The 51,517-nt window shown below is 45.4% G+C and carries 45 protein-coding genes and 1 pseudogene; 25 read left to right on the top strand and 21 right to left on the bottom strand.

Features of this window, described 5'->3' with window-relative positions; translation table 11 throughout:
* Nucleotides 1–339 precede the first annotated feature (339 nt).
* From AB4623_RS00105 to AB4623_RS00115, 3 genes are read right to left on the bottom strand one after another with little or no spacing between them, the layout of a single operon-like run.
* Nucleotides 340–813 carry a GNAT family N-acetyltransferase gene (locus AB4623_RS00105; RefSeq protein ID WP_069597207.1) on the bottom strand — a complete coding sequence of 158 codons (474 nt, stop codon included), beginning with the start codon at nt 811–813 and terminating at the stop codon, nt 340–342.
* Nucleotides 806–1,729, bottom strand: coding sequence for an ornithine cyclodeaminase family protein (locus AB4623_RS00110; protein ID WP_017066871.1), 924 nt, complete (start codon nt 1,727–1,729; stop codon nt 806–808). The genes AB4623_RS00105 and AB4623_RS00110 overlap by 8 nt, the downstream gene beginning before the upstream one ends.
* A gap of 2 nt (nt 1,730–1,731) precedes the next feature.
* Complete coding sequence (locus AB4623_RS00115; protein WP_017066872.1) at nt 1,732–2,883, bottom strand: alanine racemase; 1,152 nt, start codon at nt 2,881–2,883, stop codon at nt 1,732–1,734.
* 112 nt (nt 2,884–2,995) lie between these two features.
* On the opposite strand from AB4623_RS00115, the gene AB4623_RS00120 reads away from it, so the two are divergent.
* A complete protein-coding gene (locus AB4623_RS00120; protein ID WP_017066873.1) occupies nt 2,996–3,907 on the top strand; it encodes a LysR family transcriptional regulator in 912 nt (303 codons plus the stop codon).
* 585 nt (nt 3,908–4,492) lie between these two features.
* Nucleotides 4,493–5,383: a LysR family transcriptional regulator gene (locus AB4623_RS00125; RefSeq protein WP_017065035.1), complete on the top strand. Its 891-nt coding sequence runs from the start codon at nt 4,493–4,495 to the stop codon at nt 5,381–5,383.
* Nucleotides 5,384–5,387: 4 nt separating this feature from the next.
* Here AB4623_RS00125 and AB4623_RS00130 read toward each other — a convergent pair whose 3' ends face one another.
* From AB4623_RS00130 to mpaA, 3 genes are all read right to left on the bottom strand, one after another.
* Complete coding sequence (locus tag AB4623_RS00130; RefSeq protein ID WP_017065034.1) at nt 5,388–5,798, bottom strand: hypothetical protein; 411 nt, start codon at nt 5,796–5,798, stop codon at nt 5,388–5,390.
* A 52-nt stretch (nt 5,799–5,850) separates the two neighbouring features.
* The gene (locus AB4623_RS00135; protein WP_017099396.1) at nt 5,851–7,524 is read right to left on the bottom strand and encodes an amidohydrolase; all 1,674 of its coding nucleotides are present in this window, start codon (nt 7,522–7,524) and stop codon (nt 5,851–5,853) included.
* 212 nt (nt 7,525–7,736) lie between these two features.
* Nucleotides 7,737–8,474 carry a murein tripeptide amidase MpaA gene (mpaA, locus tag AB4623_RS00140; RefSeq protein ID WP_372145449.1) on the bottom strand — a complete coding sequence of 246 codons (738 nt, stop codon included), beginning with the start codon at nt 8,472–8,474 and terminating at the stop codon, nt 7,737–7,739.
* Nucleotides 8,475–8,587: 113 nt separating this feature from the next.
* On the opposite strand from mpaA, the gene AB4623_RS00145 reads away from it, so the two are divergent.
* The 8 genes from AB4623_RS00145 (at nt 8,588) to AB4623_RS00180 (ending at nt 18,005) form a co-directional block, all read left to right on the top strand.
* Nucleotides 8,588–10,213, top strand: a complete 1,626-nt coding sequence (locus tag AB4623_RS00145) for an ABC transporter substrate-binding protein (protein WP_371725236.1) — start codon at nt 8,588–8,590, stop codon at nt 10,211–10,213.
* 170 nt (nt 10,214–10,383) lie between these two features.
* On the top strand, nt 10,384–11,286 hold the full coding sequence (locus AB4623_RS00150) for a LysR substrate-binding domain-containing protein (RefSeq protein ID WP_372106776.1): 903 nt from the start codon (nt 10,384–10,386) through the stop codon (nt 11,284–11,286).
* 84 nt (nt 11,287–11,370) lie between these two features.
* Nucleotides 11,371–12,255 (top strand): carbohydrate ABC transporter permease, encoded by an 885-nt coding sequence (locus AB4623_RS00155; protein ID WP_239962038.1) that lies wholly within the window; start codon nt 11,371–11,373, stop codon nt 12,253–12,255.
* A gap of 23 nt (nt 12,256–12,278) precedes the next feature.
* On the top strand, nt 12,279–13,226 hold the full coding sequence (locus tag AB4623_RS00160) for a carbohydrate ABC transporter permease (protein ID WP_372145452.1): 948 nt from the start codon (nt 12,279–12,281) through the stop codon (nt 13,224–13,226).
* A gap of 6 nt (nt 13,227–13,232) precedes the next feature.
* Entirely contained in the window at nt 13,233–14,513 is a 1,281-nt protein-coding gene (locus AB4623_RS00165) for an extracellular solute-binding protein (protein ID WP_372145454.1), read from the top strand.
* Between the two features lie 105 nt (nt 14,514–14,618).
* Entirely contained in the window at nt 14,619–16,088 is a 1,470-nt protein-coding gene (locus AB4623_RS00170; protein ID WP_372145456.1) for a CehA/McbA family metallohydrolase, read from the top strand.
* Nucleotides 16,078–16,812 (top strand): HAD family hydrolase, encoded by a 735-nt coding sequence (locus tag AB4623_RS00175; RefSeq protein WP_102332227.1) that lies wholly within the window; start codon nt 16,078–16,080, stop codon nt 16,810–16,812. The genes AB4623_RS00170 and AB4623_RS00175 overlap by 11 nt, the downstream gene beginning before the upstream one ends.
* A 56-nt stretch (nt 16,813–16,868) precedes the next feature.
* Nucleotides 16,869–18,005: an ABC transporter ATP-binding protein gene (locus AB4623_RS00180; protein WP_017064948.1), complete on the top strand. Its 1,137-nt coding sequence runs from the start codon at nt 16,869–16,871 to the stop codon at nt 18,003–18,005.
* Nucleotides 18,006–18,119: 114 nt separating this feature from the next.
* On the opposite strand, the gene AB4623_RS00185 is transcribed toward AB4623_RS00180, so the two are convergent.
* From AB4623_RS00185 to AB4623_RS00200, 4 genes are all read right to left on the bottom strand, one after another.
* Nucleotides 18,120–19,532: a fructose-specific PTS transporter subunit EIIC gene (locus AB4623_RS00185; RefSeq protein ID WP_372145458.1), complete on the bottom strand. Its 1,413-nt coding sequence runs from the start codon at nt 19,530–19,532 to the stop codon at nt 18,120–18,122.
* 13 nt (nt 19,533–19,545) lie between these two features.
* Nucleotides 19,546–19,986 (bottom strand): PTS sugar transporter subunit IIA, encoded by a 441-nt coding sequence (locus AB4623_RS00190; protein WP_017071406.1) that lies wholly within the window; start codon nt 19,984–19,986, stop codon nt 19,546–19,548.
* Between the two features lie 247 nt (nt 19,987–20,233).
* A complete protein-coding gene (gene manA / locus AB4623_RS00195; RefSeq protein WP_372145460.1) occupies nt 20,234–21,451 on the bottom strand; it encodes a mannose-6-phosphate isomerase, class I in 1,218 nt (405 codons plus the stop codon).
* Nucleotides 21,452–21,545: 94 nt separating this feature from the next.
* A complete protein-coding gene (locus AB4623_RS00200; protein WP_372145462.1) occupies nt 21,546–23,450 on the bottom strand; it encodes a fructose-specific PTS transporter subunit EIIC in 1,905 nt (634 codons plus the stop codon).
* 379 nt (nt 23,451–23,829) lie between these two features.
* Between AB4623_RS00200 and AB4623_RS00205 the strand changes: the two genes are divergently transcribed.
* Nucleotides 23,830–24,669 carry a helix-turn-helix transcriptional regulator gene (locus tag AB4623_RS00205; RefSeq protein ID WP_372145464.1) on the top strand — a complete coding sequence of 280 codons (840 nt, stop codon included), beginning with the start codon at nt 23,830–23,832 and terminating at the stop codon, nt 24,667–24,669.
* A 17-nt stretch (nt 24,670–24,686) separates the two neighbouring features.
* Here AB4623_RS00205 and AB4623_RS00210 read toward each other — a convergent pair whose 3' ends face one another.
* Together AB4623_RS00210 and AB4623_RS00215 are read right to left on the bottom strand one after the other, a co-directional pair.
* Complete coding sequence (locus tag AB4623_RS00210; protein WP_076644855.1) at nt 24,687–25,460, bottom strand: PTS sugar transporter subunit IIA; 774 nt, start codon at nt 25,458–25,460, stop codon at nt 24,687–24,689.
* Between the two features lie 7 nt (nt 25,461–25,467).
* Entirely contained in the window at nt 25,468–25,770 is a 303-nt protein-coding gene (locus AB4623_RS00215) for a PTS fructose transporter subunit IIB (protein ID WP_017069788.1), read from the bottom strand.
* A gap of 314 nt (nt 25,771–26,084) precedes the next feature.
* On the opposite strand from AB4623_RS00215, the gene AB4623_RS00220 reads away from it, so the two are divergent.
* Nucleotides 26,085–27,950 (top strand): fructose-specific PTS transporter subunit EIIC, encoded by a 1,866-nt coding sequence (locus AB4623_RS00220; protein WP_017090437.1) that lies wholly within the window; start codon nt 26,085–26,087, stop codon nt 27,948–27,950.
* Nucleotides 27,951–28,074: 124 nt separating this feature from the next.
* Here the strand turns inward: AB4623_RS00220 and AB4623_RS00225 are convergent, their stop codons facing one another.
* Nucleotides 28,075–28,659, bottom strand: a complete 585-nt coding sequence (locus AB4623_RS00225) for a TetR/AcrR family transcriptional regulator (protein WP_102547573.1) — start codon at nt 28,657–28,659, stop codon at nt 28,075–28,077.
* A gap of 139 nt (nt 28,660–28,798) precedes the next feature.
* Nucleotides 28,799–28,972, bottom strand: a complete 174-nt coding sequence (locus AB4623_RS00230; protein WP_017061661.1) for a hypothetical protein — start codon at nt 28,970–28,972, stop codon at nt 28,799–28,801.
* A gap of 495 nt (nt 28,973–29,467) precedes the next feature.
* Here AB4623_RS00230 and AB4623_RS00235 point away from each other — a divergent pair, with 495 nt between their 5' ends.
* Entirely contained in the window at nt 29,468–31,447 is a 1,980-nt protein-coding gene (locus AB4623_RS00235) for a methyl-accepting chemotaxis protein (RefSeq protein ID WP_017069791.1), read from the top strand.
* A 121-nt stretch (nt 31,448–31,568) separates the two neighbouring features.
* On the opposite strand, the gene AB4623_RS00240 is transcribed toward AB4623_RS00235, so the two are convergent.
* A complete protein-coding gene (locus tag AB4623_RS00240) occupies nt 31,569–32,732 on the bottom strand; it encodes an amino acid permease (protein WP_372145476.1) in 1,164 nt (387 codons plus the stop codon).
* Nucleotides 32,733–33,222: 490 nt separating this feature from the next.
* Here AB4623_RS00240 and AB4623_RS00245 point away from each other — a divergent pair, with 490 nt between their 5' ends.
* The 3 genes from AB4623_RS00245 (at nt 33,223) to AB4623_RS00255 (ending at nt 35,814) form a co-directional block, all read left to right on the top strand.
* Nucleotides 33,223–34,458: a MerR family transcriptional regulator gene (locus AB4623_RS00245; RefSeq protein WP_017069793.1), complete on the top strand. Its 1,236-nt coding sequence runs from the start codon at nt 33,223–33,225 to the stop codon at nt 34,456–34,458.
* Nucleotides 34,459–35,028, top strand: coding sequence for a GNAT family N-acetyltransferase (locus tag AB4623_RS00250; RefSeq protein WP_017064937.1), 570 nt, complete (start codon nt 34,459–34,461; stop codon nt 35,026–35,028).
* A 237-nt stretch (nt 35,029–35,265) separates the two neighbouring features.
* Entirely contained in the window at nt 35,266–35,814 is a 549-nt protein-coding gene (locus tag AB4623_RS00255; protein WP_372145467.1) for a carboxymuconolactone decarboxylase family protein, read from the top strand.
* A gap of 114 nt (nt 35,815–35,928) precedes the next feature.
* Here the strand turns inward: AB4623_RS00255 and AB4623_RS00260 are convergent, their stop codons facing one another.
* Nucleotides 35,929–37,356 carry a PLP-dependent aminotransferase family protein gene (locus AB4623_RS00260; protein ID WP_372145469.1) on the bottom strand — a complete coding sequence of 476 codons (1,428 nt, stop codon included), beginning with the start codon at nt 37,354–37,356 and terminating at the stop codon, nt 35,929–35,931.
* Nucleotides 37,357–37,480: 124 nt separating this feature from the next.
* On the opposite strand from AB4623_RS00260, the gene AB4623_RS00265 reads away from it, so the two are divergent.
* A complete protein-coding gene (locus AB4623_RS00265) occupies nt 37,481–38,380 on the top strand; it encodes a DMT family transporter (protein ID WP_102429238.1) in 900 nt (299 codons plus the stop codon).
* Between the two features lie 104 nt (nt 38,381–38,484).
* Here AB4623_RS00265 and AB4623_RS00270 read toward each other — a convergent pair whose 3' ends face one another.
* Nucleotides 38,485–38,910, bottom strand: a complete 426-nt coding sequence (locus AB4623_RS00270) for a DUF3010 family protein (RefSeq protein WP_017069797.1) — start codon at nt 38,908–38,910, stop codon at nt 38,485–38,487.
* A gap of 257 nt (nt 38,911–39,167) precedes the next feature.
* Here AB4623_RS00270 and AB4623_RS00275 point away from each other — a divergent pair, with 257 nt between their 5' ends.
* The gene (locus tag AB4623_RS00275) at nt 39,168–40,805 is read left to right on the top strand and encodes a methyl-accepting chemotaxis protein (protein WP_372145470.1); all 1,638 of its coding nucleotides are present in this window, start codon (nt 39,168–39,170) and stop codon (nt 40,803–40,805) included.
* Between the two features lie 155 nt (nt 40,806–40,960).
* Here AB4623_RS00275 and AB4623_RS00280 read toward each other — a convergent pair.
* Nucleotides 40,961–41,309, bottom strand: a pseudogene (locus tag AB4623_RS00280) (DUF3316 domain-containing protein).
* A 209-nt stretch (nt 41,310–41,518) separates the two neighbouring features.
* Between AB4623_RS00280 and AB4623_RS00285 the strand changes: the two are divergent.
* Nucleotides 41,519–42,388, top strand: coding sequence for a LysR family transcriptional regulator (locus AB4623_RS00285; protein WP_017064933.1), 870 nt, complete (start codon nt 41,519–41,521; stop codon nt 42,386–42,388).
* A 114-nt stretch (nt 42,389–42,502) separates the two neighbouring features.
* Here AB4623_RS00285 and AB4623_RS00290 read toward each other — a convergent pair whose 3' ends face one another.
* On the bottom strand, nt 42,503–44,164 hold the full coding sequence (locus AB4623_RS00290) for a methyl-accepting chemotaxis protein (protein WP_017064932.1): 1,662 nt from the start codon (nt 44,162–44,164) through the stop codon (nt 42,503–42,505).
* A 275-nt stretch (nt 44,165–44,439) separates the two neighbouring features.
* On the opposite strand from AB4623_RS00290, the gene AB4623_RS00295 reads away from it, so the two are divergent.
* The 5 genes from AB4623_RS00295 (at nt 44,440) to dgcA (ending at nt 49,029) form a co-directional block, all read left to right on the top strand.
* Nucleotides 44,440–44,952, top strand: coding sequence for an RNA methyltransferase (locus AB4623_RS00295; RefSeq protein ID WP_017061674.1), 513 nt, complete (start codon nt 44,440–44,442; stop codon nt 44,950–44,952).
* An 87-nt stretch (nt 44,953–45,039) separates the two neighbouring features.
* Nucleotides 45,040–45,876 (top strand): SGNH/GDSL hydrolase family protein, encoded by an 837-nt coding sequence (locus AB4623_RS00300; protein ID WP_372106787.1) that lies wholly within the window; start codon nt 45,040–45,042, stop codon nt 45,874–45,876.
* A 119-nt stretch (nt 45,877–45,995) separates the two neighbouring features.
* Nucleotides 45,996–46,886 carry a LysR family transcriptional regulator gene (locus tag AB4623_RS00305; protein ID WP_372106789.1) on the top strand — a complete coding sequence of 297 codons (891 nt, stop codon included), beginning with the start codon at nt 45,996–45,998 and terminating at the stop codon, nt 46,884–46,886.
* Nucleotides 46,887–46,977: 91 nt separating this feature from the next.
* Nucleotides 46,978–47,985 carry an N-acetyltransferase DgcN gene (gene dgcN / locus AB4623_RS00310; RefSeq protein WP_102332208.1) on the top strand — a complete coding sequence of 336 codons (1,008 nt, stop codon included), beginning with the start codon at nt 46,978–46,980 and terminating at the stop codon, nt 47,983–47,985.
* Between the two features lie 57 nt (nt 47,986–48,042).
* On the top strand, nt 48,043–49,029 hold the full coding sequence (gene dgcA / locus AB4623_RS00315; RefSeq protein WP_065584091.1) for an N-acetyl-D-Glu racemase DgcA: 987 nt from the start codon (nt 48,043–48,045) through the stop codon (nt 49,027–49,029).
* 96 nt (nt 49,030–49,125) lie between these two features.
* On the opposite strand, the gene AB4623_RS00320 is transcribed toward dgcA, so the two are convergent.
* Together AB4623_RS00320 and AB4623_RS00325 are read right to left on the bottom strand one after the other, a co-directional pair.
* Nucleotides 49,126–49,914: an HAD-IIB family hydrolase gene (locus AB4623_RS00320; protein WP_102393449.1), complete on the bottom strand. Its 789-nt coding sequence runs from the start codon at nt 49,912–49,914 to the stop codon at nt 49,126–49,128.
* Between the two features lie 78 nt (nt 49,915–49,992).
* The gene (locus tag AB4623_RS00325) at nt 49,993–50,148 is read right to left on the bottom strand and encodes a DUF3012 domain-containing protein (protein ID WP_017061679.1); all 156 of its coding nucleotides are present in this window, start codon (nt 50,146–50,148) and stop codon (nt 49,993–49,995) included.
* Between the two features lie 183 nt (nt 50,149–50,331).
* On the opposite strand from AB4623_RS00325, the gene AB4623_RS00330 reads away from it, so the two are divergent.
* Nucleotides 50,332–51,517 (top strand): IS4 family transposase (locus AB4623_RS00330; protein ID WP_372145473.1); only part of this gene is annotated, 1,186 nt, incomplete at its 3' end.

Genomic DNA, 51,517 nt, shown 5'->3' on the forward strand with positions numbered 1-51,517 from the left:
TTAGAATGCGGTGTTCATGACACGCTTACGTTAGGAAAAGGCCCGACACATTTTCTTTCTTCACTCTAGGTAGTCAGCATATTTAGATAGTATGGACAATAGGATAGAGTCAGACCATACTCCAGTCAAAAAGCTCATCGAAGCGATTCAAGATCTTTAAAGGTTACGGAGACTGAATAAGAGTCAATTTGATTGTTGGTTACTCTGTGACCGGGGGGAGGTGAGAGTGCACGAGGGGTCAGCGTTTTTGAATGAACTCTTCAATACCTTTACAGTTGAAGTATAAAATGAGGCGGCCAAATAGCCGCCCCAGACACACCATCTGACTTGTTTATCCACTCATTCCTTTAAGCCAAAAATTAATTCAATTTCATCATCAAGTCTTCTGCCCGTTGGTATAAAACCAAGCTTTTGATAAATAGAGAGCGCATTGCCTTTTTCTTTATCCATCGTGGTCAGGGAGACGCCTTTTAAACCGGTAATGGAAGCGTATTTCTTACTGAAGTTAATCGCTTGACTCCCCAATCCTTTTCCTTGGAAACGATGGTCAATCATGACGCGCCACACGTACAAATGATCCTTTTGAAAGTGATCATCGAACTTGTCGAGTAGTCTTGGATCGATAAGAGAGATGAGCCCTGCTGGCTTGTCGTCTAAATAAATGCCGTAACTGACGCTATCGTCGTTGAAACTCGCCTCTGCAAGCCATTCTGCGTTATTAGCAATGAGATGTTTTTGGGACTCTTCCACAGAGAGGTCGATAATGTCATCGATGGTGTTACCGTTTATTTTTAAAAAGCTAACGTTATTCATGGTCATCTCCCTTGGATAGGTATTTATCTAAAACTATTTGCGCAATATAAAGATCTTGATAGGCAATTCCTGAGCTATCAAAAATAGTAATGTCGTTTTTGTTCCTTTCTTTTAATTGAAGCTTGTCACCGATCTGATAGATCTCTTTATCTGGCGCATGCTGGAACTCACCAATCGTTTTGGACTGAGATAAATAATCACAATAGAGGGTGGCGTTCTCAAATAGCGATGGTGGAAGTTCCTGTTTTCCTATTTTATCTGCTCCCATTGCAGAAATATGAGTTCCAGGTTTTACCCATGAAGATTCAAACAAAGGAGCGGTGGACGCTGTAACGGTAACAATAATATCTGCGCTTTCACAGGCTTCTTGAGCGGATTTGATGTCTGTTGTTAACCCTTCTTTGCTTAGCTCTTTCGCTAGTTGGTTGGCGTTAGTCTGATTTCTACCAACAATCAGGACTTTAGATAGATTCCTAACTTTTGAAATGGCAAGCGCTTCGTATTTAGCTTGATGACCTGTGCCAAATAACGCGAGTACAGATGAATCTTGTCTCGCCAGTAGATCAACAGCGATGGCATCAGCTGCTGCAGTTCGGTAGGCATTGACCAAACTTGCTGACAAAATGGCTTTCATTTCCCCCGTATCCGGTGAAAGAAGAAAGATATGAGTACCATGGTTCGGTCGCCCAAACTGATTATTGCAAGGCCAATAGCTTCCCATTTTCCAACCAAGTAATTGATTTGTGCATGCTGATTTGAGTGAAAACATTGAGCCTTCGATCGGGCCTGATGCGTTAACGACCGGAAATATTGATGAGTGCTGATCTTGTACTGAAGAAAATGCCGCTTTGACCGCTTTGTATGCCAGCTCGTGAGAAATTAACGCTGCTGTCGTTTTTTCATCTAGATAAATCATGTTTACCACCCTGAAACACGTTGCCATTGCTCAATTTGACCCTCGACCAAGTCAAAGACATAGTATTTACTGTGCATCGCGCTTGTAGAGCATGCATGATTTGGGACGATGTGTACTCTAGAACCAATGGGAAAACATTCGAAGTCGATCTCGCTTCCAGAAGCCGCTTCGAGTATGCCGTGCTCTTGATTTACCTGCACTACTTTCAGTATTTGACTCTCTTGGCCATTCGGTTGGAGAACCACGCCATAACATTGTTCGTCATGACCTTTATCTAAAGAAAGAGCCATCCATCCAGCATCAACAAATATTTGCCCCCTCGATTTGTTGTGTCCAATAACACTACTTACTACTGAGATTGCGATATCGTTTAAAGTACATACTCCAAGCCGATGCATCACTAAGTCAAACAATGAATAGACGCCAGCTCTGACTTCTGTGATTCCACTTGTGTTTGTGTATGAGCATGCCGTCGGGGTAGAACCCACGCTGACTATTTCGCAGTAAATCCCAACCGACTCGAGGCGTTTCGCCGCAAGTTGTGCAGTCGCTACTTCATTACTGGCGGATTGGTTTAACGCTTCTCGAGACTTACAGTGGTAAGACTCACCTGCGTGGAGCATCACCCCTTTAAAATTGCCCAAACCCTTACCTAAGCTCTTAGCCATTGCAATCAGGGCTTCGGAATCTGCACTTACTCCACCTCGGTGTCCGTCGCAATCAATCTCTATCAGGCAGCTAATAACACACCCACGTTCTTGACAGTAGGCGTTAACGAAATCGACTTGTTCCATGCTATCAAGTAAAACCACAATACTCATACCACGTTTCAGTAGCAGTTCGACTCGCAATAGCTTTTCTTTTGATATGCCAACAGCATAGAGAATGTCTTTACAACCATAACTGGCAAGCTGTTCTGCTTCTTCAAGGGTGGATACAGTGATTGGATCCTCTATAGAGTCAATTAAGTACGGAAGCGCATCTAACGATTTTACGGTCTTAAAGTGGGGCCTTAGTGGTGTGCCTAGTTTCGACATATGGCTGCGCATTTGAGCAAGGTTGCTCAAAAATTTTTGTTTATCCAAATAGAGAAATGGTGTGCCGATGGCATTGTATTTTTTTTCTAAATCAGGGTGTTCCGTATGCTTAATCATTTCATTTACCTAAACTTGCAAAGTGAAGTTAACTATTGATGAAATGATTATGAAGTAGGAAGAAGTTGAATTATATTAACAAAAATCTACTTATACATTAGGTTGGAAGTTAATGTTGACGACAGAAGATATTCGATTTCTTGTGGTAGTTTCTAACCATAGAACATTGGCAGATGCGGCTCGTACGCTCAATATAACGCCACCATCAGTCACTCAGCGTATTCAACATATCGAAAAGAAGCTATCGCTTAAGTTACTTCAACGGCCTTCGCGCGTGGTTAGCTTAACAGAAGAAGGGCGCGTTTTAGTTGATACTGGTATTTCGATCCTTGAAGATTTGGACGAGCTCACCGATAAACTCAATGAAAGCAGAGGGGATGTCAGTGGTTGTCTAAGAGTATTGGCGCCCCTTGGCTTTGGCAACGATGTGATAGCCCCTTTATTAGGTGAGTATAAAAAAGCTCATCCTCGCCTAGAGGTGGAGCTAGAGTTATCAGATAAGCCAAACTGGGCCAACCATCATAAATGGGACATTATCATCTACATTGGTCACCTGACGGATTCCAGCCTTAAGATGGTGAGTTTAGCCCCAAACAAGCGCTTTGTTTGCGCTTCGCCCGAGTATTTATCACGTTATGGACAGCCTGAAACTCCGCAAGATCTTAAGAAGCATCAATGTATTGCGTTGAGAGAAAATAATGAAGATGTCACGTTGTGGAGCTTTACTCATACAGTCTCAGGATCCATAGAAAATGTTCGAATTCGTCCTTCACTTGCAAGTAATGAGGGCAGAGTGATTAAAGACTGGGCCTTAAGAGACTTAGGGATTATCATGCGATCTGAATGGGATATTCAATCACAGATTGATAGTGGTAAATTAGTGCGATTATTGCCAAATTATGAGCTTCCAAATGCCGATATTGTTGCCCTCGTGAGTTCTGCTGCGCATGAGAGGTCAGCGCGAGTCACTGGCTTTTTATCTCTATTAAAAGATCAATGCCAAAAAGCGCCGTGGTTAAGTTGATAGTATGTTGTTATCAGAGGTGTGCTAGCGCCGATCATGGCAAACACACCTTTGCCCCAAGACGTGTTTAGTGCGCATGAAACCAACATGAGATTTATTTGTGCAACAAGCTGCTGCACAATTAGTAAATTGCCTGCTTCATCGAATGTCCAACAGGCTGCTGGACAAACTCCAACCCCAATTTTGCAACAGCCTGTTGCAAAATTCACTATGAAGCACTTCTGCCCCAAAACAATTTAGAGTGTTTGCTTAGTTTAAAAATGTTATTGGTGATTTACTTTATCTTTTTTCATATATGTCTTTAATACATTCTTTTTTGGGTTAGAACGGTATGCTTTCTTCGAATAGGGCTTGTTTTTCGGGTGCTACGCGCTGAGCATAGTAATTCAAGATAGGTGGGCGCGGAGAATTTTCTATTAATATTTTTTTATCTTCGAGTAGAATTATTAATTCTACATATGTCTTAATTGATAAAGAACAAGGACTTATTGTGTAATTTGGCTGAGCTGAGATCTCAAGAAATGAGTCACGCATTTAATACATACTGGAATTAGTCAAAGCACCATCAACTCTAAGTATTGGTCTATGAACACACTTCATCTAAAAGCACTGTTATTAGCCGTAGAAACTGGATCGATTTCTGCCGCGGCACGTAAACTGGGTAAAAAGCAATCTCAGGTTAGTCAATGGATTTCTGATCTGGAAATCGATCTGGGGGTTAACTTCTTTGACCGAACAGGAAATAAAACCACTTTGAGTAAAGACGGGGAACGTTTACTTCCCCATCTTACTCATACACTGAGCCACCTTGATAAGTTTGTCCAAGGTGCTGAAATGCTTATGCAAAATGAGCCGACTGTACTGACCATAGGGATTGAAAACTACATCCCTGACATTGTGTTTACGCAACCTCTAGCCTCTGTTTTAGATTTACCCCATTTGAGTGTTGAGGTCTATCGCGATGAAAGAACCCAACTGGAGCAAGACTTAGGCGATGGTCATGTAGATGTCATAATTACCCATGAGTCGGAAACTATTCATCACAAACATTTCGATTATTGCCGTCTAGGGTACTATAGAGAAATTCTAGTCTGTAGTCCTGACCATCCACTGGCTCAGTTATCTCACGTTACCAGTAAGGACTTGAGTGAATACCGCGAGTTAGTATGGGGTGAAGTAAGTAGCGAAGACAACGATGGTTTTAGCCCGTGTTACTGTGTGTTCTCAGATATCGATCCCCTCATAGCTATGCTCAAACACAATAAGGGATTTGCGTTTTTACCAGAGGAGTGTGTTAGCACGCAAATCGAAAACGGCCTACTGGTTGCTCTCAAATGCGACTTCGAACTCTCTGGCATTGACCGAAAAGTTGAGCTGTGTTGGCGCAACGGACTAACCCTTTCTGAAAGTGGGAGTATGGTAATTAAAGCCTTTAAACACTACCATCTTCTGCCCCAGAAACACCAATACAAGTAGCGAATTAGTCAGACGCTGCGATAAGCGCATCCCACCAATCATAGATATACAGGGAGGCGTAAATAGGTAATAGCGCCCATAGCAATGGATCGTCCCATACCGTTGATGTGGTGCCAATAGCCGCTATCGCCAAGATCATAAGCTCAGAAATACCAGTAAAGAGAAGTAGCTTAGTGAAGTGAACCAGAATTCGCTGAATCTGATTAGCAAGCTGAGTTTTCTGGTATGTCGCTTCAAACACGCCAATAATACCAGCAGCCATCATGAGCCCAATAACGGCTAAAATCGCCGACTGATTACCATGTTCCATATCGCGCATGCTATCGAAGGTGCAGCTAAACAGTACCGGGACAAGGATCACCAGCAGTATTAGTTGTTTCAGGCTCACTTCAATATAGAAACGTTTACGTAGCACTCTTACCTCCGTGGAAAAAATAAGGTGCCGGAAACATCCTGCACCTTTTTAGTTACTCTTCTGAGTCGAAAACTATATCACCCTGTAACATTGTCATTAAGATCTTAGTGTCGGCAATCTCACCTACCCGCAAGCGGGTAATATCATGTTCCAAAATGGCAAAGTCTGCTGATTTTCCGACTTCTATCGAACCTGTAATATCACTGATTCCCAAACTTTCTGCGGCGTTGGTTGTGTAAGCATCAATCGCTGAATGAATATCCGGCAATCCCGTTTTACCCATTTTAAGGCTATTGGCGATACCAACTAACGGATTGATATCATGCACATTCCAGTCACTACTCAAAGAGACGTTAGCCCCTGTATCAAAGATGGCTTTCAGGTTCATCATGGCTCTGGTGCGTTTAGCACCAAGAAAAACTTCTGCCCATTTGTGATCATGGTAAGCCACATAATCAGAGCCAACCTGAAAATCTGCCGTTACATTCAGCTTGGCAAAACGCGGGACATCTTTTGAGTTCACCAGCTCCACATGAGTTAGTGTATAAGGTTTATCTGCGCCTTGACTGCGAACATATTCGATAGCATTCAGTGACTCACGAATACCTCCATCACCTATAGCATGAATATGAGCGCTATAACCAATTTGATTTAACTCATCAAGCCAGATTTTCATTTGCTGCGGTGGAATATAGTTGATGCCGTATGGCTCGTCAGGAATATAGGTGTCTAGATACGGAGCCAGTGTTTTTGCAGTTCCGTTAATGAAAATACCATCGCTATACATTTTCACCTGATCCACCAGTAGCAAACGAGATTTGTCGCTGGATTGAATTTTCTTTAAAAATGTAAGCTGGGGTTCCATGGAGTCGGCCGGGTAAATCCACGGGCGAAGCGATACACGAGCCGTTAAGTTTCCTTTTTCTTCAGCTTGTTTCCACACTTCATACCAGCCACGTTTCCAATATAATCGACCGTCACCAATTGTGGTTATACCATGAGCGGCCGCTTCTTCAAGGCCTGCCATTAAGCCTTCGTAACTTTGATCAAATTGGCTCTCTAAGCTGTTCCATGCCATCTCCATAACAATATCGCCGGCATTATCAAGCAAAATGCCATTGAGTTCTCCAGTTTCATCGTCTTTAAGAATCTTGCCGCCTTGCGGTTCTTGGGAGTGTTTGGAGATGCCTGCTTGCTTAAGGGCTGCTGAATTCACCCACATGGAGTGGGAAGTCTGCTCCATAATCACCACTGGTTGATCCGGGAAAATACGGTCAATCACTTCTAAAGGTGTATAACGGTTGTCTTCACTTAGGATTGCATCAAGAGAAAAGCCATAACCCATTAGCCATTCGTTCGACTTAGCTTGCTTACGACACGCTTTTAGATAGGGGATCTGCTCTTCCAGTGAAGCATCCATATTCAGCTCACAATTGCCCCCTGCCTCCGAAGCCGCTTCAAACACATGGTTGTGGTTATCGATAAAACCCGGCATCACAAAAGCTTGTTCAACATTGATAATGTTAGTTGTCGAGGTCCGATAGGCATTGACTTCGGGTGTATTACCAACATACACAATATTACCATCGTAAATCGCGATAGCATCTGCATCGTCGTAACCGTAAATCTTGGCGTTAGTGATAATCACATCCGCTTGTTCAGCAGCAAGAGAAATTGGACTCATGGTTAAGCTCGCTATTAATGCAAGTGAGTAAACTCGGTTCATATATTGATCCTTTAATGTCCCACAATATCTGTGAGTATAGGAAGTAGGTGGTTTGAAGAAAGTCTACAGTAGTCAAAAAATAAATGAAAAATAGTGAGTATTAGAATCTTGGGGTAGTCTGCACAAATCAGATTTCAAGTTACTTATTCTTATATATTGCACTCTTGTTAAAGCAATTAATCTAACAAAGTATTGTCCAAAAATGAGTTGCGCTAACTTCCCTCACACCCCAACACTGCCACAAACGCATCCAAATACTTTTCTATAGTTAAATCCGCAGAAACGGGCGGTAGTTCTACAGTAATGCACGGTAGGTTTCTTTCCTGACACCATGTGCCGAATGAGCCTGGGGTTTCGTAATCCACGTCTTCAACGAGCGGTAGGTTGAATTGTTTGCTTAGCCAAGTGGCAAGCTCCGATTGGGTTGGGTCATCGACCATGGCGAGAGGTTCGTGGAAAGAGATGACGAATTTTGGCTTACGCTGTTCAATGAGTGTGATGAGGGACTGCACTTCAGGTTCGAGCTGGTTGGCTTGGCCGGTTTTCACTTTTACATCTCTGACTGGTGTGTGGGAGCTCCAGCGATAGACAGTGCCGTTTGCTGTCCAATTTTGAGTTGGGAAGGCACGGTTTAGGTCGACTTGGTTTGCGTTGGCACGTGTTCCTAATTGATTGCCATCTGGGTTCATAGACAGAATCACATCGTGTCGCAAGTTGGCGGCTGGCAAACTTCTTAGTGCACAAGACAAACCTGCGATAGAAGCGGTTTCGCACCGTGCGTGCCTGCTAAGATTAGACCTCGAGATTCGCTTTCTACTTGCGCGGGGAAATAGAGCAAGGGTGCGCCCAATACTGACTTTCCATATGTTAGCGGCTTTATTGAAAATGCAGCTCTTTCTGTTCTTGGAATTAAACTCACCTTTATCTCCTGATTGATCAAGTACTATCAAGTATTAACGATTACACAAACTTACTTAAATAAACTAAAGCGTTAAAACTCGTCAACAGTCGCATTGTTAATTTTATTACTTGCTTCAAAGATAGGCTAGGAGAGCAAAAACATATGGATTTTAAGAAACATTCAACGGCTTTACTCATTTCATCTCTATTGACCCCTTTTATCTCAGTAACTGCCGTTGCTGACACATTGCCTGCGGGAACTTCTCTGGCGAAAGAACAACATTTAGTTCGTGCTAACGATGCAGAAGCGGCGACGCTTGACCCTGCGAAAGCAGAAGGCCTGCCAGAAATGCACATTCTACGTGACCTATTTGAAGGTTTAGTGATTCAAGATCGCGATGGCAATATCACCCCAGGTGTTGCACAGTCTTGGGAAACCGAAGACAACCAGACGTTTGTATTCCACCTACGTAAAGACGCGAAATGGTCGAATGGCGATCCGGTGACGGCCGATGATTTCGTGTATGCGATAAGACGCGCGGTCGATCCTAAAACGGCATCGCCGAATGTTTGGTATCTCAAGCTTACTCAAATCAACAACATTGCTGACGTAGCCGAAGGCAAAAAGCCCGTTGAAGAGTTAGGTATCTCTGCAGTCGATAAACACACGGTGAAATTCGAACTCGATAGTAAAGTGCCTTACTTTGTGGCGATGACAGGCCACACATCCATGATGCCAGTGCACAAAGCAACCCTAGAAAGTAGTGACAAGCCGTGGAGCGATCCTAAGCAATTTGTTGGTAATGGTGCATTCGTACTAGATGAGTGGGTGGTGAACGAGCGCATTGAGCTTAAGAAGAACCCGACGTACTGGGACAGTTCAGATACCCACTTAACCGAAGTAACTTATATTCCGTTTGAGAATCAGAATGCTTCGATTAACCGTTATGCGGTGGGCGAGGTCGATATTACTTCGGACGTGCCTACACACATGGCGCAGCAGCTTAAAAGCAAATATCAAGATGCGTTTACCACAGTGCCTCTGTTGTGTACTTACTACTACGCATTCAATACTACGCGACCACCTTTTGATGATGCGCGAGTACGTAAAGCTGTCTCTTATTCTATGATGCGTGACGTTATCACCAATGGTGTGACTCAGGTGGGCAACTTACCGGCTTATACCTTTGCTCATGAGTACACGGCTGGTTTTGATGCAACACAACCTGAATACAGCACGTGGACTCAGAAAGAACGCGATCAAAAGGCCAAAGAACTATTGCAAGAATCGGGCTACGATGCGTCTAACCCATTGGATTTCAAACTGCTTTACAATACCAGTGAATCGAACAAGTCGATTGCAGTGGCGATTGCATCAATGCTGAAAGGCAACTTAGGCGCACAAGTTGAACTAGAAAACCAAGAGTGGAAGTCTTACTTGGTATCGCGTCGCCAAGGTGATTTTGATGTGATGCGCGCCTCTTGGTGTGGTGACTACAATGAAGCATCAACCTTCTTGAGCCTGTTGCGTTCTGGCTCTTCAGGTAACTTTGCTCGCTACAACAATGAAAAGTACGACGCAGCAATGGATAGCGCACTAGCCGCAACCAGCGAACAAGATCGCCAAGGTTTCTACGACCAGGCAGAACAGTTACTGGCAGAAGACATGCCGATCGCGCCAATTTACTACTACATGCAGGCTCGTCTAGTACGACCAAGTGTTGGTGGTTTTGCGAAGAACAATGTAGAAGGGCGTATCTATTCTAAGGATCTCTACATCAAAGAGTAATTGCGTTTGATTCACGCGGCGACACACCGCTAAGAACATGAAATAAAGAAAAGGGACGTTGATCATAAATATCTGATCAACGTCCCTTCGTCATTAATCTGTAACGGTAAGCGCAAAAAACTGAAACCTGATTGAAGTATTTTTCACTTTTATTTCAATCAGGTGAAGCCATGTTACCCCCTCTACGTGCCCTTGTTGCGTTCGAAGCTGTTGCCCGCCTCGGTTCTATTGGCGCTGCTGCGCGCGAGCTTTGTGTTACCCAAGCTGCGGTGAGTCAGCAGCTTAAAAGTTTAGAAACCTTTCTCGATACCACATTGTTTGAGCGAAGCTCCAAAGGCGTAAAGCTGACGTCAGCTGCCCAGCACTATCAACCGATTGTTGCGGGTTCATTAGCACACCTGAAATTACAGACTCAAATCCTCTTCGGGGAAAAAGAAACCGACGTGTTGAGCTTGCGCGTAAATCACACCTTTTGTCATAACTGGCTGTTACCCCGACTGCCAGCCTTCTATAAGAAATACCCTTTTATCAGGCTCGATATTCAGCTGGTGGACTGGCCATCAACCAACCCTTGTCAGAATGTCGATATCGAGCTGACCAACGGCAAGGTCGAAAGCGAAGACACCCATAGCGAGCGACTGTTTCAAGAACATTGGCAGTTAGTTTGCAGCCCTCAATTCAAATCCGAGCATCAAGAATTACTCAGCAAGCATGACTTTGTTGCTCTGCCGACGGTTCAGGTGAAAGGCTACCGAGAGAATTGGTTGCAATGGCTCGGCCATAACCAATTCGAGATGACATTACCTAAGGTTCTGCTCGAAGTGAGTAACTCTTTACATGCCTTAGAAGCGGTTAAGCACGGTATTGGAATGTTGCTGGTGCGTTCGCTCGCTGTGTCTGAATTGCTCAAGAAAGAAGACCTTGTGTTGGCAAACGAATCCTCAATGCCTGCCGAGTCTGCCCACTATTTGATTACCAAACACCGCCGCAGTGCCAAGGTGAATTTCTTTTGTGATTGGCTTTATCACCAGATGGAAGACGGTGAACTGGAAGAAAGGTTTTCTAATGGGTAGCCATAAAAAAAATGAAGGGCGCTCTTACTAACCTGTCACACAAACCCCTTAATTTAACCGCATACAAATAAGGACGAGGTCACCATGAGTGCTTTCTCAGAACCAATGAAAAACCGCTTAAAGGTACTGTTATTTACCGCACCGTTGTTGGTGCCACTGTTTACTTTTTGGCTCGTACCATTTGGTTATTCAATTTATATCAGCTTCACCGATTGGGATTACATCTCGCCAGATTATTCGTTCATCGGTTTAGAAAATTACGAGTATATGGTTGAGGACTATGAGTTCATTCAAGCAGTACTCAACACGTTTTGGTTCTCTGTCGGAGTGGTGATTCCAACCATCATTCTTGGGCTTGTGTTTGCGATGTTGTTGCACAAAAACTTCAAGGGCAGCCAGTTCTATCGTGCGGTGATCTTCTCTCCTTGGATCACGCCAACGGTCGCGGTGTCGATTGTGTGGTCTTGGGTGTTCGAGACGAAGTCAGGCTTGGCCAACCACTTATTAGAATCGGCAGGGTTTAGCGCAATTCCATGGTTAGAGAACGGAAACACAGCCTTGATTGCGGTGATTATCGTGACGGTTTGGCAGGCGATTGGCTGGACGATGCTGTTTTACATCAGTGCGCTCAACAAGATTCCTGAGTCTCTGTACGAAGCGTCTTTGATTGATGGTTGCAGCAGCTTAACGCGTTTTTTGAAGATAACGTTGCCACTAATTTCACCAACCACGTTCTTCTTAGTGGTGGTCAACATTATTACGGCAATGCAGGCGTTCGATCAGTTCCAAATCTTAACGCAAGGCGGCCCGGGCGGAGAGACTCGTACCTTGTTGTACTTGTTCTACCAACAAGCATTTGAGCGTTACGAAATGGGACCGGCAGCCGCGACATCGTTAGTGATATTCCTGATTACTGGATTGTTGGCACTTATTAATACCTACATCGGCAAGCGCTGGGTGTACTACTAGTCGATTTTTGAAAGGACAGAATTATGACCACGCAAGTATTGGATGCCAATCAAGTCTTAAATCAAAGAGCGGCTGAATCTAAAGTCACGGCCCAAACGAAAGCGACCAAATCAGAGGTTGTGTCAAAGAAAAGCTCAGTGGATCGCCGTTCGTTTATCGCACTGGCTAAGCACCTTTTCTTAGCAACCTGCGGAACCATTATGGTGTTCCCGTTCTTATGGATGCTGTCAGGTTCGCTGAAAACCAATGATGAGATTTTTGCTAGCCCGCTGAACTTGATTCCAGAGCAATTCCGTTGGGAAACCTTTGTCGAAACCTTTCACAGCGCGCCGTTTGGTTTGTACATCTTCAACAGTTTTAGCGTGGCCTTGTTCACTACGCTATTGGTGATTGTGAATTCGGCAATGTTTGCATACGCATTAACGCAGCTGAAGTTTCGCTCGAAAACCGTGCTCTATTTTATCGTGATGGGCTGTTACATGCTGCCGGGCGCAGTGACGTACATTCCGTCTTACATCACCTTGGCAAGACTGGGTTTGTTGGATTCACACATGGGCTTAGTGGCGTCGAACGCGGCGTCGGTTTTCGGTGTGTTCTATCTACGCCAAGTGTTTATCAAGGTGCATCCGTCGCTGATTGAAGCGGCACGAATTGATGGTGCAGGTGAGCTCAAAATCTTATGGGCAATCATCTTACCGCAATGCCGAGCAGCAGTCGCAACACTGTTCCTCATCACTTTTATTACCAATTACAACAGCTACATGTGGCCAAGCTTGGTTATTACCACTCAGGAACTTAACCTGATTGCGACCGGGATTCGTCACTACTTTATTGCCGAAGGTAACTATGGATTGAACTGGTCGCAAATCATGGCGGCGAGCACCATTGCAGTATTGCCTTTGTTAATTCTATTCGTCATTTGTCAAAAGACGATTCTTTCAGGTATCGCCGATAACGGCGTAAAAGAGTAAACGGAAATGAAATTAAAAACTCTCGCACTAGTGTGTGCTGGCGCAGCAAGTGCGTCTATGTTCTCTAGCAGTGTTCTTGCCGCAACCGAAGTTAACTTTTGGTATTCCGGTGGTACTAAGCCACAGCAAATGATGACTAAGCTCATCGAAGAGTTCAACGCGAGCCAAGATGAGTATGTGGTGAAGCCAGCATTGCAAGGCAACTACACGGAAACCTACCAGAAGCTGCAAGCAGGTCTAGCGTCTAGAACGGCACCTGAACTTGTGCTACTAGATTCAGGTCGTGCGGAAGCGATGCACGGACGTGGTTTGAGCCGTGACCTAACGCCGTTCATGGATGAAGAGTTTAACTTCTCTGATTTCATTGGCGCGTTTAAAGACCAAGTGACCGCAGACGACGGCACCATCATTGGCTTACCTGCTTACGGTACGACTCAAGTGTTTTACTACAACAAGCAGGTATTGGCAGATAACGGCTTTACCGAGCAAGACCTAAACACATGGCAAGGCGTGGCTAAAGTCGCGGAGAAAGTTACTCAACGTGATGACAAAGGCAACGTGACCTTTTACGGCTGGGAGCCGATGTGGGGCCAAGACAACATGATTGACGCGGCTTTCTCTAACGGTGCGAAGATCATCAGTGATGATGGCAAAACAGTGCTAATCGATTCAGCTGAATGGGTTGAGGTGTGGGACAGTTTCCGTAAGTGGATCCACGACGATCAAATCATGCGTATTCACTACGGCGGTCAAGGCTGGGAATACTGGTACAAAACCATTGATGACGTGATGAAAGACAACGCATTGGGCTATACCGGTTCATCAGGTGACCAAGGTGACTTGGACTTCACTAAGCTTTCAGCAACTACACAGCCGGGTTGGGGTTCAAACCCTTCTGCGCCACAAGCGGGTGCGTTGGTTTACGTGATGCCAAAAGGCACAGATGACGCAGCAGCGAAAGGTGCATTTGAGTTTGTTGAGTTCTACACCAACGCGAAAAACACGGCAGCATGGTCGATGTTTACGGGCTACATCCCTGTGCGCAACAGTGTTTCTGAAGTTCCAGAATACCAAGCGTTCACCAAAGACAACCCACAAGCTCTGATTCCGTTGAAGCAAGCAAACACGGCGACCAAAGATTTCCTTGACCCTACCAACGGTAAGATTATGGATGCGCTGAAGGTGGCTGCAGACCAGATTCAAATCCAAAACGTGCCTGCTGACAAAGCGCTAAAACAAGCGGCTAAGAAAGCGCAACGTGCACTAGACCGAGCGAATCGTTCTTAATCTGCAAAGTGGATTAACACTATCTTTGCATGCATAAAGGCCCATCTACTCGGGTGGGCCTCTTTTTGACCCAGTCCTTCAATTAGGACGAATTTGGTGAAGACAATGACCCAATTTCAAGGTGAACTGCCGTTTGGCAGAGTACGTATCCCCTTTGATTTACCAGCAGGTTCTCACTGCGTAACCATTACTGGTACGACGGTGAAAAAAGGATTCTTATACGCTGCGGCATACGATGCCAACCAAGCATTTCGTGGCAAGGTGTTGTTTGAAAAGGCGCACAAGTCACTCACTATCCAACCGGAAAACTCTGGCTTAGGCGCGATTGATGGTGTGACCCCGCCGGGCGAGTGGTTCTTAGAACTTTATAACCTTGAAGGTGAGTTTCGCACTGAGCGCGCGATGCAGTATCAAGTGGATGTTCTTTGCTCTGATGAGTTAGTGAATAACGATATTGAGCTAGAACTGAACCCAACGGTGACAAGTGAACATGATATCGAGTTCGATTACAGCCACATGCTGAGTTCTGATTCTCGCTGGTATCGTGGCGACTTACACGCTCACACTCAGCTTTCTGATGGTCACAATACCTTGGTTGCGGCTAAAGATATTGTTGAATCTCAAGGGCTCGATTTTTTCTTCTTCACTGAGCACAACATTTGCCAGCCTAAGCTGCCCGTTTCAACACAGTGTTTGTTCTTACCCGCGTTAGAAGTCACAACCGATCTCGGACACTTTAATGTACATGGCCCAGTTAAGTCTTTAGACCTGAGAGACGTTGAACACAGCAGCCAAGCGACCATGGAAGCGGGATTGAGTTTAGCTAAAAGTGGACACAGTTCCCTTGGCATTAATCACCCGATGATGAAGCCGTGGCATTGGCATTACGATCAAGTGGATCTCAGCCAAGTGTCTACGTTTGAAGTGTGTTGTGACCCAACTTGGTCGACCTCGCCGCAAGCGACCGAAGAGGCGTTATTGGCTCTCAATGAAATGTGGAATTGTGGTCAGCGCATTACGGCGATTGGCGGCAGTGATTCACACCTTGAGCCCCATGAACGTAACCCTAAATCGGATGAGCCTTCTATTTATGGTGACCCATCAACCTTCGTTTACAGCCATGGCTTGAGCGGCGAAGGGATCTTGTCTGGTTTGCGTAATGGGCAAGTTTACCTAGAGCGCCGCTGTGGCCTGAAGTTTGACATCAACTTAGGCGACTTGCTACCGGGTAATGACTCTCAAGGACAGGCACTTAGTTACCGTATTGCAGTTACTGATTCAGAAAACCCTTACTACGCTGAGTGCGTGGTCGATGGCGAGATTATTGACCGAATCGTTTTGAGTGATGAGCTACAAAGTATCCATATTGATGAAGGCTACCGTTGGTGTCGAGTGGATATCCGTCGTGGAGAACTTTCTTCTGCATTAATCAACAGCCCTCAACCCGTATCTGACGAACGTGAGTTTGAAGGCTGCATCAACGCCGTATTCGACGGCAAACAACCAGAATTTAACCAACCCCTAGTGCGTACTTGGGGAGAACTAATGGAGCGAATGAGCCGTGATGAAGTTTAAGGCGATGTTATTTGATAAAGACGGCACATTGTTAGAGTTCCACAAGATGTGGCTTAACGTTTCTCGTGGTGCTTGTGAGCGTGTGAAATCTTACAGTGACCAACACCAAGGTAATCAAACTGTCACACCTGTTGAGTTACTCTTGGCCATCGGTGTTGAAGGTGATGTGGTTGATAACTATGGACTATTAGCCTCAAATCCAGTGGAAGATACCGCAACAGCGTGGTTCAACATGCTGCAACCGAATGTCTCGCTCACTGAATTCACTAAGGTGACCAAAGCCGCTTTCAATGATGAAGTGGAAGAGAACCCAAGCTGGATTGAAGCCCTGCCGGGTGTGGCTGAAAAGCTTGACCTGTTTAAGCAGCAAGGCATGATTTTAGGTATCGCGACCGCAGACACCAAAGACTCGACCATCTACACACTGGAGCAATCGGGTTTGAGCGAGATGTTCGATTATGTTGGTTATTCTGATGGCGATATCGAACCTAAACCAGCGCCCGCACTACTCAATGCCTTCTGTGAGCAATGCGGTATTGAGCCACATGAAGTGATCATGTTTGGTGACACGGTTTCAGATATGGAATTTGGCCGCAATGCAGGCGCAAGCAATGTTGGTGTGCTGACGGGTACGGCTCAACACAGCGAATTAGAACCAGTAGCGGATCTGGTTATCGCATCGGTTGCCCATTTTGAGCTCAATCAACTGCAAGAACGTGGCTAAAACGTCCACGACAGATTGCAAAGATAGTATTTAACGAATTGATTTAAGGACAGGTTATGGCTGAAGTCACACTGAGAGGGGTAGAAAAAACCTACCCAAATGGTTTTAAGGCTGTGCACGGTGTCGATCTGAATATTCGCGAAGGTGAGTTCATGGTGTTTGTTGGGCCGTCTGGCTGCGCAAAATCCACGACACTTCGCATGATCGCAGGCCTTGAAGATATCTCAGAAGGTGATGTCTACATTGGCGATAAGCGTGTAAACGAATTGCCACCTAAAGATCGTGGTATCTCGATGGTGTTTCAGAACTACGCGCTTTATCCGCACATGTCGGTGTACGAAAACATGGCTTTTGGCCTGAAGCAACAGAAGCTGCCAAAGCATGAAATCAATGAGCGAATTGAAGATGCAGCCAAGACTCTGGATATTGAACATCTGCTAAATAATAAGCCGGGTGAAATGTCGGGTGGTCAAAGGCAGCGTGTGGCGCTTGGCCGTGCGATGGTGCGTAAGCCAGATGTGTTTTTGTTTGACGAGCCCTTGTCTAACTTGGATGCAAAGCTGCGTGTTTCGACTCGTGTCAGCATTGCACAGCTGCACAATAACCTGAAGCAAGAAGGGCAGAACGCCACCATGATCTATGTGACACACGATCAGGTGGAAGCCATGACCCTTGGCGATCGCATCTGTGTGTTGAATCAAGGTGAGATTATGCAAGTCGATACGCCAATGAACCTTTATCAGTACCCAGCAAACAAGTTTGTCGCAGGCTTTATTGGTTCGCCAGCGATGAATCTTCTCAAGGTGAGATTGGATGAGATTGATGGCGTGATGAACGTGGTCTCTGAAAGTGGGACTCGTTGGACACTGCCACAAGACAAGCAGATTATCGCTCGTGAAAAGATGGGTGAGTGGGTATGGTTTGGTGTTCGTCCAGAGCACATTCAACTGGCTAATCACGATGCGCCGCTGGCGGAAGTGAATACTCAAACGCACAGGCTTGATGTGGTTGAGTCGATGGGTAATGAGCTGTATCTCTACTTTAAACTCGGTGCAGATAAGCTGGTGGCTCGCGTGCCTTTTGATGCGGATCGCACGGCAAACAGTGGTGAAGAAACGGTGCTGCATTTCAACACCAGCCAATGTCACTTATTCGATTTAGAAACCGAAGAGACGCTTGATCCTAAGAGCTGATTCTATTGCTCCTACGAGTTATTCTGTAAAAAGAAATCCCCATTCGTTGACTAGACGAATGGGGATTTTAGTTACTAGGGGGTAGTAATTTTATCTTTTAACTTGTTTCAGGTTTTAAATAGCCACCATAGTCGCGGCTTTCTTCATTGCTTCCTTGGTTGAACACTCAATCACGTTCGCGTTAGCAAAGCGGTGAGCGTCTTTCACTTGAATATCGTGAGCCAAGATAACCAGCCTTGCGTTCGCTACATCTAGGTCAGTGATGCGGTTCTGAATGCCGTTTTGACCTTGAGTTTCTACCTTAATCTTAAGGCCTGCGGCTAAGCCTGCTTTCTCTAGTGCTTTCGCTGCCATGAAGGTGTGTGCAACACCTGAAGGGCAACATGTTACAGCTACGATGTCGTACTCGCCTTCGCCTGCTACAGGTGCCACTTGAGCTTGTACTGGTGCTTCAACCATGTCTTCTTCTGTTTCTACCGCTACCGGTTTCCAGAAGCCTACGATAACGGCTGTGGTTAGCGAGCCAAGCGCAATACCGACGACGTACATTGGAATGTTGCTTGATACTGGCGCAGTGATTAGGCCGCCCCACGGTGCGTGCAGTAGAACGTCTGTCATGAAGCCGAATACACAGCCCACGATACCACCGGCAACGATTGAAGGAAGTACGCGCATTGGGTCATTTGCTGCGAACGGGATAGCACCTTCAGAGATACCGATAGAACCCATGATTGCTGCCGCTTTACCTGCTTCTTGCTCTTGTTTAGAGAACTTGTTTTTGAATAGGAAAGTCGCCAGAGCCATACCTAGAGGTGGAGTACAAATCGCGATGCCAACGCCGCCCATTAGCCAAGGTTGTGTGTCTACTTGAGTTTGGGCAAACAGGGTCGCGACTTTGTTGATAGGGCCGCCCATATCAAACGCCGTCATACCGCCAAGGATTGTGCCCAGAACCATCTTAGATGCACCAGCCATTGAAGCTAGGAACTCGTTCATTGAATACATGAACAGTTTAATTGGCTCACCGATGCCCCACAGTACGATACCTGCAGAGATTAACGTACCTAGAAGCGGGTAGATGAAGTACGCACCTAGTGCCGTCATGTTTGCAGAAAGTGGGATCTTCTTAAGTTGGAACACCACGCCACCGGCGATAAAGCCTGCCACGATACAGCCAAGGAAACCGCCGCCCATGTCAGCCATGATGCCAGAAGAGATCATTGCAGGTGCTAGTGCTGGTTTATCTGCAATGGAGTAACCAATAAAGCCGCCAAGAATGATTGGGAAAAGAACAAGGCCTTTGATACCGATATTAGAGATGTCTGCCAGCAAGCCGTCTGCTGGTACGGCACCTTTGCCTGATGCCATTACCGCTAACGCCAACAGAACACCACCGGCTACGATGAAAGGCAGCATGTGTGAGGTTCCGAAAAGCAGGTGGCCTTTCATGGTACTAAGGAGTTTTTTAAAGTCGCTACTACTGTTTTTATTATTAGTATTCGTAGCTTGAGTTGTTAGGGTGCTCATAATTTTCTATGCCTTATGAATTAATTAAAATATTAAGGATCTGTTGTTCGTCTTTTGCGTTATGGATATCTTGAATAAATTCATCGCTGAATTTTCCAAATAGTTCTTGTAATACATAAATATGATGGTCAGCACCGTTGTCTGGTGAAGCAATCATAAAAAATACGGTTGGATTAATGCCGTCTTCATCGCCATATTCGATGCCTTCGCACTTTACACCGACAGCGATTGCCGGCTCAGTGACCGCCTTGCTTTTTGAGTGTGGGTAAGCGATGCCGTCCATCGAGGTAATGCTTTGAGATTCACGAATTTCGATGTCTGCCAAGAAGGCTTCTTTATTACTGATTCGGTTGTTCTCAAATAACATGCTTGCCAATTCTTCAAACAGTTCTTTTTTATTATTCGCTTGAAGGTTGTTATTAATTAAGTTGACGTTAGTTAGCTGTGTGATCATTTATTAACTCATTCACTATTGAAGTTCTTGAATTAAAATTAATGGATTAACCCGATTCGCGAAATAGCAAATAAAAGCCCTTCACTGTACATTTGTACCAAGCAAAATTAAGTGTGATTTGCATCATTCATCCAGTGTGAGATGAGTCATATTTAATGGTGTACTTCGGTGTTGAAATAACTTTCTGTAGGAAGAAAAATGCCCCGCAAAGCAGGGCATGATCAGTGTTTGTATCTACTCGGGAGAGCTAGCTGTAAGCACGCGCCACGCGTCCAACGCAATCGAGTTTGTAACTCTCAGCGTAAGCGGGAATGAACACCGATTGGCCTTTCTCTATTACGCAGGTTTCACCACATTGATGGGTTAGCACCATGGATTCATCGAGTGGCAGTAGGATCTCGGCACCTTCGGTAGTGATCTTCCTCTGATGTGAGTTTTGCACGATAGAGAACTTAAAATCTTCGACTGGAATTTGATATTCCATCACATCACCTTGCTCAATCGGGCTGAGCAGTAATCTATCCGCAGGCTTTTCATTGAATTGAGTACAAGAGACTAATTCATTGATATCCATGTACTTAGGCGTCAACCCTGCGCGGAGTACATTGTCTGAATTCGCCATCACTTCTAAGCCCGTACCTTTAATGTAAGCGTGAGGTGTCTCGGCATCCAGATACATGGCTTGCCCCGGCTTTAGCGTGAGCACGTTCAATAGCAGCGGAGCAAACAGGCCGACATCCCCCGGATACTGTTGTTCCAACTCTGAAATCAACTGGAACACAGGGGCATCTGAAAGTTTCGCCTTCATCAACAACATGGTCAGCGCCATGCCTTTTTGTTCACCTTGCAAAGACAATAAACTCGCGAAGAAGCTCGCTAATCCATTAGGCGTTTGATCGCCCGCGAGGTCGTTAACCATCGAGTGCAGCTCAGGAATATCGAGGTAATGGAAGTGCTCAAGGATCTCGCTGATCGACCTAAAGCCATTCATCGCCGTGTAGTCCGTTAGGGCATACACCAGTTCTGGCTTATGATTAGGATCCTTGTAGTTACGATTGCCAGCTGTCATTGGAATGCCTTGCTGCTCTTCAAGAGCATAGCCAGATTCCGCTTGCTGTTTGTTTGGATGTACTTGAACAGACAGCGCTTTCTCAGCCGCTAATACCTTGAAAAGATAAGGTAACTCGCCAAAGCGACTCGCCACTTTCTCGCTTAGAAACAAGTTTAGGTTCTTAGAAATCAAGCTCGACAATGTGGTCTGTTGCCCGTTATCAGTCACCATTGAGCAACCATTGGGGTGTGCGCCCATCCAAATCTCCGCTTGTGGCTCACCAGATTGGTTATCAATACCAAACAGTTGGCTAAACGAAGACGGGCTACCCCATGCGTAGTTTTGAATCACGTTGGTCATAGGGTAGAAAAAGCGTTGTACGAACGAGTCGTTCGCTAAAGAAAAATCAGACATCGAGATCACCATGAAGGGAAACATGGCTTGAGCTCTACTCGATTTACTAAAATACGAGACTAGAGTGGGCTCAAGCCATTGGAGTTGAAATGGCTTAAGCCGCTGCTGTTGCTAGCTTGGCTTTGCGTAGATTTTTAAGCGCGATACAAGTAACCGCAGTCACACCTGCACCTGATGCCATGCACAGCAGTGCCAGCATTGGGTAGTTCATTGCGCCGAGCAGAGCCACAACAGGGCCACCGTGAGCAACGCTGTTGGTGATACCAAATGAGAACGCCATAACAGCTGCAGTCATTGAGCCAAGCACGTTGGCAGGGATAACCGACATTGGATCTTGCGCTGCGAAAGGAATCGCACCCTCAGAGATACCTACTAAGCCCATCGCACCTGCTGCTTTGCCTGCTTCAATTTCAGAAGATTCAAACAGGTCGAACTTGCGGCCCAATCTGGTTGCGATAGCCATGCCTAATGGAGCGACAGGGATTGCGCACGCCATCGCACCCATGAATTGAGTTTGACCGCTGGCAATCATGCCGACCGAGAAAAGGAACGCTACTTTGTTGAACGGACCGCCCATATCGAAACCGGCCATGCCACCAAGGACGATGCCAAGCAGAACCACGTTGCCTGTGCTCATGCTCGTTAGTAGTGCAGTAAGAGCATCCATCAGCCCAGCGATAGGTGCGCCGATAACAAAAATGAACAGACCTGCGATGAACAAAGAGCCAGTGATCGGAGCGATCATGATAGGCACAAGCGGTTGAACGAATTTGTGGTAGTTAAACGAGGTAATCCATTTAACGAAGTAGCCTACTAATAGGCCAGCGATGATTGCACCAATGAAGCCTGTACCCGCGTCAGCGCCATAGAAAGAGCCGTTGTTAGCAATCCAACCACCGATAAGGCCAGGGGTTAGGGCAGGGCGGTCAGCAATCGCGTAAGCAATGTAGCCAGCCAAGATTGGGATCATCAATGTGAAGGCAACCACACCGACTTCTAGAATTTGGTTCCACATGCTGCCAGCAGGAATCGCCATGCCAGACTCGCTTGGCTCGCCGCCAATAGCCAGTGCAAGCGCAATCAAAAGGCCGCCCGTCACCACAAATGGGATCATGTGTGATACGCCATTCATCAAGTAACGGTAAAGGTCTGAACGTGCTTGTGAGGCTTTCTCTGCAACAGATTGGTTGGTAGGTGCTTGTTCTGCTTGATAGCTTGACGCGTTGAGCGCTTGCTTAATCAAGCCTTGTGCGTCTTTGATTGGTGCTTTTACGTTGGTGCTGATGACGCGTTTTCCGGCAAAGCGAGCCATGTCGACCTGTTTGTCACAAGCCACCACAATCGCATCTGCGCGTTCGATCTCTTCTCGAGTTGGGCTGTTCTTAACGCCAATAGAACCGTTGGTTTCGACCTTGATGTCGTAGCCAAGAGCCGCCGCGCCTTTTTCTAGTGCTTCGGCTGCTAAATATGTGTGTGCGACGCCAGCTGGGCAGCCTGTCACACCAATGATGAAGCCTTGCTTCTCAACATTGGTTTCTGTCTCAGCAGGTTCAGGTTTGGTAAGCAGTAGCTCTAATGCCGCTTGTTCAGATTGAGCATTCATGAAGTTTTCAATGAAACCTTCTTCAATCAATTTTGAAGAAAGCTCTGCCAGTACTTCGATGTGGTGATTATCGCCGCCATCAGGAGAGGCAATCATGAAGAACAGTTTTGATGGCTGGCCGTCATCGGCGCCGTACTCGATACCCTGTTGATGGACACCGATAACAACCGCGGGTTTGATGACCGCAGCGCTTTTCGCGTGTGGCAGAGCAATACCTTCTTCAAATCCGGTATTACCTTGTTCTTCACGAGCTTTAATGTCGGTAAGGAACTGTGCTTTGTCTGAAATTCGACCTTGTGCGTACAGCACCTCGATCAGCTCTTTAAATACGTCTTCTTTTGAATTAGCGCTAAGCGAAAGCTTAATCAAATTTTGGTTGATCAATGTCGTGATCATAATGAACCCCTACTCTGTTTTTATTTTGTTAGGGGTATTCTGGAATCTACGGCTTGCCTTCTGTAGTGAAGAAAAAATGCATTTACTGGATGATTGTTGCCTTATAAATGGAGTGTGATTTTGATCGGTTAGGAGTGCCTGTTTGGGGGAGTGTTGACAGCTTTTATGAGGTTATAACGCTTTTATTGATAAGGGCTTAGATTGATTTTTCTATCATGATAACAGTGTTCTAAATCTGGCCTTAGACTGGAGATTTATTTCCACTACTGGATTTTTGTAACCTAGATCTCAAATTGTGATTTTGCTCAATAGCGCTATGTTTCACTAAGGAGTATATCTATTCCCGTAGCCTTATTGCTGCTTATAAGAGTTCGAAACAATGATATTTCATGACCTAATCTCGTCGGTATTAAACGAGCGAGAACCGTTTCATAACATCTGGTTTGCGGGAGATTTTCACACGCCTTCAGCATTCAGTTATCAGGTGAACTTTCCGCGTTTAGAGCTGGTGCTCGACGGTGAGTATATTAATGAAATGGAGAGTCATGATCGCAAGATCACCAATGTTGTTGCGAAAGCAGGGGATGCGATTTTCATCCCGCCTAACTGTTGGAACAAGCCGAACTGGGATACTGATTGTTCGGTACTGAGTATGTTGTTTGGGCGTCGTCAGCTGGGTTTAAGTTTGGTGAGTAAGCGCAAAGGCGAGGAGAGCTTTTACGATATTCAAAAGCACAGTATTCAGACTCGTTCTGGGTTTGCGATTGATAACATTTTGGAGGCGCTAAGTTCGTTAGCGAGAGAGAGTAACAAGCAGCCGATGGATGAGTTATTGTTGCAAGCTCTACTGCAATACAGCAAGACGATGTTGGAAGCGCCCGTAGAAAAATCTCATAGCCGAGTACAGGATGTGTATCAGGGGATTTGTATCTACATTCAAGAGAACTTCCACCGCCAAATAACCCGAGACAGCATTGCCTCGCGCTTTAGCATTTCATCGAACCACTTGTCGCGAATGTTCCGCCAACAAGGCCACATGACGCTGGCTGAGTACATTACCCGTGTTCGTGTCGACCGCGCTAAGTTCATGCTTAAGAAGTACAACTTCAAACTCAATGAAGTGTCGGTACGTTGTGGCTTTAAGGATGTGAATTACTTCTGCCGAGTATTCAAAAACCGCACCGGAAGAACCCCGACTGAATATCGAGGATCCATCTAGAACTAACGAGCTGGTAATCAAATCAGGCGTGACGAGATGTACATCAACAAGGCTTGTAGGTCGACACTGCTTCGAGTCTTTTGCAGACGCTCATTGACCTGATCGTGAAGCAGGTTTCGAGTTAGGTTGGTCGCCGCAATAATATGTTCTCGTTGTGGTTTAGTTGGCAGAACGAGTGCAATAGCAACGTGCACTTCGCCGATACGTGATGCCCAGTCAATCGGGTCGTCACTAACGATAACCGCAATCGAGAGATCTTGGGTCGATTCAAACATTACATGCGGTAGTGCGATACCCGGTGACACGCAGGTTGAAGAGCGTTCTTCTCGCTTAATAAATGCCAGAATCAGTTCATCTGGATCCTCTGGGTAAACAAGGTGAGCGAGCCCTTTTAAGCACTCAAATTTGGTCAGTTGGGTTTGCGCCTTAGCGTGGTGCCATTTGATGTCACAAGGCGGGCATATCTGTGGCATTCGCTGGATTAAATCGCTAGAGAATTCATGGTTCACTTGCGAACCAACCATGTCGTAATGCTCTGCAATGACATCTTTGAGAACGAAACAGGCAAGCTCCGCATCAATACCGACCGCGGTTATCTGGCACAAATCACCACGAAGTAAACCTACTTGCAGCATCGCGACGGATTTGGAGAGATCAGCGGTTCGATTTTGAGTGATGTTGATAATGCGGATGTTGCTTTTGAATTTCTTCGCTAAGCGAGTCAGCGGCTGCGCGACATGTGAGTTCGCGGCAGGATCGTTAACGAAGAAGGTGATCTGGTATTCGTTCATCAAAAGCTTAAGTTCGACAATGCTTAATAAAGACTTTATCGACACTCAACAACACCTCTTCCATGGGAATGAATAAGGTTTTAGCTGGGTCAAATCGGCTTGGTTGTTCAATGTCGATATCAGAGACGATCAACACTTTGTCTGCGAGGGTAATATCTTGGGCGGTCAATAAGTTTTCAATACCCATAGCGCCTTGCGTCTCAACCTTGATTGAAACGTTGAACTTAGGGGCTGTTTTATTTAGAGCATCAGCTGCCATATAAGTATGCGCAATGCCTGTAGGGCACGCAGTTACCGCTACAATTCTCATTATTATTCTCGGCTTAATCTCGTCCCTGTTACGTTACAGAAGCTACCTTGGAAAAGCTATCTTGCATGGGAACTCCAGTATGGAAAGCTCGCATAGGGGAGGGACGATATTGTTATGGGTTTTGTGGATTTTATGGATTGGCGTTTTTTATTCCAAGGTGAAAGTCACACTCTGAGTTCTTGGTTACAATAATCCAGTTAATGCGCCTTTCGTCCTATATATTGAGTGCCTTCACACCGTTAATCTTTTCATCTTATTAACCTTATCACTTACGTAATTACTTCAGTCTGAAATCAGGCGAGGCAGAGCAGCATATGGATATCACCAACATTATCGAGCCCGAGATCATCTGCTTAGATTTACAAGCAGACTCAAAACAGGCGGTATTTGAAGAGCTTGTTGAACTGCTCGACCGTGCCGGTAAGCTCTCCAATAAACGTGAATTCCTTGATGATATCTGGAAGCGTGAAGCCATCGGTAATACAGGTTTTGACGATGGTATTGCGATTCCACACGCGAAAAGTACTGCCGTCGCTAAACCTGCTGTCGCTGTAGGTATCAGCAGGTCTGGTATCGATTATGGTGCAGACGGCGGCGAACTGTCGGACGTGTTCTTCATGCTCGCTTCGCCAGACAACCACGACGACCACCATATCGAGGTACTAGCTCAGATTTCGACCAGACTTATCGAAGATGGCTTTGTTACAAAATTAAAGGCGGTGGAGTCGGTCGAGGAAGCTCAAGAGCTATTTCTCGAAGCCAATTTAGAATCGTTCGATAGTTACGCCTCTAGCCATCATGAAGTGTATGTCGAGCCACTCAGCCCTTGGGCACAATCTCTTAATCGCCTTAAAGAACACTTGTTATACGGCACCTCACACATGATTCCATTCGTGGTCGCGGGTGGTGTGCTTTTGTCTTTGTCGGTAATGATGTCGGGTCATGGCGCAGTGCCTGAGAGTGGCGTTCTGGCTGACATCGCACAAATGGGCATCGCAGGGTTAACCCTGTTTACCGCCGTGCTCGGTGGTTACATTGCGTATTCAATGGCCGACAAACCGGGTTTAGCACCGGGCATGATTGGTTCTTGGGTCGCGGTCAATCAATACAACACCGGCTTCCTTGGTGCGATCGTGGTCGGCTTTTTCGCGGGCTTTGTGGTTAATCTACTCAAGAAGATCAAGCTGCCAGACAGCATGATCTCGCTGAGCTCAATCTTCATCTATCCACTAGTCGGTACCTTTGTTACCTGTGGGGCTGTGATGTGGGTGATTGGTTCTCCTATTGCCCAAGTGATGCTAGAGATGAACCAAATGCTAACTGGCATGGCAGGCTCAGGAAAAGTGGTGTTGGGTAGCATTTTGGGTGCGATGACGGCCTTTGATATGGGCGGCCCGATCAATAAGGTCGCAACGCTGTTTGCCCAAACTCAGGTGAATACTCAACCATGGTTGATGGGCGGCGTCGGTATTGCGATCTGTACGCCACCATTAGGCATGGCTCTTGCCACTTTTATATCACCTAAGAAGTTCAAACGAGACGAACGCGAAGCCGGAAAAGCGGCGGGCATTATGGGAATGATCGGCATTAGTGAAGGTGCGATCCCATTTGCAGCCGCTGATCCTGCGCGCGTTCTGCCTGCGGTTGTTGCTGGTGGTATTGTCGGGAACGTGGTCGGCTTTATGTTCCATGTAGTGAACCATGCACCATGGGGCGGCTGGATTGTATTGCCAGTGGTTGATGGCAAGATTGGCTATATCGTCGGCACACTAGCAGGTGCTCTAACGACGGCTCTTATCGTGATTCTTCTGAAGAAGAACGTGGTCGAAGGCGAAGCGAATTCTAATCAGTTCACGGGAGGCTCGGTAACGGAAGAGGGGCAAGCGGATGTATTGGCGATTACTTCTTGTCCGTCAGGAGTTGCCCACACTTTCTTAGCAGCGAAATCCTTAGAAAAGGCGGCGCATCATCTTGGGGTTCGGATTAAAGTCGAAACGCAGGGTGCCAACGGAATAGGCAATCGCATTACCCAGAAAGACATTGAAAGGGCGAGATTGGTGATCTTTGCTCACGACGTGGCGATTAAAGAAGTTGAACGCTTTGCGAACGTGAAAACCTTAGATGTCAGTACTAAGGAAGCGATGCTTAATGCGCAAGCGTTGATCATGAGAAAGGTGTAATCCTTAAACCGCAAAGTTTATCATCTATAAAGTTAACTAGATCAAAACTAAAAAGACTCCGCTCAGGCCGGTTAAGGTGAAAGTGGAGTCTTTTTGTATTGTGCCCAATCTATAAGGTCAGACGCTAAAAAGGGTGGTACTTAAATACGTCTTCAACCATAGAATTAAGCAAATCGATATCGTCACAGGTTTTGGCGTAGGTACGCAGGCCTGCGATCTGAACCTGAACATGTCGAGCAAGTTGCGTCGGCTCGCGCTCTTTACTGATCTCACCCAGTTCTTGCGCTTCTGTAATCAACTTGGCGAACTCACCTTCCATGATCTTGAGTGATTTCTTCGCTTCAGCTAATAGCTCTGCGTGTTCATCAGTCAGCTCTGCGACCGTTTTAGCCAGCATACACATGCCATTTGGCGAACTTTGTTTTGATTCGACAACGGCACGTTTTACGAAATTTTCGAGCGCTTTGATCGGCGATTCGGTTTCACTGCGAAAGCGGTTTAGATTGAGGATGCCAAGTTCGGTATAGCGAGCAAGCGTCTCTTTAAACAAACCTTCTTTGCTGCCAAAAGTCGCGTAGATGCTGCCCGGACGCATATCAATCACGTCTTGCAGGTTACGCATAGAAGTCGCATGAAAGCCCTTTTCCCAATACAGGTTCGTTGCTTTATCTACTACATCTTGTCTATCGAACTTCGCAGTCTTGGCCATAACATCTACTTCATTAATCTGAACATATGTTCAATATTTTATGCTGAACGCCCGTTCTAGTAAAGGTGTGTTTAGCTGCTTTGCGCAGGCTTAGAACATCAAAGAGTTAATAAAACATCCAGATCATTAGGAAATAATCTTAATCATCAATAACTTCTACGGTCTTGTGCTGAGCGCCGTAGTAGGTGCCTTCATCGATGGTGTACATCAATGTTGCTTCGCACTCTGGACAATCGAATTCCTCATTGGGTTCAATAGCCGCTTCTTCTACCCATTCCCAACCGATATGTTCTTCGCAAGCGGGACAGTCCATAAAATATCTCTCAGTTATTGTCGCATATTTATTGCGAATCTCTACTTTAATAATTCGGCATTATACATATTTAGTTAACGAGGAATAGACAGTTAATCAGCGCAGAATAGGGAGTTGATTAGTTGTGAATCAATCGCTGGTGAGCGTTGAATCTATAGTTAGTTCTGAATAGATTGTTTTCTCTGAGCACATAATTGGTGCAGGCCTACCCCTTTTGGGTAGTTAAAGTGTGTCAGATTTCAGTCGCTTACGTCAATAAAATGTTGTCGCATGTGTTTTGGGTATCGTTAGGTCGCTTAGCTAACAGTTTTATCGGTAAATCAATGAATTTTGTAAGGTTAAATGTTACCTTCATCGCATCGCGATCTGTGTAGCACGGTAATTGATGCACATTGATCAAGTTGAATAATTATACAGTCACAATTGAGGCGCATCTTATTAAGGGTGTGCGAGTTAGATGACTGAAAAGATTTGTTAGCTGCTAGGGAAATGATAATGAAATTAACCGATATGTCTTTTAAGCAAAAAATCATCGCTTTGCTTATTTTACCGATCTTGGGATTTCTATGGCTTAGCGTTTCTGCGATTTCAAAAGGCGTAGAAACCACCAGTGAATTGTCTTCATTAAACCAACTTACCCGTTTGTCGGTTGTGTACAGTGAACTTGTGCATGAGTTACAAAAAGAGCGTGGAATGACGGCTGGGTTTATCGGCTCACAGGGCACTAAGTTTGTCAGTGAACTACGTGCACAAAGAGCCAGTGCAGATAATAGACGTAATCTGAAAACCGAATACTGGCAATCTGCTGAAATCGATTTACCGCAGATCACTCGGCTGAACACTGAAATAAGCCAAAGCCTAAATCAAATTACTTCTATTCGTAATCGGGTCGATTCTCAATCGATTCCGCTGTCTGAGGCTTTGGGTTACTACACCCAACTTAATGCAAAGCTGCTGAGCGTATCGGCGTTAATTGCTGAGCTTAGCTCTGATGCTGCCATCACCACTGAAACCATCGCTTACTACAACTTTTTACAAGGTAAAGAGCGAGCGGGTATCGAGCGTGCTGTCCTAAATAATACCTTCTCTAAAAATGAATTTGGCCCAGGCATGTTGGTTAAATTCATCTCTTTGGTGACTGAGCAAAATACCTATTTCTCAAACTTTGAGGTATTGAGTAACCCAGCTAACGTTCGTTTCTTTGAACAGCAATTGAATGATCGTTCGGTGGCAGAAGTAGAAAAGCTTCGTGGTTTGGCTGAATCTAAGATGAGCGGTTTTGATGTTGATCCTGTGTACTGGTTCTCGCAATCTACCGCTCGTATTGTTCAGCTAAAGAAAACAGAAAACCGCCTAGCAGAGTCGCTTATCGCACTGACAGAGAAAAAAATGTCAGAGGCGCAGTCTGCGATGATGATGAGTATTGGTCTGTTTGCTTTGATAACCTTGTTCGCGACCTTCGTGAGTTATAAGGCGATCAGCGACCTGACGATGAGAGTAAAAGATCTTACAGTGATGTTGTCTAAGGTTCGTAATGACAACGACTTAACAGTTCGCGCTAAGTTCGTTGGCAACAGCGAGCTTGGACAGATCTCTTCGGCACTCAACGAAACGCTAGAGAAGTTTTCAAACGTTATCGACAACCTGTCTCAGTCGAGTCTGACCTTAGCTTCAGCCGCTGAAGAAACCTCACAAACCTGTCACTACAATTCGAACACGCTAGTGCAACAACAAGACCAAATTGGCTTGGTTGCGACGGCGACAGAAGAGTTATCAGCAACGGTAAATGAGGTGGCGGCTAAAACTCAGCAGACAGCAAGTTCCGCTAAACTGGTCGATGAGCAGTCTCAAGAAGGTTTGAGTACGGTTCAAAACTCTTACCACTCTATCGAAAAACTGGCATCTGAAATTAATGATCTAGCGGAAAAGATCACGCACTTACACGAGAGCAGTAATAACATCAACAGTGTGATTGATGTGATTAAGTCCGTCGCTGAACAGACTAACTTGTTAGCATTGAACGCGGCAATTGAAGCGGCAAGAGCGGGTGAGCAAGGTCGTGGATTTGCGGTAGTGGCTGATGAAGTTCGCACGTTAGCACAGCGTACTCAGCAGTCGACAGCTGAAATTGAAGGTTTCATCAGCTCGTTACAGTCTGATGTGCAAACCGCGTTTAATGTGATTGATAACAGTCAGAAGATGTCGTCTAAAGCGGTTGAGGATTCAAAAGAGGTGGAACACACCTTACAAGGTATCTCAGCATCGGTGAGCGAGATCTTTAGCATGACTGAGCAGATCGCAACCGCTACCGAAGAGCAAGCGGTAGTGACTCAAGATATTGCTCAAAACGTCATGGCAGTAGAGCAGAAGTCGACAGAATCTACGACAGGTGCAACGCAAATAGCTGCAACAGCCAAAGAACAAGCTCAGTTAGCAGCTTCATTGAAAGATATTGCGAGTACGTTTAAGAGCTAACTAGCAAGCACTCCAATAAGAAGTAAAATGCCCGTTAGTCTCTACTTTTAATAGCAGGACTAACGGGCTATTTGTATCTGCTGTCTTCTAAATGGCAACAGATAGTCCATTCAATGGGGATCTACCCCATAAACCAAGACACGAAAATCAACGCACCAAAACCAAATGTCGCCATTAATGCCGTGTCGCCACCGGCTGCTGTGTAGCTGCCTTCGGTTTGTAGGTGAGGGAAGTCAGGTCTGCGAACCTTAACTACCATTGCGAGTGGGCCCCAGATAGCTAGGAACACCAGGACCATGCCTGCATAGTCCAGCATGCTTACAAACTGGCTAGCGAACAGCTCAGCTAATACCAAAGGTAAGATGAAGGTTAGCGCATAAGCCAACGCTTTGTTGTTGGTCACCGCATCTTTGTTTTGGTCGTAAAGCGCCATCGACACGCCGAGGAAAGAAGTCACCAAGGCCAGAGCAGAGAACAGAGCGATCACCACTTTCAACCAAGCAGATTGGCCGCTGAACGCAGAGATCAACTCAGAGATATTGTGGAACTGGCTTATCGCGTCTGTGCCAAGGTTGCCGATAATCGCGAATAACCAAGTTAGGTAGCAAATTAATGGAATCACTGAGCCTAGCAGAATCATATTGCGGATCTGCTTTTGAGTTGCTTCACGGTTGTAGATAACCAGTGACGGGATCACCACCATAGAGGCAAAGCTAGTAAAGATAACTGCGCTGTATTGCACCACGTCGTTGGTCGTGTATTGGCTGGTTTGAGTTAGGTAATCAAGGCGAATGTTGCTAAATAATGACGCGATAACGATAAACAGCATCACGACCATCAAGATGAATAGCCCGCGATTCAGTTTGTCGATATAAGACTTGCCCGAGACGACGATAGCACCCATCAATAGGCTGAAAATGGTATACGCAACGGATGCTGATACATCGACACCAACGCCGAGCAGTAGCTTATGAATGATGTCACCGACACCCAAGATATAAGCGATCAACATGCATACTAGCAACAGGTAAAAGAGTGCATTGATAAAGTGTTTACCTTTGCTGCCCAGAGTGAGGTAAGCAACACTGCTCATGCCACTGTTGTCTTTAGTTTTAGTGCATGCTTCTGCCAGGAGGAGTGCAGAGTATGTGGTGCCGATAAAGATAAGTAGCATCAGCACTGAGCTGATCATGAAGCCAAATTGGGCCAACACCATGGGAATAGCGAGCATGCCAGCCCCTAATGCAGTTCCTGACAGAATCAAAGAACTGCCGAATAATTTCATATTCAAGAAAAACAACCTCAAGCGATCCAATTAAATTTTGTTTGGATTGTAAATAATTGTTTCCAAGACTAACAAAATACTCAGTAAAGTTAGGGGTTAATTTCTAATAAATTTTGAATTTTTCTAAAAAATTTAAGCAGGAATTTCTGGTGTATATGTGTGGTTGATTTAAGTATTCACTCGGTGAGTTTATTTATCGTTTAGTTAACGTTCGTCCATTATTGAATGATTTAGAAATTGGCAAAATTCAGTTAAAAAGAAGTATGTTTATGAGCTAATTGTTTTCAATTCATCAAGTTTAATACTTCTCCTTTCCTGAATCCCGTTCAGGCAATGTCGATGACTAACCGTTCTATGGGTAAAAGACACGCTCAGATCGCTTTATCAATTTGAAGGTAAATAGGTAAAGAACGAGAAAAGTGTCGAAAATTCTGTTGACCTGACTACAACTTCATAGTTTATCTTTACTACTGAAATGAGGGAGAAGTGGATGTATCGCATATCTGAATTAGCGGAGCTCGTTGGCCTGAGCCGTTCAACGCTTTTGTACTATGGAAAGTTGGGTTTGATAGAAGCTCAACGCACCAATAATGGTTATCGAAGTTATTCCGAACGCGACTTGCAGCGTGTGAAATTGTTGCAGCAGTTACAAGCGGGTGGACTGACGTTGAAAGAGTGTCAGGCGTGTTTGGATGCCAAGGTTGACCGCTCCTTGTTACAAAACCGACTCGAACAATTGGACGAAGAGATCGCTCAGAAACAGCGTTCGAGAGATCTTTTATCGGCCTTGTTAGGCGAGAGTGGTTTGCAAGATTGGCATGAATCGATGGACAAGGTGGCGCCTGATGCGCATCTCGATTGGCTCATTAAGCAAGGCTTTGATGAGAAGCAAGCACTGCGACTGAAATGGCTTTCAAAAGACATGAACGATCATGACCAGTACATGGCGGATTTTGAGGTGATCTTTGAGGGTTTACAGCGTTTAGGGCCAGGAACAGCGGAAGATACTTTAGCGGCGTTGGTACACGTTTCGGTTTCTCCTAAACGTGTGCTTGAGATCGGTTGTGGTAAAGGTATTGCCACCTCTGTGTTAGCGAAAGCCTTAGTAGAACATCAAGTGGATGTGCAAATAACGGCGGTAGATAATGATCAACCGAGTTTAGATGTTCTGACTCAGCAAGCACAGGTTCTTGGCTTAGAAAGCAACGTCAAAACCGTATGCGCGAGCATGATGGATCTGCCGTTTGAAGCTAAGTCGTTTGACCTAATTTGGTCGGAAGGCAGCGCTTACATCATGGGTGTTGAAAAGGCGCTAAAGCAGTGGCGAAATTTACTCAGTGATGACGGCATATTGGTCGTTAATGATTTGGTGTGGAATACCGAACAACCTAACGAATCGAGCAAAGCGTTCTGGCAGAAAGAGTACCCGGACATGACGACGGTTTCCGAGCGTATTAAACAGGCAAAAGCAGCGGGTTATGAAGTTTTGGATCACTTTGCAATGAGTGACGCTGGTTGGCTTGCGTATTACCAGCCCTTTCAAAAGCGAATAGAAGCGCTTAAAGCAACGATGCCGAACTCAAAAGCGCTCGTCGATTGCGACAATGAAGTTAAACAATTTTTCGATAGCAGCACATCAAAGAACGGTTTGGGTCAAGAGCCTTCGAAAGGTTCTGAACAACGTGATTTTGATTATCAGTTCTTTGTGCTCAAGAAATTAAAGTAAATGAGTAACACCATGAAATTTAGGCAATATAATTCAAATGAAATCGAAACGATCACTCAAGTTTTCACTCAAACCTTTACGGATTCAGAAGGTGAGAACGAAGGTAAAACTTTGGGTGAGCTTGCCAACGATCTTTTAACGACCACAGCTCCGACAGAGCTATTTTGCTTTGTTGTTGAAGATGATTCTAGTGAGTCGGATGCGGATAGTACGATTGTAGGCTCGATTATCTTTACGTCGCTTTCATTTGACGATGAAACCAAGGCATATTTGCTTTCGCCAGTCGCGGTGAGCACTCAGGTGCAAAAGCGTGGTATTGGTCAGCGCCTGATTAACTCCGGTTTGCAGCTCCTAAAAGAGCAGGGTATTGAGCTTGCAGTGACGTACGGTGATCCTAACTACTATTCAAAAGTGGGCTTTGAGCAAATTACCGTTGAGCAAGTCCCTGCGCCCTTTGAATTGAGTTTCTCTCACGGTTGGTTGGCTCAATCGTTGACTGGTGGTGAAATTAAAGTAACAAGTGGCAAGTCGAGCTGTGTTAAAGGCTTGGCCCACGCAGAATATTGGTAGCCGCTTGCAAAAAAATTGAGAAAAAGAGAAAGCCCATCAGGTGTTTGCCTGTTGGGCTTTCTTGTTATGAACGAAGACATTCTTCTGGCTTCAATGTATAAATTGAACAACTGTTCAAAATAAAACTTGAACGATCGTTCTTGTTTGATCTATATTGTTTTTACACCAACGGAGAACATTCATTAATTGCTCCGTGATTGAATAACTTTAGAACCGAAAATTGATAGGGATAGAGCAATGAGCAACTTCAAAATTCACTCAGTAGAATCCGCGCCAGAGCAAAGCCAACCTATTCTTGAGGGCGCTAAAAAGCAGATGGGCAGAGTGCCGGGCTTGTTTGGTGTGTTGGCTGAATCTCCAAACACACTTAAGGCTTACACTCAGCTTCATCAGGCGTTTAGTGACTCATCTTTCGATGCTGAAGAGCTAACGGTTGTTTGGCAAACCATCAACGTTGAACACGAATGCCACTACTGCGTTCCTGCACACACTGGCATTGCACATTCAATGAAGGTTGATCCTGCAATCACCGAAGCACTGCGTAATCGCACAGATTTACCCACTGAAAAGCTGCAAGCCCTGCATGATTTTACGCTGAGCCTGGTACGTAACCGCGGCAATGTGCCTGAAAGTGAAATGGCAGCATTTTTCGAAGCGGGCTACGGTCAGCAACAAGTGCTAGAAGTGATTCTTGGCCTGTCTCAGAAAGTGATCAGTAATTACGTAAACCACGTTGCTAAAACGCCAGTCGACAAAGTTTTTGAACAGTTCGCTTGGCAAGGGTAATCGTATTTAACTAACCATCGTATTTAAGCAACTCAAGATATGATAATGATGAAAGCCCCACTCAGTTGAATGGGGCTTTGTTGTTTTGGTCTAAATGGTAATTAGAAAGGTAACCTAACGCACGTGCTTAGCGATTATCTTCGCTAGTGTCACAACCCCTTCTTTCCACTCTTTGCTCTCTTCAATGTTGGCAACAGTAAAGCGCAAGCAGTGTTTATATTGGTCGTTGGTGCCAAATACTGTTCCGGGTAAAATCCCCAACTTATGCTTTAAACAGTCTTGATAGACCGCGTAGCTATCGACCGATTCAGGCAGTGTTATCCAGTTTAAAAAAGAGCCTTCCGGTTTTGATAGGTGGTATTGCCCGACAAGGTGTGGGTGGCTATCTAGTGCTTGTATTAACAGGCTTTGGAATTGCTTTTGGTTGGTTTGGTAGAGCCGTTTCATTTTGGATAAGTGGCTGCGATATTTACCGGTAGTGAGGAATTGCCCCACCGCGGATTGCATCAGGTTTGAGCTGCCCATGTTGTCGCATAAAAGGTACTTTTCGACTAAAGGTTGGTAGCGACCCGATAGTAACCAGCCGATTCGCAAGCGTGAGTCTAAGGTTTTAGACAGTGAGTTGACGTAGATGACTCTATCTTGATCATCAAGCTCTTTGAGGCTAGCGATTGGTGTATCGAATGCCAAGCTACCGAACACATCGTCTTCGATAATTGGCAAAGATCCGGTGATCTCCAGTAATGCTTTTCGATTCGTCAATGGCATCCGTGAACCGGTTGGATTAGTAAAGTTTGGCGTTAGCAGTAAGGTTTTCACTTCCCATTTGTCCAACGCACTCTGTAGGGATGGTATATCAATACCGTGGCTAACGCTGCTTGGGATTTCAAGGGCTTGCAATCCAAGTGATTCAAGTAAAAGTAGATTACCGAAATAACAGGGCGACTCGACCGCCACGATGTCACCGGGCTTGGTGAGCGCACGTAAAGCCAAACTGATCGCCTGTTGAGCACCATGAGTAATCGCAATCTTTTTAGATCCCGCAGGTACACCAAGATCATGGGTGACCTTTAACAATTGCTTTACTAATTGCTCGTCGCCAGGAGGCAGTTGGTAATAACCGGGAAGCTGAGTTTGCAAACGGCTATGGCGACCGATTTCGGCATACAAGCTACGAATCGCTGGATTGTTGATGTTCGGGTGCGCGGAGCCTGCCAACAGTTTTAGGCGACCTTTTGGACGAGAGAGTACCGATTTGGTGACAGACAACAGATCGACTTTTTGAGGTTGGCTTGGTGTATCCCAGCTGGTGGTGTTCGGTGCTTTTACGCGATAGCCAGATTTAGGTACTGAATATACCCAGCCTGTCGCTTCCAGTTCTTGGTAGGCGCGAATTACGGTATTTTTGCTTACGCCAAGCTGTTCGCTTAACTGGCGGATCGAGGGAAGGCGATCGTCTGGATGAAAGAGCCCCTTATCGATCTGAGCCTTAATATGTTGTTCGGTAGCAAGGTATTTATTGCCGCTGAGTTCTGCTTCCACGTTTTTCTCCCTCGTTGCTCACTCTCAATCTGTAACCATTCAAAGTGTTATATCTGTATCTTTATTAGTTATCTGTACCCAACTAAGGTAACAGCATTGATGAAGAGTTGACCAGAGGTTTGTAATGCTGATTAAAATGATTCCGTTTGTGTTTGTAATATTGTGGTCGTCAGGTTTTGTCGGCGCACGTCTTGGTGTGGAATACGCGGAACCCGCAACATTACTTTCATTGAGGATGGTAGCCAACGTGGCGCTGTTCTTGGTTTTGATTGCAATCCTTAAGCGTCGTATTCCTCGTGGTCGAGCATTCTTCCACGCAAGTGTGGTTGGCATCTTGATTCATGGTTTCTACCTTGGTGGCACCTATCTGGCGATTGATATAGGTATGCCCGCCGGGTTGAGTTCTCTACTTGTTGGCTTACAACCGATTCTTACCGCATTGATTATGATCAGCTGTACTTCTCAGCGTTTTAATTTTGCACAGTGGTTGGGGTTAGCGCTTGGTTTTGCGGGTATTAGTTTGGTGTTGATGGGCAATATTGAATGGCAGTCAGACGACCAAAAAGGCTTGGCAACGTTATTGTGTTTGGTTTCTTTGGTGGGTATTACCTGCGGCACTTTGTATCAGAAGCGCTTCTGTCAGGGGACAGATATGGTCGGCGGTGCGATGGTGCAATATTTGGCTTCTGCCGCGTTGTTTCTGCCGTTCGCAATGCGTTACGAAACTATGCAAGTAAACTGGACGATAGAATTCACGTTGACTCTAATTTGGCTGGTGGTCGTTCTGTCTTGTGTTGCCATCCTATTGTTGCTTTACATGGTAGAGCACGGTGCATCTTCAAGTGTGGCTTCGGTCTTTTACTTGGTGCCACCGACGACAGCAATCCAAGCGTGGCTTATTTTCGGTGAGTCGTTCGACATGTATGGCGCGATGGGCTTTGCCTTGTCTGCTGCGGCGGTTTATTTGGTGGTGAAAAAGCCTGAGTTAATTAAGGCTCGTAGGCGAACAGTGTTAGAGCGGTAGTTTGTATACCAAACTCATCCTACTAAAAATCGATGACTAGAAACCAAAAAGAGCCTGACAATGCAGGCTCTTTTTTTACTCATTTTTTCGCTAGCGATTGATGACTAGCGTTTCATCAAACAAGCGTAAGCCGTTGTAAACGGTGCTTCTTGGTATTGCTTAAGGCCAGTTTCTTTGAACTTCATCATTAGAGGGTTACGCTTAAGGCTCTCTTTGATGTCAGCAGGAGATACAACGGTTACGTCTAGGCCGTCGATCAGTTGAATCGCTGCTTCTAGTTTGAAACCAAAGCCACCGCCAGCAAATTTGCCTTTAGTTTGGCGCTGACGAATCACAACTTTGTCTACTTGGTAATCTTCCATTAACTTTGCAAAAGAGAATTGAAAGTCTTTCATATTCTGTGTGTCGTTTGCGTCGCTAATTGAAACTTTAGAAACTCGGCAATCAGGAATGTTAAATACACCATCTGATAGAGAAAGAAGACAGATGACTGCATCGTTACCTTTGATTTCAACACCACAAATTTTCATGTTCTTACCTACTTATTTTAGAGCCCTACATTATGGTGTTATTTCTAACACTTCTCCAGTATTTGCGCGTATCAGCGGCAAATAAGTCTAAATCAGAGAGTATTTTAGCCGTCGAAAGTTAACCTTTGATTGAAAAAACATCACACGAATTTACGGTATCGTTTGCTATGAGATGAAGCTCACAAAAGCTTAGCGGGATTTCATATGTGTGCTGTATATTGCGCGCATCCCTATTTGAAGTGTGGATATTAATCCCAATGAATATCAATAATCTTTCGATTAAGAGTAAAATCGCGATCCCGCTGTTGGTGATTGTGATTGTTTTTTCTACCGTTACTGTGCTCAACGTTATCAGATCAAATGCTCAAGCTGCGATTAATAATGAGCTCAATAATGTGGTTCAGCCAGTGCTAGATAACCTAGAAGATGGCTACCGCGATATCTACCAAATCATCGCTTCGGCACAAGGTCTCTTGCTTGCAAAAGATCAGGCAGCGATCGAGTACCAAAAGTTTGAATTTAAAGACAACGCTTACAAAGCGGTTCCTCGTTTCCAAAGTGTGGAAAACTTGTATCAAGCGGGCGTGTTGGATCCATCTTCACGTGGCGAGTTATCAAAGCTTGTTAACGCGATGAGCAAGTGGGTGGCACTGCACGAGCCAATGTTCGCTGATCCAGCAAACGCAGACCAATACAATATTGATTATTCGCCAGCGCTTGACGCAGAGTTTGCGATCATTCGTACTCAACTGCGCGATATCCGAACTCTGATCGAATTAAAGCAGAAAGAGCTTCGCCAGCAAGCTGATGACTCTATTGAATCGAGTAAGTTGATCATTGAAGTAGGTATGGCCGTTGCTGTTTTCGCTGCATTTTTCGCTATGTGGTTATCAAATCGCTTTATCGTTCAGCCAATCCAGAACGTAGAGAAAGCAATGAATGAGATTGCATCGGGTGACGGTAACTTATCTCAACGTATGAAGGTCGAAGGTAATGATGAGATCGCTCGTTTGAGTTCTGCTTTCAACCAGTTTGTTGGCAAGATCCATGTCGCCGTGGAGCAAGTTATTCTCACATCGAACGCAGTACGTGGCGAGATGGAAAACATCAAATCACTCACGCAAAGTGTTGCTGAGTTTTCATCGAACCAACAGCGAGAAAGTGAAGTGGTAGCTGCGGCAGTCCATGAAATGCAAGCAACCAGTGAAGTGGTGAGTGGTAATGCATTAGACGCTGCAACCGCGAGTAACGTTGCAAACCATGAAGTGGAATCGGCTGATACTACGCTTGGCTTAACTGTTACTTCGATTGAACGCCTTGCGCAAGATATCGAGAACGCGGGTGGTGTGGTTCAAGAACTGGACACAGACGTGAAGAACATAGCCTCAATCCTTGGCGTGATCAAAGGTATTGCAGAACAAACCAACCTACTTGCTTTGAATGCGGCTATTGAAGCGGCACGAGCGGGTGAACAAGGCCGTGGCTTTGCGGTTGTGGCTGATGAAGTTCGAGCGCTTGCGAGTAAAACTCAAGACAGCACTGGCGAAATCCAATCAATGATTGAACGCTTAGAAGTGGGTGCTAAACACGCGGTTGGTGTGATGACTGAAAGCAAAGTGAGTGGCGAGAAAACCATTGTTCAAGCAGGAACTGCAGCATCTTCATTGAGTGAGATTCGTAACTCAATTGGCAAGATGAATGACATGAACACACAAATTGCTACGGCGGCTTCGCAACAGTCTCAAGTGTCTGAAGAAGTGAATAAGAATGTTCAACGCATCGCTGAAAGCACCATGCAAATGGTTGAGATGGCAAGCAGCGCAGAAAATGCATGTATGGCATTGGCTGAACAGTGTGAAGCGCTAGATAGCCTTGTGTCTCAGTTTGAAGTGTAATTTTCAAAATTAGACAGACGAATATGAGCTGATAATGGTTGCTCGTATTGAGTCCCATTAATCAGCGGTGAACGACAAAAAAGCCCGCACTCTATGAGTGCGGGCTTTCTTTTTGACTAGGTGATCAGTTTTTAGACCTGATCAATCATTCGGTGTTAGCTGCTGCGACCGTCTTTGTATGTGTAACGGTAGTCAACTTTTACGTTCGCTTGGTAATGAATGTCACCGCTCATGTTAGTGATTTTCTTCACTTCCATATTTCGCGTCATCAATCTTGAACGAATCGTATTTGGTTGTCTGTTGGAACTGTGGCAGTTCTCTTGAAAGCTCAAAAGGTGTTTTTGCGCTTAACTCATCCATAAGGTTGGTGCCTGCATCGTATGCTTCCGCTTCAGTAACAAATGTATCAGATTTTAGCGTTGTTTCTTGAATTGTTGTTTTAGTTGCTGCAAACGCAGTGGTGCTGAGTACAAGAGTTGATGCAAGTATGATTAACTTCTTCAAAGGGATACCTTACTTTGTTGTACCAGTGTTTTAGAGATTCTCACCCTAGCAATAGGGGATGAGGTTAATGTTAGGACAAAAATATGGTTCTGTAAGGGAATGACTATAGGTGCCGAAGATTAATGCACAGCGCATATCAAGCAAGGTGACACTGATATCTAACTTCAATACACTGTATGGGTAACCAAAGTTCAGCATAAGGTAAAGGCATGGCCAATTGGGAAGGGGTAAGTGAGTTTGTTGCAGTGGCAGAGCGTGAAAGCTTTACTGGTGCGGCGCAGAAGCTCGCTACGTCGGTGGCTCAAATCAGTCGTAGAGTAGCAAACCTCGAAGAACGACTCGCAGTGAAACTGCTCAATCGAACGACTCGAAAGGTGTCTCTTACAGAGGCTGGGCAACTCTATTACCAACAATGTAAGTTGTTGGTCGAAGGTTTAGAAATTGCTGAGCTTGCGGTCACGCAGATGCAATCCACACCCAAAGGCTTACTGAAAGTCACCGCGCCTGTGACTTATGGTGAGCGCCAACTCGCCCCAATACTGCATCAATTCTTAAAGCTTCACCCGCAAGTAGAGCTTGAGCTGATGCTGACCAATCAAAAGCTCGATCTTATCGATTCGGGTGTTGATGTTGCGATTCGTCTTGGCCGCTTGGAAGATTCAAGCCTTGTGGCAAAGAGGCTGTCTCAACGCCAACTTTATGTATGTGCAAGCCCTGAATATATTGAACGTTATGGCGAGCCGCATACATTATCAGAATTAAATAATCACCAATGTTTAGTCGGTGGATTTGAACATTGGCGTTTCAAAGAAAATAGACGCCCTCGCTCAGTTCGTGTTAACGGACGCATTAAGTGCAACAGTGGTTTAGCCTTGTTAGACGCAGCTAAGCAGAGCATTGGCTTGGTGCAGTTGCCTGAATACTATGTGAGTGAAGACCTTGATTCTGGTGAGTTGGTTGAGGTGCTGTCCGATTATCGAGATGACAAAGAAGGGATCTGGGCGCTTTATCCTCAGAACCGCAACTTATCTTCAAAGGTTCGCCTGCTGGTGGACTTCCTTTCTGAGCAATTGGATTAGTGTATGGCTTAAAACCTCCACCGATAAAAACGGGCTTCAGAATAGAGATTCTGAAGCCCGACGTGTTTTAGGATTAATTATCGTTTGATTACGGCTTACTAGACCGAAAATGTATTAGACGGTGAAGCGATCCACCAAGTGATACAGCTCATTTGCACGACTGTTGAGGTTTTGGCTACCTGTACGGTTTTGATTCGCGAGTTCTGCCGATTGTGAGCTTTGGTCAGAAATCACCACGATGCGTTGAGATATTTCTTGTCCTACAATATTTTGCTGTTCAGTGGCTGTCGCAATAAGCGAGTTCATGTCCATGATGGTATCAATCGACGCTTGGATCTTCGCCAGTGCTTTGGCTGCGGCATTCGCTTCTTCCACGGTTTGCGCACTTCGGTTTTGACTTGAATCCATCGCTTTCACAGCAGCATCTGAGGCAGCTTTAAGTTGCTCAATCATCTTGTGAATGTCGCCAGTGCTTTCTTGAGTACGGCTTGCCAGTTTACGAACCTCATCGGCAACCACAGCAAACCCACGACCTTGTTCGCCTGCACGTGCAGCTTCAATCGCGGCATTCAACGCGAGTAGGTTAGTTTGCTCGGCAATGTCTTGGATGACCGCCAACGAAGAGGAGATATTCTGCACATCACCTTCTAAACGAGACACGACAGTGTTGGCTTCTGATACTTCGCTCGCTAGGCCTGCCACCGAATCTGCAGCGGCGTTTACTATCTGTTGCGCTTCTTTGGCATTGCCCTCTGCAAGTTTAGCGGAATCCGCCGCTTGGCTAGCGTTGCTCGAGATCTCTTGCGCCGTTGTGGTCATTTCAGTCATCGCCGTTGCAACTTGTTCAGTCTCTTCACGTTGCCCAGTAGCAATCTCGTCGACCTGCGCAGCGCGAGAAGACATGCTAGATGTCTCGGCTACGACTTGCTGACCGACATCGCTTACGCTGCGAATGATGGTTTGCAGGCTTGCCACGAAGGCGTTGAAGTTCTCGCTGAGCTTAGTGAACTCAGGCGCTTTAAATGTTTCCATTCGAGCGGTTAAATCGGCTTCGCCACTCGCGAATGCGCTGATTGAACGATCAAACTGCTCGAGTGGTCGCATGATTGTGCGGTTGACGGCAACGGCAAACGCAGCAACTACTAGGGCAATCAAACCACAGAATATAGCGATCGCCGTCAATGAGCTTTGTAACGCGACATTCGAGCTCTCTTTCATCTCTGCGATTACAGCATCGATGTCGTCAGTATAGAAACCTGTGCCTAGCATCAAGTCCCACTGGGGAACGAATATCGAGTAGCTCAGTTTCGGTAGAGCTTCTGATTGACCAAGTTTTGGAAAGTAGTAGGTGGTGAACTCACCAAGCTTTGAATTCTTGATCAAGTCACGAATCAGGTAGTTGCCTTTTTTGTCTTGCAGGTCGTAGTAGTTTTTACCAATGCCATCGTTATTTTGCCCAACAACTACTCGAACGCCTTTAGAGTCGTAGCCAAAGATGTAGCCAGACTCGCCATATTCGAGAGTTCTTAATGTCGGTAAGGCTTCTTCTAATGTTGCACCTCTTTCCAAGAACGGGCTAATAGAAGATTGAGCCATTTGCAGATAAGCTTTAAGTTCCTTTTCTTTCATCGCCATCATATTGCTACGCGTCGATTCTACTTGTTGTGCGGTTAGCTCGGTGCTCTTCATATACGTCACGCTCATCATCCCAATTGCCATCAGTAGCAGTGGAATAAAAGAGAGAATATAAAGGCGGTTTTTGATGGTTAGGGTCATGTAACGCTTCCTGTGTGATTGTCTCATGCAATTTTCAACACATTATTAATGTGGTTTCAAAATGTAAATGGGCTTGTTGTTTAATTGTTATCCTAGAGTGTTTTTGTTTTATAAATATGATGACGGTTAGGTTTTTGGGGTGAGAAGCCTTGCAACTAGAGGCTTAAGCGCGAAAAAGTGAGTTTGTATCGATGCTTTTGAATTCGACGCTGCTTTGTTAGAATGCGACGCTTTGTAGCACCCTGCTATGTCTATTCGTTAAGTGAGAAAGATTCATGAACAAAAGCCATGTGACTATTGGTTTAACTAACCCAAAGAGCCCGACAAACGTTGGTGCTGTTATGCGTGCGGCTGGTTGTTACCAAGTCGACGAAGTTAAATACACAGGGCAACGCTACGAAAAAGCCGCAAAATTCCACACCGATACTAAGAGTGCTGCGCGTACTATCCCGTTGACTGGTGTTGAGTCGTTTTTAGACAATCTTGATCCAGAAACTAAGATCGTTTGCGTAGAACTCGCAGAAGGTGCAACACCACTACCGCGTTTTAAACACCCAGAAAATGCCATTTATATCTTTGGCCCTGAAGACGGCTCTATTTCTCAAGATGTCGCCGACAGAGCCGATCATGTTGTGTACGTACCAACAGTTGGCTGCATGAACTTGGCAGCGACAGTGAATGTGCTGCTTTACGATCGTCTTGCTAAATCTGATGAAATGGATGAGAGCAACGAACTGATTAAGAAAAGCCGTGATAACCGTAACCATCTGCTAATCAAAGAAAAGTAATTCTCTGCTTCTAGTGTTATCTATCCCGTACGCAATCGGATATTATCTTGAGTTCATCATCAGATAATTGAAGGGTTAGATAACACCATGGAAGACAAGCAATTACTTGCCGCGCTACAGCAACACTCTGTCCTCGATCTCTATCAGTTATTCCAAGAAGTTGGTCAAAACCGCTCTTTGTATGCATTACTAGAGAGGTTATCTTCCCTTAAAGAACATCATCAACTGAGTACTCGTCTTAGCCCTTTTAAGCCTCATATCGAAGGATTGCTAGCTCAATTTGATAGCGCCACGCCAGATAGCGAGATCCTCAAGGCAGTCGCTCTTCAGTCTGAGATTCAGCAACGAGGCCACAGTATGAGTCGTTACATCATGACATCAGATAACCATCGCCATTTTTCCCCAAGTGCAGACCTAGTCATGTTTGGTGATTCGATCACCGAATGGGCCCCGTGGGCGGATATCTTTCGCGATGTTTCGATGGTCAACCGTGGCTTAGCGGGTGACACCACAACTGGCATGTTGCGCCGTATTGATACCACGTTGAATGTGAAGCCAAAGCTGGTGTGTTTTATGGCAGGGATAAACGATTTAGCTCAGGGTTATGATGTTGAACATATCTACCAGAATTACATTGATATGCTTAAGGTGTGGCAAGAAAACGATATTCGAATCTTGGTGCAATCAACGCTTTATGTTGGCTCTAAACTGCAAGGTTTGAATCCTTCGGTTGAACTGCTCAATAGCAAGATAAGCGAGTACTGTTCTCAGCAAGGCATTGCATTCTTAGATGTGAATTCTGTATTGTCACCTAATCAGCTTTTGTCGAATGAGTACTCATGTGATGATTTGCATTTGAATGCCAAGGCTTATCAAGTTTGGGCTGAGGTGCTTCAACCTGCGATAGCTGAGCTACTAAAGTAGACTCACGCAAATAAATAGAAAAATAGACAGCTAATTAAACAGATAGACCGTTAACCAGCTTAGCTAATACAAGAAAAGCCAACCCCTAGATTTGTTTCGCGAACCATAAGGACATCAATGTGAACTTAAGACAGTTGGAAGTCTTTTACGCCATCATGCAAACCGGAACCGTATCTGGAGCCGCACGTAATCTACATGTGTCGCAACCTAATGTGACTCGTATTCTGGCGCACACTGAGCAACAACTTGGGTTTGGTTTATTCGAACGTGTTAAAGGGCGATTAGTGCCAACGGTAGAGGCCCAAACCTTGTTACCTGAAGCAGAAAAAGTGTATCAGCAACTGGGTCAGTTTCGATCTTTGACCAACAAAGTTAAGCAAGGCCATCAGCATTTACGTATTGGTGCGCCACCGATTCTGGCGACCAAGTTGCTGACGCAAGTGATTGCTCAAATGTCTCGCGAACAAGAGCTCTCTTTTGAGTTGCTGACAGCAAACCGTGATGAACTGTGTGCTGGGTTGTTAAAGCATGAGCTTGATATTGCTATCGCGTTTGGCGATGAAGCACCGCCTGCGATATTAAGTGAAACGCTATTAACCGAATCGCTCAAGGTTTTGGTTCCATCCAATACGGTTGAGCAGTTACCGGCAGAATTAACGCTAGATGAGCTTATCAATTATCCGCTCCCAATCATCGGGCTTGATAGCCGCGATCCATTAGGTCTCCTGTTACATCAAAGCCTTATTGCACGCGATGAGCATTATCACCACCCGATATCTGTACGTGGGTATAGCGCTGCGGCGGAACTGGTGAAGCACCAAGCAGGATTTGCGATTGTTGACCCGTGGACGGCAGATCAGTATCAAAATGACGATGCGGTTTGTGTGTTGCCACTTCAACCAGATATTCAATTCTCGGTATCGATGCTTTGCGCAGAGCACACCCCTCAGTCAATTTCCGTTAAGCAATTTATCGCTTCATTGAAGATCTATACTCACCCTATAACTTAAGGTTATAGGCTCGCCATAAATAGGTATTCGGCAGCTATCTAATTCCTAATTAAAGTAAATCCATACAAGGATTTATTAATTAGGAACACTCATGTCTATCGCTCAACCTTACCTTCTTTTTCTTGGGGATGTTACTGACCCACTCGCCGCAAAAACAGCTCGCGGTATTCATCAATGGCGACCAGAAATCTGCCTAGGTCAACTGCGTTTAACGGGTGATACCGTTTCACTGGGCTTAACGGATATGACCCTGCAAGAGGCGCAAGCGCAGGGCGCGAAGACGCTAGTGATTGGTACCGCAAATCCGGGTGGTGTTATTCCTGATTCTTGGCAGTCAACCATTATGGCCGCTGCAGAAATGGGATATGAGATTGCATCTGGCATGCACCAACGATTGAGTGAATTTTCACCGCTTGCTGACATGCAGCAACAAGGATTGACTAAGCTTCATGATGTACGCCATTTTGACGGTGTTCTTAATGTTGGTAACGGTAAGCTTCGTCAAGGTAAGCGCCTGCTTACTGTCGGAACTGATTGCTCAGTAGGCAAAATGTTCTCGGCATTAGCGATTGAAAAGTCGCTTAAACAAGCGGGAACATCTGCTCAGTTTAAAGCGACAGGGCAGACCGGTATTTTGATTGAAGGCAGCGGAATTTCGATTGATGCGGTGGTTGCGGATTTTATTTCCGGCGCGGTTGAAGCGATTAGCCCCGATTTTACCGACCACGAGTGGGACATCATTGAAGGGCAGGGTTCTTTGTTCAACCCTTCGTTTGCAGGCGTGAGTTTGGGGTTATTACATGGCGCACAAGCCGATGCTTTGGTGTTGTGCCATGAAGTCGGGCGACCACATATTCGTAACCTTCCTCATGCTCAATTGCCAAGCATAGAACAGACGATTGAAGCCAACTTACAAGCGGCACGACTGACGAATCCAGATGTGAAATTGGTTGGTATCTGCTTGAACACTTCGGCAATTAGCATTGAAGACGCTGAGACATTATGCCAAGAATGGACCACACTCTATCAAGTGCCCGTGACGGACCCTGTGCGTTTTGGTGTACAACACATTACTGATCATTTGCGACATTCACTTTAACGACTTCATCATTTCTACGTTTCCATTTGTTAAAGCGAACATCAACCGAGTGAAATTATGAAGATTACAGCAGAACCCATTACTATCGCGATGCAAACGCCTTTTCGCATCTCTCGTGGCAGCCGAACCGAGTGTCACGTTGTTCGTGTCTACATTGAACATGATGGCAAACAAGCTCAGGGAGAGTGCACCCCTTACCCACGATACGGCGAGTCATCGGAGTCTGTGTTAGCGCAAATCCAACAAGCGTCTAGCGCACTTGAAGGTATGTTTGAGCGAGGTGTTACCGATCCGGCAGAGCTAAGAGATCATCTTCAGTCTTTATTGACCGGAGGGGCAGCGCGAAATGCGGTCGATTGTGCGCTTTGGGAGCTTGAAGCCAAACAACATGACCAGGTCTTCCCAAATAGCCTGTTTGAGTTACCGAATCAAATCGTGACAGCCATGACCGTCTCGATTGGTACGCCAGAAGCGATGGCGATTCAGGCTCGAGACTATGTCGCAAATGGAGCGAAACTCTTAAAAGTGAAGCTTGATGGAGAGCAAGTGGTAGAGCGTGTTCGCGCGGTACGAGAAGCTGCGGCAGATGTTCAGATTGTACTGGATGCCAATGAAGCGTGGACGGGGCTGAATCTCGAAGAGTTGTTTAATCAACTAACAGAGTTTGATATTGCGATGATCGAACAACCTCTTCCACAGCAGCACGATGCGTCACTGGCACACATCAATCACCCGATCCCACTGTGTGCTGATGAAAGCTGTCATACCACTTCACAGCTCTCATCGCTGTTGGGTAAGTATGAAATGGTCAACATCAAACTCGATAAAACGGGCGGTTTGACTGAAGCATTGGTTCTTGCAGAAGAAGCCCAAAGGCTAGGATTTACGCTGATGTCTGGTTGTATGCTCGGAACTTCTTTGGCGATGCGTGCAGCTTTGCCTATCGCCGTTCAATCTGAAATTGTCGACCTTGATGGCCCAGTCTTACTTGGCCAAGACGTTTCTCCTGCTCTGACTTATCGCGATGGGATGATTATTCTCTAAGTTCGTTGAGCTTCGGGTTAGTCGATGGGCATGACATAAATGAAATCGCATGAGTGAAAGCTTGTGCGATTTTTGCTTCAAAGTCTGAGCGATTATCTAAATTACTTCACTTTTAAGCCTCAGCAGCGCATCCACAAATTCTGCAAACCCATAGCCACCAGGCTGCGACATGACCCTGCTTGGATGATGCTCTAGCTTATCCCAATAATGTTGAATGTTTGCCACGCCAACGGTAAGTGGAAGTGATTCGAACATCTGCTGATCATTCATTGAATCGCCGACATAGCAGGCTTGATTGTGGATTTGCTCAAGCGATAAGCCTTTATTAGCCAGGAAACGGTGCACGGCGTTTTTCTTTGAGTGTTCGCCGTACCAAGCGTTGATATGAATCGAACTTGCCGTCGCGTGTGCGCCTAAAGCGTGTATTCTTTCGAGTACCGCTTGAACAGTTTCAGGGTCAACAGGCTTACGGTTTTGGCCGATATCAATCGCGACCTCACACAAGCGGTAAGATTGATCCAAAGTTAGCGATAGGTCGGGGTAACTCAACAAGATCGCTTCAACTTCTTGTTTTAGCTTAGCTTGGTTCTTACGCACTTGTTCTAGCGGTGTTTCAGATGAGAGTTGTAATGCATCATCTTGCTTCTCTAGTAAGAAGGCGCCGTTTTCTCCAAGCACGGCATCGACAGGCCAGAGCTGCGCAATATGGTCACACCAACCAGCACAGGCTCCCGTTACAGCGACCACTTTGATTCCATTGTCTCTCAGCTTTTGTAACACAATCAGGGTTTCTGGAGGGAGTGAACCTTGCCAAGTGAGCGTGTCATCGACGTCGGTTAATACCCATTCGATGTGCTTCCAGTTGTTGTCTAGTTGGTGTTCCATTAAAACTCACTTATTCCATGGATTGTTTTACACAGAGCGTATTAATTCAGCCCAATGTAGAATTAGAAGCTAACGTGATTAGAAAATACAGTGTTTAGCAAAATCGCCCGCTTCATTAGCCGTCCAGTCACCTTTAGGCTTTTCTTTCATATCCGCACACCAAGCTTCACTGCCAACCTCGGTACAAGCCATTAATTGAGTAGCAAGGAAAAGTATCAACGCGATTTTCTTCATAATAAACATTCCGTTGTGGTCTAAATTTCTGCTTATAACTGTATCAAATCCCACAAGTGATTGTTATAGCTGCTACATAGACAGGATCTTAAGAGCTAACTTGTTTATTTAGATAGAAAAAAGGCTTCATTTATGATCAGATAATCGTCGCCAAACAAACTACCTACATCAATAGTGAAGCCGATGACGATTATCTCCTTACAGAAGCAATTTAAGCAATTCTTTAATGCTGACACCCTCCAAAAAATGGCGAAAAGTACAGGCCTGATGAAACGGTGTCGGGCGATATTACCCGAGCAGCTAGTCATTAGCTTAGTGGCCGCGTTAAGCAAAGGAAACTGCACTTCCATTGCGGATTTACTGCGACAATTCAATGGGATGTGCTTGAGCCCTGAAGGTGCCGTGGCATACAAGCCTTACCATAACCAGTTGAGGAAAAATGAGTTTCCTAATTTCATGCGGCAACTTGTTATGCGAGCAATAGCTCAATTTGCTCGCCAGCAGAATGTCGGTCTACCAAATAAGCTCGACACCTTTGATGATGTACTGCTTCAAGATGGCAGCTCTTTCCACATCCATCGTGACCTGGCGGATGTTTATCCGAGTCGATTTAAACGTAACCCTGCAGCGGTTGAATGTCATATGACAATGTCGTTGAAAAGCTTTTCTCCAGTCGCGATGAACATCAGCGCTGATACGGCATCAGAAAGAGATTTTTTACCTGAGCCCAAAACGATGAACAACAAATTGCTGTTAGCTGACGCAGGGTATCCTGATTTCCACTTCTTTCGAGAGCTTGAACAGCATGGCGGATTCTATATTGTCCGAGGTGCTAAGTCTCTGAACCCTATGATTATTGAGGCAAGGAACGGCAAGGGGCGACTGCTGCCTAAGCTAGAAGGGAAGAAGCTGAAAGACATTACTCGAGGTACCAACCGTTCGCAGGTCCTTGACCTAAAAGTCCGTCGAGGTAAACAAGAGTTTAGAGTCGTGCGACGATGGTTTGCTGAAGAAAAACGATTCTGCATTTGGATAACTAACTTACCTTCAGACACCTTTACTGCCGATGACATCATGGCGATCTACCGCTGTCGATGGCAGGTGGAACTGCTTTTTAAAGAGTTAAAGTCTCACACCAACTGGCAACGATTTGTCACCGCACAAAAGGCCATCGTTGATGGGCTCATCTGGGCCAGTTTACTTGCGCTGATCATTAGGCGTAGTATTGCGCTTCAGATAATGCCATCGGTCTCATTGTTTAAAGCGGCAAAAAATGTGGATGTCTGGCTGTTACCAATATTTGAATGTATCAGTCACGGCGCATGGTCAGAAATCAGCAATAAAATCGAATGGGCTACCAGTTATATAT

It is taken from the genome of Vibrio sp. 10N.222.52.C12, assembly GCF_041474215.1.
GTDB lineage: Bacteria > Pseudomonadota > Gammaproteobacteria > Enterobacterales > Vibrionaceae > Vibrio > Vibrio crassostreae_C.

Excerpts from the sequence above, each read along its gene's own strand:
- AB4623_RS00105 (WP_069597207.1), bottom strand. The coding sequence starts at position 813 with ATGAATAACGTTAGCTTTTTAAAAATAAACGGTAACACCATCGATGAC.
- AB4623_RS00110 (WP_017066871.1), bottom strand. The coding sequence starts at position 1,729 with ATGATTTATCTAGATGAAAAAACGACAGCAGCGTTAATTTCTCACGAG.
- AB4623_RS00115 (WP_017066872.1), bottom strand. The coding sequence starts at position 2,883 with ATGATTAAGCATACGGAACACCCTGATTTAGAAAAAAAATACAATGCC.
- AB4623_RS00120 (WP_017066873.1), top strand. The coding sequence starts at position 2,996 with ATGTTGACGACAGAAGATATTCGATTTCTTGTGGTAGTTTCTAACCAT.
- AB4623_RS00125 (WP_017065035.1), top strand. The coding sequence starts at position 4,493 with ATGAACACACTTCATCTAAAAGCACTGTTATTAGCCGTAGAAACTGGA.
- AB4623_RS00135 (WP_017099396.1), bottom strand. The coding sequence starts at position 7,524 with ATGAACCGAGTTTACTCACTTGCATTAATAGCGAGCTTAACCATGAGT.
- AB4623_RS00145 (WP_371725236.1), top strand. The coding sequence starts at position 8,588 with ATGGATTTTAAGAAACATTCAACGGCTTTACTCATTTCATCTCTATTG.
- AB4623_RS00150 (WP_372106776.1), top strand. The coding sequence starts at position 10,384 with ATGTTACCCCCTCTACGTGCCCTTGTTGCGTTCGAAGCTGTTGCCCGC.
- AB4623_RS00155 (WP_239962038.1), top strand. The coding sequence starts at position 11,371 with ATGAGTGCTTTCTCAGAACCAATGAAAAACCGCTTAAAGGTACTGTTA.
- AB4623_RS00160 (WP_372145452.1), top strand. The coding sequence starts at position 12,279 with ATGACCACGCAAGTATTGGATGCCAATCAAGTCTTAAATCAAAGAGCG.
- AB4623_RS00165 (WP_372145454.1), top strand. The coding sequence starts at position 13,233 with ATGAAATTAAAAACTCTCGCACTAGTGTGTGCTGGCGCAGCAAGTGCG.
- AB4623_RS00170 (WP_372145456.1), top strand. The coding sequence starts at position 14,619 with ATGACCCAATTTCAAGGTGAACTGCCGTTTGGCAGAGTACGTATCCCC.
- AB4623_RS00175 (WP_102332227.1), top strand. The coding sequence starts at position 16,078 with ATGAAGTTTAAGGCGATGTTATTTGATAAAGACGGCACATTGTTAGAG.
- AB4623_RS00180 (WP_017064948.1), top strand. The coding sequence starts at position 16,869 with ATGGCTGAAGTCACACTGAGAGGGGTAGAAAAAACCTACCCAAATGGT.
- AB4623_RS00185 (WP_372145458.1), bottom strand. The coding sequence starts at position 19,532 with ATGAGCACCCTAACAACTCAAGCTACGAATACTAATAATAAAAACAGT.
- AB4623_RS00190 (WP_017071406.1), bottom strand. The coding sequence starts at position 19,986 with ATGATCACACAGCTAACTAACGTCAACTTAATTAATAACAACCTTCAA.
- manA (WP_372145460.1), bottom strand. The coding sequence starts at position 21,451 with ATGTCTGATTTTTCTTTAGCGAACGACTCGTTCGTACAACGCTTTTTC.
- AB4623_RS00200 (WP_372145462.1), bottom strand. The coding sequence starts at position 23,450 with ATGATCACGACATTGATCAACCAAAATTTGATTAAGCTTTCGCTTAGC.
- AB4623_RS00205 (WP_372145464.1), top strand. The coding sequence starts at position 23,830 with ATGATATTTCATGACCTAATCTCGTCGGTATTAAACGAGCGAGAACCG.
- AB4623_RS00210 (WP_076644855.1), bottom strand. The coding sequence starts at position 25,460 with ATGAACGAATACCAGATCACCTTCTTCGTTAACGATCCTGCCGCGAAC.
- AB4623_RS00215 (WP_017069788.1), bottom strand. The coding sequence starts at position 25,770 with ATGAGAATTGTAGCGGTAACTGCGTGCCCTACAGGCATTGCGCATACT.
- AB4623_RS00220 (WP_017090437.1), top strand. The coding sequence starts at position 26,085 with ATGGATATCACCAACATTATCGAGCCCGAGATCATCTGCTTAGATTTA.
- AB4623_RS00225 (WP_102547573.1), bottom strand. The coding sequence starts at position 28,659 with ATGGCCAAGACTGCGAAGTTCGATAGACAAGATGTAGTAGATAAAGCA.
- AB4623_RS00230 (WP_017061661.1), bottom strand. The coding sequence starts at position 28,972 with ATGGACTGTCCCGCTTGCGAAGAACATATCGGTTGGGAATGGGTAGAA.
- AB4623_RS00235 (WP_017069791.1), top strand. The coding sequence starts at position 29,468 with ATGAAATTAACCGATATGTCTTTTAAGCAAAAAATCATCGCTTTGCTT.
- AB4623_RS00240 (WP_372145476.1), bottom strand. The coding sequence starts at position 32,732 with ATGAAATTATTCGGCAGTTCTTTGATTCTGTCAGGAACTGCATTAGGG.
- AB4623_RS00245 (WP_017069793.1), top strand. The coding sequence starts at position 33,223 with ATGTATCGCATATCTGAATTAGCGGAGCTCGTTGGCCTGAGCCGTTCA.
- AB4623_RS00250 (WP_017064937.1), top strand. The coding sequence starts at position 34,459 with ATGAGTAACACCATGAAATTTAGGCAATATAATTCAAATGAAATCGAA.
- AB4623_RS00255 (WP_372145467.1), top strand. The coding sequence starts at position 35,266 with ATGAGCAACTTCAAAATTCACTCAGTAGAATCCGCGCCAGAGCAAAGC.
- AB4623_RS00265 (WP_102429238.1), top strand. The coding sequence starts at position 37,481 with ATGCTGATTAAAATGATTCCGTTTGTGTTTGTAATATTGTGGTCGTCA.
- AB4623_RS00270 (WP_017069797.1), bottom strand. The coding sequence starts at position 38,910 with ATGAAAATTTGTGGTGTTGAAATCAAAGGTAACGATGCAGTCATCTGT.
- AB4623_RS00275 (WP_372145470.1), top strand. The coding sequence starts at position 39,168 with ATGAATATCAATAATCTTTCGATTAAGAGTAAAATCGCGATCCCGCTG.
- AB4623_RS00285 (WP_017064933.1), top strand. The coding sequence starts at position 41,519 with ATGGCCAATTGGGAAGGGGTAAGTGAGTTTGTTGCAGTGGCAGAGCGT.
- AB4623_RS00290 (WP_017064932.1), bottom strand. The coding sequence starts at position 44,164 with ATGACCCTAACCATCAAAAACCGCCTTTATATTCTCTCTTTTATTCCA.
- AB4623_RS00295 (WP_017061674.1), top strand. The coding sequence starts at position 44,440 with ATGAACAAAAGCCATGTGACTATTGGTTTAACTAACCCAAAGAGCCCG.
- AB4623_RS00300 (WP_372106787.1), top strand. The coding sequence starts at position 45,040 with ATGGAAGACAAGCAATTACTTGCCGCGCTACAGCAACACTCTGTCCTC.
- dgcN (WP_102332208.1), top strand. The coding sequence starts at position 46,978 with ATGTCTATCGCTCAACCTTACCTTCTTTTTCTTGGGGATGTTACTGAC.
- dgcA (WP_065584091.1), top strand. The coding sequence starts at position 48,043 with ATGAAGATTACAGCAGAACCCATTACTATCGCGATGCAAACGCCTTTT.
- AB4623_RS00320 (WP_102393449.1), bottom strand. The coding sequence starts at position 49,914 with ATGGAACACCAACTAGACAACAACTGGAAGCACATCGAATGGGTATTA.
- AB4623_RS00325 (WP_017061679.1), bottom strand. The coding sequence starts at position 50,148 with ATGAAGAAAATCGCGTTGATACTTTTCCTTGCTACTCAATTAATGGCT.